The organism is Rhizobium favelukesii (assembly GCF_000577275.2).
In the GTDB taxonomy this organism is placed as follows: domain Bacteria; phylum Pseudomonadota; class Alphaproteobacteria; order Rhizobiales; family Rhizobiaceae; genus Rhizobium; species Rhizobium favelukesii.
Window position 1 is genome coordinate 1,631,588 of record NZ_HG916852.1, and the last position, 56,577, is coordinate 1,688,164.

The window sequence follows — 56,577 nt, forward strand, 5'->3', positions numbered from 1 at the left end:
TGGCCGGCGTGCTTCTGAAGCTCGGCGGCTACGGCCTGATCCGCTTCTCGCTCGGCATGTTCCCGGTTGCCTCCGAGTTCTTCGCACCGCTCGTCTTCGCGCTGTCTGTGATCGCCATCATCTACACCTCGCTGGTGGCGCTGATGCAGGACGATATGAAGAAACTGATCGCCTACTCGTCCGTTGCCCACATGGGTTACGTGACGATGGGCATCTTTGCGGCCAACGCGCAGGGTCTGCAGGGCTCGATCTTCCAGATGCTGTCGCACGGCATCGTCTCGGGCGCTCTCTTCCTTTGCGTCGGCGTCATCTACGACCGAACCCATACGCGAGAGATTGCGGCCTATGGCGGTCTGGTCAACAACATGCCGAAATACGCCGTTGCGATGATGGTCTTCACGATGGCGAACGTCGGCCTGCCGGGCACCTCGGGCTTCATCGGCGAATTCCTGACCCTGATTGGCGTCTTCCGCGTCAACACCTGGGTCGCGCTCTTCGCCGCAACGGGTGTTATCCTCTCCGCTGCCTATGCGCTCTGGCTCTATCGCAGGGTCATCTTCGGCGCGCTAGAAAAGGAAAAGCTCAAGGCGCTGCTCGACCTTTCCCGGCGTGAACAGCTGATCCTCTATCCGATGATCGCACTGACCATCTTCTTCGGCGTCTATCCGGCTCCGGTCTTCGATGTGACCGCTGCATCGGTTGACCAGCTGATCCATAGCTATACGGCCGCAGTCCAGGCAGCGCACGACGTTGCGCTGTCGATGAAATGATGACGGGACTTTTGGGACATGACCTCTGAAACAATTCTCGCAAGCCTGCATCTTTCCATTCCGGAGTTGATCCTCGCGGTCGGCGCCTTGGTGTTGTTGATGGTCGGCGTCTTCTCGGGAGAACGCTCCGGCCGCATGGTCAGCGTTCTCGCGCTGATCGTGCTGGCGGCGGCCGCTCTCTGGCTGATCGTCCTTCCGAGTGAAGGTGTTGCATACGGCGGCGTCTTCCTGTCGGACGGCTTCGGTCGCTTCATGAAGATCACGGCGCTGGTCGGTTCGAGCGTGGCGCTCTTCATGTCGCTCGGCCTTGCCAGGGAAAACCAGCTCGACAAGTTCGAGTTTCCGGTTCTGCTGTTGCTCTGCACGCTCGGCATTCTGCTGATGATTTCGGCCAACGACCTTATCTCGCTTTATCTCGGCCTCGAACTGCAGTCGCTCGCAATCTACGTCGTTGCTGCGATCAATCGCGACAGCGTCAAGTCCACGGAAGCCGGGCTGAAGTACTTCGTGCTCGGCGCGCTCTCCTCGGGCATGCTGCTTTACGGCATGTCGCTGGTCTATGGCTTCACCGGCCACACGCAGTTCGCTGCGATTGCTCAGGTATTGACTGTTGACGGCGCGCGTTCGCTCGGCCTCATTTTCGGCCTTGTCTTCATCCTTGCCGGTATCGCCTTCAAGATTTCGGCCGTTCCGTTCCATATGTGGACGCCGGACGTTTACGAAGGTGCGCCGACCCCGGTCACGGCTTTCCTTGCAAGCGCCCCGAAGGTTGCTGCGATGGCGATGATGACCCGCATCGTCATCACCGCCTTCCAGCCGGTTCTGGCCGACTGGCAGCAGGTCGTGGTCTTCATTTCGATCGCCTCCATGCTGCTCGGCTCCTTCGCCGCAATCGGTCAGAGGAACATCAAGCGCCTGATGGCCTATTCGTCGATCGGCCACATGGGCTATGCGCTGGTTGGTCTTGCCTCCGGCACGCAGACCGGCGTCTCGGGTGTCATGCTCTACATGGTCATCTACATGGTCATGACACTCGGCAGCTTTGCGATCATCATGTCGATGCGCCGCAAGGACGGCACGGTTGTCGAGGAGGTCAACGATCTGGCCGGCCTATCGACCACCAATCCGTTCATGGCGACGGTGCTGACCATCCTGATGTTCTCGCTGGCCGGTATTCCTCCGCTCGCAGGCTTCTTCGCGAAGTACTTCGTGTTTGTCGCTGCAATTGAGGCAAAGCTCTATGCGCTTGCCATCATCGGCATTCTCGCATCGGTCGTCGGCGCGTACTACTATCTCCGCGTCATCAAGCTGATGTGGTTCGATGAAGCCACCGACGAATTTGCTCGCGTGTCCGGTTCGCTGCGCCTGGTCTTCGGTGTCTCCGGTCTCTTCGTTCTCGCCTATGTCCTTATCGGCGGTCCGATCGGCGGCGCGGCCGAGCTTGCTGCTGCGACGCTGTTTTGATGAACTCTGAGGCACGGCGCCGGATATCGCTCGACGATTTCAGGCACGAGGCCCTGTCGGAGACATCGTCCACCAATAGCGAATGCCTTGCCCGAGCCCGGGCAGGGGACCGCGGCCTCCTCTGGGTGACGGCGGAAAAGCAGACCGGCGGCCGCGGCCGCCGAGGACGCCCCTGGGTTTCGGAACGGGGCAATCTCTACGCCTCGCTTCTACTCATCGATCCGGCGCCTATGGAGCGTCTGGGCTCACTGCCGCTGGCAATTGCCGTCGCGGTACATCAGGCCGTGCGCCAGGTGCTGCCGCACACGGCCGAGCGGCTGGAAGTGAAATGGCCGAACGATATCCTGATCGGGCGAAAGAAGACCTGCGGCATTCTCGTCGAGGCCGAAGCCTTGCCGGATGGGCGCCAGGCCCTCGTCATCGGTATCGGCATCAACGTTGCGTTCATGCCCGACAACCCGCTTTACCCTGTGACTTGCCTACGCGAGCAGGGGAGCTTTGCTTCCCCTGAAGAGGTTTTCGCGCATCTCTTCGCGTCGATGGCCGAAGTCCTCGAGGCATGGGATCGCGGCCGCGGAGTGCGCGAAATCACCGAACGCTGGCGCCAAGTCGCCTGCGGTATCGGCGAAAAGATAACTGTGAATCTGCCGGACCGGTCGATTTCCGGCCACTTCGCCGGAATTGATGTTAATGGCCTGTTGATGCTCGATACTGGCGCAGGCAGGATGATGACGATTGCCGCCGGCGATGTCTTCTTTGGTTGATTGGAAAAAAGAATAATATGACGAAGCAGGACGAACTGGTATTTCTGCCGTTGGGCGGCGTTGGCGAGATCGGAATGAATCTCGCCCTTTATGGCTACGGCCCGCCCGACCATCGCCAGTGGATCATGGTCGACTGCGGCGTCACCTTCCCTGGACCCGACTTGCCGGGCGTCGATCTTGTGCTGCCCGACATTCGCTATCTCGCCAGCGAACGGAAGAGCCTCAAGGCGATCTTCATCACTCACGCGCATGAGGACCACTACGGCGCGCTCGCCGATCTCTGGCCGGGCCTCAACGTGCCGGTCTATGCCTCAGCCTTTACCGCGGGCCTGCTCGAGGCGAAGCGCAATTTCGAGAAGTCGGCGATCGGTGAGATCCCGGTGACGCTGTTTACGGCGGGCGATACCGTCAATGCCGGACCCTTCAGCGTCGAGGGCGTGGCGGTAAACCATTCCATTCCGGAGCCGATGTCGCTGGTAATCCGCACACCACTCGGCAATGTGATCCATACCGGCGACTGGAAGATCGACCATGAGCCGTCTCTCGGTCCTCTGACAGACGAGACCCGTTTCCGCCAGCTTGGCGACGAAGGCGTTCTGGCGTTGATGTGCGATTCCACGAACGCGCTTCGGGATGGTGTCTCGCCGTCGGAGAAAGACGTTTCCGAGAGCTTGCGCAAGATTATCGAGAACGCCGAAGGCCGCGTCGCGGTGACGACGTTCTCATCGAACGTCGGCCGTATCCGCACGGTAGCCGAGGCGGCGGAGGCTGAAGGCCGCGAAGTACTTCTCCTCGGCAGTTCGCTCAAGCGCGTGGTCGACGTTTCTCGCGATATCGGCCTGATGGAGGGGATCAAGCCGTTCATTTCGGAAGATGAGTACGGCTATATCCCGCGCGACAAGGTGGTGGTCATCCTCACCGGAAGCCAGGGCGAGCCGCGTGCGGCCCTTGCCAAGCTCTCGCGCGATGAGATGCGCAATGTGGCGCTTGCCGCCGGCGATATCGTCGTATTCTCCTCCCGCGCCATTCCGGGAAACGAGAAGGCGATCCAGGATATCAAGAACGGCCTCATCGAGCAGGGCGTCCACGTGATCACCGACAACGAGGCCCTCGTCCACGTTTCCGGACATCCGCGCCGCAACGAGCTGCAGAAGATGTACGAGCTGACACGGCCGAAGATCGTCGTGCCGGTGCACGGCGAGGCGACGCATCTGACAGCGCACAAGGAGCTCGCGGAGCAATCCGGCATCTCGATCGTGCCGCGCGTGCGCAACGGCGACATTCTTCGTCTGGCGCCGGGACCAGTCGAGGTGATCGACGAGGCACCGCATGGCCGCATCTACAAGGACGGCTCGCTGATCGGCGATTTCGACGAGATGGGCATCGGTGAGCGCAAGAAGCTCTCCTATGTCGGCCACGTCGCCGTCAACGTCGTGATCGACAGCCGCTACGATATCGTCGGCGACCCGGATCTGGTTGCGATCGGCCTGCCTGTCTATGACGATGAGGGCGACGAGATGGAAGACACGCTGTACGATGCTGCTGTTGGCGCCATCGAGAGCATACCGCGCGCGCGCCGGAAGGATCTCGACCTGTTGCAGGAGTCGGTGCGCCGCGCCATTCGCGCAACGGCCAACCAGACCTGGGGCAAGAAGCCCGTGGTCACTGTCTTCGTTACGAAGGTCTGACGAATGCTCGGCCGGGTCAACCACGTTGCTATCGCTGTTCCCGACCTTGCCGCCGCAACGGCCGCCTATCGGGACACACTCGGCGCAACCGTCTCGGCCCCGCAGGCTCTGCCGGAACACGGCGTCACCGTCGTCTTCGTGGAGCTGCCGAATACCAAAATTGAACTCCTGCAGCCGTTGGGAACGGACTCGCCGATCGCGGCTTTCCTGGAGAAGAGCCCATCCGGTGGAATGCACCATATCTGCTATGAAGTCGGCGATATCCTCGTGGCTCGCGATCAGTTGATCCGGGGCGGTGCAAGGGTACTCGGCAACGGCCAGCCGAAGATTGGCGCGCATGGCAAGCCAGTGCTCTTCCTGCATCCGAAGGATTTCTTTGGGACACTCATCGAACTGGAGCAGGTCTGAGCAAGCCTGCGGCAGAGTGACACAAATCCGGCAAATGTCAGCAAGTGGTTCAAACCTGCTTTGAGTTGACGGACATTCCGGCCTATAAGCACGACAATTGCGATAGTCGCAAAGAGCCTAGTGGGACCATTTCGATGCTGCAGACATTTCTACAGGGCTTCGCCGTCTACTTTATCGTGTGGTGGATTACCCTCTTTGCCGTCCTGCCGATCGGCCTGCGCACGCAAGCGGAAGACAACGATATCGTGTTGGGAACCGTTCACAGCGCGCCGACCCGGTTCCGGCCAGTATTTGTTTTCTCGATGACGACGCTCATCTCCGCCGTCATCTACGCGTTGTGGTATATTGCTTCGAACTACTTCGGGTGGGGCTTCGACGCCCTGCCGCAGATTGGCCCTTCATTCTCAAACGTCTAAGGGCGTTTGCCCAGTTTTTGGGCGGATGCAGATTTTGGCCGTCACACACATGTCATGAGGTTGCGGCATGGAGGTGCCGTAACGGAACGAGGCCTTACGCTACGGTAGTGAAGGGTGTTATAAAGCGGAACATGGGTAGAAAAAGCCAAAAAAAACAAGGCTGAAAGCCTTGTTTTAAGTATCGCGTGATCCTTATCCGTTGCCGGGGCTGCGACAAGCGCGCCTAAGATCTGATCCTCCCAAGACTTGACCGCGAAATCGACAGGGATTTGAGCTCCCTGCCTGTTTTGTGGGCTAAAACTAGCTCAAAGAATGGGCTTTGTCATCAGGTTTTTTTGCATTTTTGCTACACTCCAGCAAATTTTTTCTGTTGATAAGAATTTCGTACAAACCATTATAATTCCGCCTTTTTCTTACTTTGTCTGCTTCGCAAGTGCGAACTTGCTTTAACGGAAGGCCGCTTCAGCCCGTCGCGGGTTTCTTTCCTTTCGCGAAGCAGCTATGAACGCTGCCAATATTTGTGATCGCCTTCGATTCCGCGACATGCGGTATCTCAACAGCTCTGGAATTCGCCATGCGCCTGTCTCGCTATTTCATGCCCATCCTCAAGGAAAATCCCAAGGAGGCGGAAATCGTCTCCCATCGGTTGATGTTGCGTGCCGGCATGATCCGGCAGCAGTCGCAGGGTATCTATTCCTGGTTGCCGCTTGGAAAGCGTGTGCTTGACAAGGTCAACAACATCATCCGCGAGGAGCAGAACCGCACCGGCGCGATCGAGCTCTCCATGCCGACGCTGCAGTCGGCCGAGCTCTGGCAGGAAAGCGGGCGCTACGACGCCTACGGTAAGGAAATGCTGCGCATCAAGGATCGTCAGGATCGTCCGATGCTGTACGGCCCGACGAATGAGGAAATGGTTACGGATATCTTCCGGTCCTACGTGAAGTCCTACAAGAGCCTGCCGCTCAACCTTTATCACATCCAGCTGAAGTTCCGCGACGAGATCCGTCCGCGCTTCGGCACCATGCGCTCGCGTGAGTTCATGATGAAGGACGCCTATTCCTTCGACCTGACGCGCGAAGATGCAGAGCACTCCTACAACAAGATGTTTGCCGCCTATCTGCGCACCTTCGACCGCCTCGGCCTGCGCGCCATCCCGATGCGCGCCGATACCGGTCCGATTGGCGGCAATCTCAGCCACGAGTTCATCATCCTGGCCGACACCGGCGAATCCGAAGTGTTCTGCCACAAGGACTTCGTGAATTTCGATATCCCTGCGGAAGATACCGACTTTGACAGCGTCGAAGGTCTGAAGGCGGTCTTCGACAAGTGGACATCGCTTTATGCCGCGACATCGGAGATGCACGACGAAACTGCGTTCAACGCGGTTCCCGAAGGGGACCGCCTCTCCGCGCGCGGCATTGAAGTGGGCCATATCTTCTACTTCGGCACAAAGTATTCGGAGCCGATGGGCGCGAAGGTGCAGGGTCCGGATGGCAAGGAGCATACTGTCCACATGGGTTCCTACGGGATCGGCCCAACCCGCCTTGTTCCCGCCATCATCGAAGCATCGCATGACGAGAACGGAATCATCTGGCCGGCGTCCGTGGCGCCGTTCGATGCTATCGTGATCAACATGAAGGCCGGTGATGCGGCGTGCGATGCTGCCTGCGAGAAGATCTATGCGGCCCTCTCGAACGCCGGCAAGGACGTTCTCTATGACGATACGGACGACCGTGCCGGGACGAAATTCGCGACCGCCGACCTGATCGGCGTTCCACTGCAGATCGTTGCCGGCCCGCGCGCGGTCGCGAGCGGCGAAGTCGAAGTGAAGGACCGCAAGACGGGCGCTCGCGAAACGATGACCATCGACGCGGCGATCAACAAGCTCTTGGGCTGAGAAGGCGGGTGGCAGGATGGCAGATGTAGCGGTGAGCCAGCAGGGTTCCAAATCCGGCTCGGCGCCGGCCAGCCGGCCATTTTCCGCCTTCGAACGGCTTGTGGCGTGGCGCTATCTGCGTGCCCGCCGCAAGGAGGCGTTTATTTCGGTGATCGCCGGCTTTTCCTTCATCGGCATCATGCTTGGCGTTGCTACACTCATCATCGTCATGGCGGTGATGAACGGATTCCGCACGGAGCTGATCTCCCGCATTCTTGGCATCAACGGTCACATGATCGTTCAACCGGTCGATACGCCGTTCACCGACTATCCGGCGTTGACCGATAGGCTTGCTGGTGTGCCAGGCATTAAAATGGCACTGCCGCTGGTGGAGGGCCAGACGCTCGCTGCCGGGCCAAGCGGAGCCGGCACAGGTGCGCTGGTGCGTGGTATCCGACCGGAAGATTTGGACAAGGTGAAAACCGTCTCCGGCAACATCAAGTCCGGTGATCTGGTCGGCTTTGCCGCCGGGCAAGGCGTGCTGGTCGGCTCGCGCATGGCAGAACAGCTCGGACTCCAGGCGGGGGACACGATCACCTTGATGTCTCCGGAAGGTGACATTACGCCGATGGGCGTCAATCCGCGCGTGAAGTCCTACAAGGTCTCGGGTACTTTCGAGATCGGTATGTCCGAATACGACGCGACGATCATCTACATGCCGCTCGAGGAGGCGCAGCTCTATTTCAACGCCGAGGGACTGGTTCAATCCATCGAGCTCTTCGTCGACAATCCCGACGACATTGACAATATGCGGCCGAAGGTTGAGGCCGCGGCCGGTCGTCAGATCGCGATTTCCGATTGGCGCCAACGCAACCAGACCTTCTTCTCGGCCCTGCAGGTCGAACGCAACGTCATGTTCATGATCCTGACGCTCATCGTGCTCGTTGCTGCGCTCAACATCATTTCCGGCCTCATCATGCTGGTGAAGGACAAGGGCAGCGATATCGCCATCCTGCGCACGATGGGCGCGAGTTCCGGCGCGATCATGCGCATCTTCTTCATGACGGGCGCCGCCATTGGTGTCGTTGGCACGCTGGCCGGTGTCCTGCTCGGCGTTCTCGTCTGCGTCAACATCGAGGAGATCCGCGAGTTTTTCTCGTGGGTTTCCGGCACGGTGCTGTTTGATCCGCAGCTTTATTTCCTCAGCCAGCTGCCTGCCGAAATGAGCTTCAGCGAAACGCTGTCGGTCGTGATCATGGCCCTGACGCTGTCCTTCATCGCGACGATCTTCCCGGCATGGCGAGCCTCCAAGCTCGATCCCGTGCAGGCCCTGCGCTACGAATAAGGAATGCCCTGTTCATGAAACGGAATACCGTTCTCAAGCTTTCCGGCGTCGAGCGCCACTACGGCCAGGGCGAGACGCTGCTCTCGATCCTCAAGGGTGCGGATTTTACGTTGAACAGCGGTGAAATCGTAGCCCTCGTCGCGCCATCAGGCACGGGAAAATCGACGCTGCTGCATGTTGCCGGCCTGCTTGAGCATCCCGATGGCGGCGAGGTGACGATTAATGGCAATGCCTGCGACGGCTTGCCGGACGACAAGCGCACCACGATCCGCCGCAATGAAATCGGCTTCGTCTACCAGTTTCATCATCTGCTGCCGGAATTCTCCGCGATCGAGAACATCATGATGCCGCAGATGATCGCCGGCCTGCCGCGCAAGGAAGCAAAGGAGCGGGCGGGCCAGTTGCTCGACTACATGCGGATTGGCCATCGTGGCGCGCATCGCCCCGGGGAACTTTCCGGGGGCGAACAACAGCGCGTGGCGATTGCCCGCGCCGTCGCCAATGCGCCGAGCCTGCTTCTGGCGGACGAGCCCACAGGCAATCTCGATCCTGAAACCGCAAGCTATGTCTTTGACGCGTTAGAAGCACTGGTGCGCCAATCTGGCCTGGCGGCGCTGATCGCGACCCACAATCACGAACTCGCCGGCCGCATGGACCGGCGCGTCACGATCGCCGACGGCAAGGTCGTGGATTTCTGATCAGCGGTGGATGAGACCGCCACGGTAGTCCAATTCGTAGGCCCTGCGCTCGTTCACGACGATAACTTCGCGGCCGCTGAAATGGCTGCAGTCGCCCGTGCTTTGATCGGCATAGAAACCGAAGGCATGCTCGAATTCCATGCCCCCGAGAAAGCGTCGGTACTCGGCATACATTTTCGACAGCGCAGCCTTGATGACGGTCCCGGCCCGTTCTCCATCAATCAGCGCATGCTCGACGATGCGTCCGAAGTAGTTCATCGCCCAGATCGGCTCGCCATCCAGCCAGACCACTTCCTGCCCGGCGAAATCGGTTCCGCCGAAATAGCTGTCGAGATAGCGCCACCCGCCGCGCTGATAGCCGATGTCGTGCGATCCCGTCCGGCAGGCCGGCGAAGGAGTTCCGCCGCCGACATAGGTGTTGGCCTTCGCCTCGACGATAAAACTGTTCAATGCAGCAATATTCATGGCCTGTCGCCTCCCGCTCGGCAGCGTCTCAACAACGGTGCCAATTGTAAAAAACAAAATAAGAACGAAAGCTATTGCCCGCAGATCGATTGCCCAGTGTCGTCGTTCCACTGGGCGATCGGGATGACACGGGGCTCGGTTTTGACGTCCTTGCCATTCTTCTGCAACTTGCCAGCCAAGGCGTTGTAGTCGCAGGAGCTGCCGGCGTTGGGGTCGAGCGTGTCGTAGTGATTGTAAGTGTAACCGGCCACGACGAACTGCTTGTTGCGATAGGCGACCGTCAGCGTTTGGTCCCAGCGATCGCGGCCGATGGCGCTGTTTTGCGAGTGTATCGCGATCGAGGACTTGCCGACGGCTTTCAACGACGGCTCCTGGCCGAAGACCCCATCAGCACTGGTGCTGCCCCAAATCTTGTTTGGCGCGCTCAGCGAAAGTCGCAGGAGTTCGTGGTCGCTGTCGCGAAGATAGATGTAGATGCTGATTTGATCATCGTTGGCTTTGTCTACTGGAGCAACAAACATTGCAAGATCCACCCGCCCGTCGCCATCCCAATCGCCCGTCGCCGCGTCGACGATGCGTGCAGGATCAATCTGCTCGGCTCGGGCGGTAAACGCCGTGGATAGAGCCAGTCCAGCAATTAATACAAACTTAAACATGCTTTTCTCCATCGCCATGCGGCCAGCAGAGCGGAAAAGAATCCTGTTGACAATAGAACAATAGCAGAACAAATTAAAAACATAAGAGAACAGGAGAGCCAAATGACTGACATGATCCGTGATATCGCAGCATTCACCTCCATCGCAATGTTCGTTGCCAGCTTCTCGCTGATCTGCATGGCGATGTGAGAATTCCGGGGACCGCATGGCTGCCATGCGGTCCAAACGCACTCCCTTCTCTGGACATCGACCCCTCAATGCTGAGAATACACCCGATTGATTCAGGTGATCGGAAGGCATGTCATGGCGGGTGCGGAGAAAGACGCGGCGAGCGGTTTTATCGGCGGTACGCCGGGCTTTGTTCACCTTCGTGTCCACTCGGCTTATTCGCTGCTCGAGGGCGCGCTGCCGCTTAAGAAGATCCTCTACAAGGCATCGAGCGACAGCCAGCCGGCGATCGCGATCACCGACACCAACAATCTGTTTGTCGCCCTCGAATTCTCACAGAAGGCGATGGATGAAGGTCTGCAGCCGATCATCGGCTGCCAGGTCTCGATCGACATGGAAGACGGCCTTGAGACGGAGCGGCGCGGCGGACAGCAGGCGCTCGTCAAGCTCCCGTCCTTGGTGCTGCTGGCCGCCACCGACGCCGGGTACGAGCGACTGGTGGATCTCGTCAGTCGGGCCTATCTCGGCGGTGAGGGCAACGGTCAGTCGATCCACATTCGTGCCTCCTGGCTCGATGAGATCGGAGCGGACGGCCTGATCGCCTTGACAGGTGCCTTGACGGGGCCGATCGATATGGCGTTGAAGGACGGGCACGCAGCGCAGGCAGAAGCACGCCTCCTGCTGCTGAAGCGCCATTTCAGCGACCGTCTCTATGTCGAACTGCAGCGTCACGGCACCTATGACAAGCGCCATGAACAGAAGGTCGTGGGCCTTGCCTATCAGCACGATCTGCCGCTGGTCGCCACCAATGAAGCGTTCTTCCCGACCCGTGACGACTATGATGCGCACGACGCGTTGATGGCGGTGGCCCACAATGCCATCGTCTCTGACGACACGCGGTTCCGCCTGACGCCGGATCACTACCTCAAGAGCCGCGCCGAAATGGCGAAGCTGTTTGCGGATCTGCCGGAAGCGCTGGAAAACACCATCGAGATAGCCCGCCGCTGCTCGTTCATCCTCAAGACGCGCAAGCCGATCCTGCCGCGCTTCACGGGCGCCACGACCGATCCCGAGGAAGCGGAACGCGAAGAGGCGCTCGAACTGCGCCGGCAGGCGGAGGAAGGGCTGGACAATCGCCTCGCCACGCTCGGCATGTCGCCTGGTTACGAGGAGAAGGAATACCGCGATCGGCTGGAGTTCGAGCTCAGCGTTATCGAACGCATGAAGTTCCCTGGCTACTTCCTGATCGTTGCTGATTTCATCAAATGGGCAAAGCAGCATGATATTCCCGTCGGCCCGGGCCGTGGTTCGGGTGCTGGGTCGCTGGTCGCCTATGCCCTGACGATCACCGACGTCGATCCGCTGCGTTTCTCGCTGCTCTTCGAACGCTTCCTCAACCCGGAACGCGTCTCGATGCCCGACTTCGACATCGACTTCTGCCAGGATCGCCGCGAAGAGGTGATCCGCTACGTCCAGCGCAAATACGGCCGCGAGCAGGTCGCGCAGATCATCACCTTCGGTTCGCTGCAGGCTCGCGCCGCATTGCGAGATGTCGGCCGTGTGCTGGAAATGCCGTACGGACAGGTCGACAAGATCTGCAAGCTGGTTCCCAACAACCCGGCCAACCCGACGCCGCTCTCGAAGGCGATCGAGGAAGAGCCGAAGCTGCAGGAAGAGGCCGACAAGGAGCCTGTCGTCGCGCGCCTGCTCGACATTGCCCAAAAGATCGAGGGCCTATACCGCCACGCCTCCACCCACGCCGCCGGTATCGTCATCGGCGACCGCCCGCTGTCGAAGCTGGTGCCGATGTATCGCGATCCGCGCTCCGACATGCCCGTCACCCAGTTCAACATGAAGTGGGTCGAGCAGGCCGGCCTCGTCAAGTTCGACTTCCTCGGGTTGAAGACGCTGACGGTGCTGAAGGTAGCGGTCGATTTCGTCGCCAAACGCGGCATCAATGTCGACCTGGCCTCGATACCGCTCGACGACAAGAAGACTTACGAGATGCTCTCGCGGGGCGAAACGGTCGGCGTGTTCCAGGTGGAAAGTGCGGGCATGCGCAAGGCACTGATCGGCATGAAGCCGGACTGCATCGAGGATATCATCGCGCTTGTGGCACTTTATCGCCCAGGCCCGATGGAGAACATCCCGACATACAACGCCCGCAAACACGGCGAGGAAGAAGTCGAGTCGATCCATCCGACGATCGACTATCTGCTGAAGGAGACGCAAGGGGTTATCGTCTACCAGGAGCAGGTGATGCAGATCGCCCAGGTCCTGTCCGGCTACTCGCTCGGCGAAGCCGACCTTCTGCGCCGCGCCATGGGTAAGAAGATCAAGGCGGAGATGGACCAGCAGCGCGAGCGCTTCGTCGACGGTGCCGTGAAGAACGGCGTGTCGAAGCCGCAGGCTGACAACATCTTCGAACTACTCGCCAAGTTCGCGAACTACGGCTTCAACAAGTCGCACGCCGCCGCCTACGCGATCGTCTCCTATCAGACTGCCTATATGAAGGCGCATTATCCGGTCGAGTTCCTTGCCGCGTCGATGACGCTCGATATGTCGAACACCGAAAAGGTCAACGACTTCCGCCAGGACGCCAAGCGCCTCGAGATCGAGGTGATCCCGCCCTCGGTGCAGACCTCGTTCCGTCATTTCGAGACTGGCGACAACAGGATCTACTATGCGCTGGCAGCGCTGAAGGGTGTCGGCGAATCGGCCGTCGATCATATCGTGGAGGTCCGCGGCGACACGCCGTTCGCAAGCCTTGAAGATTTCTGCCTGCGCATCGACCCGCGGCAGGTGAACCGTCGCGTGCTGGAAAGCCTGATCTTCGCCGGTGCCTTCGATTGCTTCGGGCTCGATCGCGCGCAACTGGCAGGCGGTCTCGATCGCATCATGGGTTATGCCCAGCGTGCACAGGAAAACAAGCTGAGCGGCCAGTCGGATATCTTCGGCAGCGCTCTTTCGTCGGGCCCCGAGAAAATCTCGCTGCCGCCGTTTTCGCCGTGGCTGGCCTCCGAGAAGCTGCTCAAGGAGTTCCAGGTCCTTGGCTTCTATTTGACCGCGCATCCGCTCGATAGCTACCAGAACATTCTGCAGAAGATGCGCGTGCAGACCTTCGCCGAGTTTTCGGCGGCAGTGAAGCAGGGAGCGAGCAACGGCCGCCTTGCAGGGACGGTCATTTCCAAGCAGGAGCGCAAGACGAGGACCGGCAACAAGATGGGCATCATCGTGTTTTCGGATTCATCGGGTCAGTTCGAAGCGGTGTTGTTTTCTGAGATGCTGAACCAATACCGTGACGTACTGGAGTCTGGAAAGTCCTTCGTGATCACGGCGATGGGGGAGGAGCGGCCGGAAGGCGTCGGCCTTCGGCTGCAGACCATACAGTCGCTGGAAGAGAAATCGCTGCAGATGCAGAAGGCCCTGCGCGTCTACGTGCGCGATTCCGGGCCACTCCGCGCGGTCGCGGCGCACTTGAATGCGAAGGGCGATGGCTTGGTCTCCTTCATCGTGATCAAGGAGGAGGGCAAGCGCGAGGTGGAGGTTGAACTCCCGCAGAAGTATCGCATCACGCCCGAGATTGCCGCGGCGCTTCGCGCAGCACCCGGTGTCGTTGACGTCGAGTTGGTCTGACGTCAGCTTTTGGTAACGGTGATGAAGTCGGTTCCTTTGCCGGTCTCGGTTCCGAGGCCGGTGTCGGAGATCGTCAGTGTCGAGCCGCTGGTCAACATGGCGTCGATCTTGCGCCGCGTCTCCGCGGGAATATGGATACGGCTCAGAGCATTGGCGATCGGCGTGCCGCTGATGATCGAGCTTTCGAGGCTGCTGATTCCGAGCCGCGTCATGGTTGCGCGCGAGAGCGTGTTGGGAAGCGTCGCACCCATCCAGTCCGCCGAGCCTGTTTCGAAATGGACACTGTGTGCCATGAAGAAATGCGTACCGAGAGCAAGGCCAGGATTTTCAATCGAGATCGGCGCTTCAAGAACAGGCTGGAAACCTTGGCGGATCATGAGGACTCCATTCGGAGGCGTTCCCTTGCCCGCCGCGGCATAGACGGCTCGGATGAGCACATCACTTGCCGGTGACTTGTCTGCGGTGGGCTCAACTGGACGCTGCAACTTGAAATCGCTGATTGCCTGGAGCGTTGCTGGTCCGAGGAAGCCATCCGGCTCACCCACGGCAAATCCGAGCTCGTTGAGGTATGTTTGAAGGTCGATAACCTCCTCGCGCAGGCTGCGGCGCGTAACGAGAATACGGATCGGCGTGTCGTTCGCGGGAGCTCTTGCCGCCGGGCTCTGGGCAGCCGGTAGCGCGACGTCGTTCATGGCGACCTGAACGGGGGCCTGCCCGATCGCCGGCCGCAAAGCAGCGTCGGAAAGCAGCGCCGGGGGCTCCGGCATGTCCGGCCGGAAGAGCGTCGGATGATCGATCGGTTCCGGCGTCACTTCCGCGTCGGTAATGACAACCGGAACGCCCATCTCTGTCATCTCATAGAGCTGCTTGGCAAAGGCTGCCGGCATGCGGACGCAGCCGTGTGACGCGGGGTATCGCGGCACGGAATTGGACTCGTGAAGCGCGATACCAGACCAAGTCAGCCGCTGCATGAAGGGCATCGGTGCAGCCGAGTAGAGGTTGGACTCGTGATATTTCTGCTTCTCGATGACGGAAAAGATGCCGCTCGGCGTTGGATGGCCCGGTTTCCCCGTCGAGACCTTCGAGGTCGCCGCGACCTCGGTGCCATCGTAGAGCGTGAGCGACTGCGCATCCTTCGATACGAAGATCTGCAGCGTGCGTGCATCCGCCGCGAGCGCAGGGTGCACGAGTGCGGTGGCCGACAGCAAGCCGAGGCCAAAAACGAGACGCGACAACATATGACTCAACCGATACGCAATACGTGAAGCGCCAGCCTAATCGGCGAAGCTTAAGGAAAACTTGAAATAAAGGACGTTGAGGCAGGCTCACATACTAGTGATCGCGCTTGCCGCCAAAAGTATATCCGGTCTGGACGGTTCCTTTGCCGAACCTGTCGCGCAGCTTGTCCATCGCCGCTTCGGCCGCCGCCCTGCGGCCCGATTGCACATCGATGAGGTCGGGCGGATCTGCCCGTGCGGGATCGCAAAGATCGGTCACGCCAATGCCGATCAGACGAAACTTCGTGCCGTCCGTTTCTTTCTCCAAAAGGTCCAGCCCGGTGCGGAAGATCCGGTCGGCAAGTTGGGTCGGGTCTTCGAGCTTGCGATTGCGCGTGCGCTGCTTGAAGTCCGCCGTCTTCATTTTCAGAACCACCGTCTGGCCCGCAATGCCGTGCTTCTTCAGCCGCCAGGAGACCTTTTCGGAAAGACTGCGGAGGATCGGAAGGAGTTCGTCATAGCGGGAAATGTCGTCGAAGAAGGTTGTTTCGGATGAGACGCTCTTTGCGACGTCGTTGAGATGCACTTCGCGGTCGTCGACGCCACGGGAAAGGCGTGCCAGACGCTGCCCCATGCTGCCATATCGGCGCATGAGGTCGCCTTCTTCCATCTCCTGCAACTGGCCGATCGTGCGGATGCCATCGGCCTCCAGTGTTGCTGCAAACGCCTTGCCGACGCCCCAGATCGTCGTCACCGGTCGCGGTGCGAGGAAGGAAACAGCCTCCTCCCGGCCGATGACCGAGAAGCCGCGAGGCTTCTGCAGGTCGGATGCGACTTTTGCGAGAAACTTGCAATAGGAGAGGCCGACAGAGATGGATATGCCGATCTCCTTCTCGATGCGCTGGGCAAATTTGGCAAGCGTGCGTGCCGGCGGATCGTGATGCAGCCGCTCGGTGCCGCCGAGTTCCAGGAACGCCTCGTCGATCGAAAGCGGCTGAACGAGCGGCGTCAGTTCCTGCATCAAGGTGCGGACCTCGCGTCCGACCTCGACGTATTTTTCCATGTCGGGCCGAATGACCACTGCCTGAGGACAGGCCTCCAGGGCCTTGAACATCGGCATCGCAGAACGAACGCCGTGAATGCGCGCAATGTAGCAGGCGGTCGACACCACCCCCCGCTTGCCGCCACCGATGATGACAGGCTTGTCGGCGAGCTCGGGATTGTCACGTTTCTCTATCGTCGCATAGAAGGCGTCGCAATCGATGTGCGCCAGCGTCAGCTCGTACAGCTCCTTGTGCCGCACAACACGGGGACTTCCGCACGCCGCGCAGCGGCGCGTTTCGGCCTTCTGCTCGGCAAGGCAGTCGCGACAAAAGCCGGGTGTCTTGGCGTACGCAAGTGTCATGACCAGAACAAAGATTGAACATCGCAACATTAGCCTCTAAGCTTTTGAGTCTCAAGAGAGGCGAGGAGGTTTGCATTGGATATCGATCTCCGTTTCGAGCCGGTGACGAAAAACCGGTGGGGTGACTTCGAACGGCTCTTCGGTCCTCGCGGAGCCTTCTATGACTGCTGGTGCGTTGCCCTGCGCTTGCCTCGTGCCGTGCGAGCGAAGATGGGGCCGGGAGAGCGAAAATCGCACATGCAGGGCCGAATAGCTGTCGGCCCGCCGCCAGGCATCCTGGCCTATGCTGATGACGAGCCGGTCGCTTGGGTCCAAGTCGGATCGAGGCACGACGTGCCGCAATTCAATTCGCCACGCACCGTGTCCCGACCGGTGGAAGAACGCGATGCACACGATCCGTCATTCTGGGCCGTGAGCTGTTTTTTTCTGAAGTCGCATTTGCGAGGGCAGGGGCTCAGCCATCGCCTTCTTGCCGGTGCGATCGACCATGCGCGGCGTCACGGTGCTCGCTATCTCGAGGGCTGTCCGATCGACCACGTCAAGCAATCGAAGTCGGTGACGCTCTGTACGGGGTCCACCGCGATCTTCGATGCGGCTGGATTTGAAACTGTGGCAAGGAGAAAGGATGGCCGGCCGCTCATGCGGCTGGATTTGCGGTCTTGAGACTATCCGCCGAGAAATGCGCCCTCAGTAGGTCTGCAGCATGTTCCCAGCCAGCGGCGGCCACGATGCTTCCAACCGGCGGTGGTGCGAACGGCTTGAAATCGGCGTTGGCCATCATGGTCAGGAGCAGGCACTCGGGCACATGATCGGCAACGGAAAGGAGATTGCGTTGCATATCATCGATGAAGGCGACAGGCAGGCTTCTGCGATCATGCAGCCTGGCGACAACAGGACCTTTCGGCTCCTCCGTGGCGATCAGGTCGAAAGAGAGGTCGAGCTGATCGAGCAATTTGCGCCGGATGCCGTGGTGCCGAGGCGGCATCGCAGTCAGGAAGACGACGTCGGCGTCATCGGAGAGCGCCCGCAGCGTTTCCACCGCCTTTTCCGCCGGCATCTGCCAGAGGTGCTGGTTTGCGAAGAACACCTCTTCGAACGAATCGACTGCGGCCTTGTCCAGTTCGCTGCCGTCGAGGAGCGAGACAATATTGCCGTAGAGCCGGAACGAGCGGGGCAGCAGGTCGTAACTGTGCGAGCGAAGGAAAGCGGTAAACGGCGAGAGGAATTCGAGAACCACTTCGTCGATGTCGCAGACGATCAAGGGCCGGTCGCCGAGGCGGATCTGGCTGGTGTTGGTTGCCATATCCATGCTCAATATTCTCCCGAGCCCAATCCGGGTGGCGAAAAGTGCAGCCATGCCGCGTTCAATACGTCGGGTGCGGTGTTGGTCGCCTGGCAAAAGGCCATGGCCGTCGGCTCGTGCTGCATGATGAAATCCATCATGCCGGAGAGAAATCCGGGCTCCTTGAGTGCACCGCGCACTTGCGCCGGTTCGACGCCGGTCAATGCAAGGAAACGGCCGAACAAATCCGGTTCGTTGGCAAGCCATGCGAGAACGGCGATCGCGGTCTGCTGCGGATCGGCCGCGAGTTGTTTCGAAGTCTTGAAGTTGCTTTGCATTTCTCGGGGTAAATTACCTATTCTTCAACCAAATACCGCTAGCCTGCAGCCATCGGTTCTATGGAACCATGCCGTCGCATAAGCCTTCTTCATGCGGGGAAGCGGTTACCAGAACGGACGTAGGACGCGTGTCATGCCCAAACAGGTGATGATTGTAGAAGATAACGAGCTCAACATGAAGCTCTTTCGCGACCTTATCGAGGCGTCTGGCTACACGACGATCCAGACCCGAAACGGCATGGAAGCCCTTGATCTCGCTCGTAAATACCGGCCTGATCTGATTCTGATGGACATTCAGCTCCCTGAGGTTTCTGGTCTCGAGGTCACCAAATGGCTGAAGGAAGACGATGACCTGCACGTCATTCCTGTTATCGCCGTCACAGCATTCGCCATGAAGGGAGACGAGGAGCGCATCCGCCAGGGCGGCTGCGAGGCCTATGTCTCCAAACCCATCTCCGTTCCCAAATTCATCGAGACGATCAAGACCTATCTGGGCGATGCCTGACGCATCGGAAAGAAGCCTATGACTGCGCGCATTCTGGTGGTTGATGATATTCCGGCCAACGTCAAGTTGCTCGAAGCGCGGCTAGTCGCCGAGTATTTCGATGTATTGACCGCCGGCGACGGCTATCAGGCCCTGGCAATATGCGAGCGGAACCAGGTCGATCTTGTCCTCCTAGATATCATGATGCCGGGGATGGACGGCTTCGAAGTGTGCGAACGCCTGAAGGCCAATCCAAAGACCTCGCACATACCCGTCGTCATGGTGACGGCTTTGGATCAGCCGACTGACCGCGTGCGTGGCCTGAAGGCAGGCGCCGATGACTTTCTCACCAAGCCGGTCAATGACCTTCAACTGATTTCGCGGGTCAAGAGCCTCTTGCGGCTGAAGACGCTCAGCGATGAACTGCGCATTCGCGCTGAAACCGCCCAGACGATGGGGATCGACGAACTGCTGCGGTCGGGTGAGGGGCGGGGCGACGAATCGGGCCAGGTACTGCTGGTCGATGGGCGTGCCAACTCCCAGGAACGTATCATCAAGGCACTGAAGCCTGTCGCCGATGTCTCCGCAATCTCGGATCCGCAGGCAGCTCTCTTCGAGGCCTCGGAAAATCCGTTTGAACTGGTCATCGTCAACGCCAACTTCGAGGATTACGATCCGCTGCGTTTGTGTTCGCAGCTCCGCTCGTTGGAGCGCACGCGTTTTCTGCCGATACTGATCATCACCGAGCAGGGCGACGACGACATGGCGATCCGGGCGTTGGAACTCGGCGTCAACGACTATATCGTTCGCCCGGTCGACCCCAACGAACTGGTGGCACGCAGCCTGACGCAGATGCGTCGCAAGCGCTACAATGATCGTTTGCGCGCGAGCCTGAAGCAGACGATCGAGCTTGCGGTCACGGATCCGTTGACCGGGCTCAGCAATCGCCGCTACCTGGATAATCACCTGAGCACGCTGTTCAATCGCTCGATGGCGCGGGGTCGTCCGCTATCGGTGCTGATCACCGATATCGATCGCTTCAAACAGGTCAACGACACCTATGGGCATGATGCGGGGGACGATGTGCTGCGGGAGTTTGCGAGCCGCATCCGTTCCACTGTCCGTGGTGCCGATCTTGCTTGCCGCTACGGCGGCGAGGAATTCGTGGTAATCATGCCGGATACGTCGCCAGAAGTCGCTGCAGCCGTCGCGGAGAGGTTGCGCTCCGCGGTCGAGACGGTACCGTTCTTGCTGAAGTCATCGGGGCAGGAGTTGAGCGTCACGGCTTCATTCGGAATTTCGTCACGGATCTCCTCCATCATCACTCCAGGACAGTTGATGAAGCAGGCCGATCTGGCGCTCTACGAGGCAAAAACGGGCGGCCGAAATCGCGTCGTCGCCGCGGCTTGAGTAACACGTCTATGAAGCATTTTGGGTCATCCACAGCTACCTGATTCATGCCTGCCGACGCGCAGCAGCCAAGTAATTTGAATACAAAGCCGGCCATCTGACCCGAGCATTTGTTGGCTCTCGAAATCGCGCCAAGCAGATGCGGCATGGGCTCAGCGAAAAATGTGAGGATCAATCAGATTTAGCCGGCATTTCGCAAGTAGCTGCGATAACCGAGCTTCGAGGCGCAATGGCGCAAGCTAATACTATTGGTCTATAGTTTCGCGCTTCTTTGTCAATTTGGCGCTATTCTTGCCGCCGGAGGCGACTCGAAGTTCTAAAAATCGTCCCAAAGCCGTACTTTTAACCATGCAATCAACCTCGGAAATCTAACCATTAAGAATTTGTTGATTTTCTTTCATTTTCGAGCAAATTATCGGCCATAAGAGATAAGTACTCCCTGTGAGGAGTCCGGGATACCCCATGATGCTCAGGTCCGCCGCATCTCCTGGGTCGTGGGGTCGGTCGGCTGGTTCGCAACATTAAGCGGTTCCTCGTGCCGCGTTGCTTGCCGGTCGACCCCCTTTCGAGTAAACGCCGTCCTTTCCGCATTTTCAGGAGGGGCGGCGTTTCTGTTTCTGTGCCTCGAACCAGACAGCAAAGCCGGCAAACAAAAAGGCGCGCAGCCGGTGGGCGCGCGCCTTCTTGAAAAACGTCAGATCCAGCGATTACTTGATCTTGGTTTCCTTGAACTCGACGTGCTTCTTTGCAATCGGGTCGTACTTGGTCTTCGTCATCTTGTCCGTCATCGTACGGCTGTTCTTCGTCGTGACGTAGAAGAAACCGGTGTCGGCCGTCGACAGCAGCTTGATCTTGATTGTGGTAGCCTTGGCCATGGTCGTCCTGCCTTTAATAAAATGAAAGCCGTGGCAGGCCGGATAGGCTCCACGGCAAATTCTGGCGCGAAACTACGAATCCCGCCCGAAAAGTCAAGCCCGCTTTCGGAGGAAAAGCAGCCTGACGGCGGAAAGCAGGGCATAAAGGCCGAAGAATCCGGCGATCGCCCAGGCGAAACCGTCATTGCCGGCAACGTCGATGGCTGCGCCGATCACCTGCGGTCCGGCCACGGTGCCCACCGCATAACAAAACACAAAGGCCGCGTTGGCGGCCGCGAGGTCGGAGCCGGTCAAGCGCGAACCCAGGTGACTGAGGCCCACCGTATAGAGCCCCGCGACACACCCTCCCCAGAAAAGGAGTACCGTCGCCATCAGAATCCAGCTGTGCACGAGGACCGGCAGCATCAGGGAGCCGATGAGGCCCATGAATGCCATGGCGGCCAGCAGCGACCGCTTGTCCTTCATGCGGTCCGATAACAGGCCGACGGGAATCTGGAAGATCACATTGCCGATTCCCATGACGGTCAGCAGCAGGGCTGCCTGCGATTCGGTAAAGGAGGCGCGCACTGCATAGATTGGGAACAGCGCTAGGCCACCGGCTTCAACGGCCCCGAAGATAAAGACGGCAGCCGTCGCGGTCGGGACCAGGAAGACGTAGCGCATGAAATGCAGCTCCGGCTTCTCTTCGAGAACCGGGCTTTCGTACCGTGCGATATAGATCGGGATGGCCGCCAACAGAACGGCGCCTGCGCCGACAGCAAACGGCAGGATGCCATCGCTGCCGAGAATCGAAAAGAGGAGCGGCCCGCCTGCAAACCCGAACGAGAGGACAGTGGCATAGATACCGAGCACGAAGCCGCGCTTGGAAGGCGGCGAGGCGGCGTTGATCCAGAACTCCGATAGGATGAACAGCGTCGTTGTCGCGCCGTGAAAGGCGAAACGCAGCGGAAACCACATCCAGAAGTCCTGGGCGTAGTAGAAGCCGAGCGCGCTGATCGCTGAAATCACGACGGCCCAGATCATGGTCGGGGCGACGCCGTACTTGTGCGCCAATTTCGTGGTGATCGGGGCAGCCGCCATCGCGGCAACCCCGGCCATAGCCGTGTTCAATCCGATAAGCGTCGAGGGAATGCCGCGTTTTTCGAGAATGATGCTGAGAAGCGGAAGCCCGAGGCCGATTGCTATGCCGACAGCGGAGATGGACGAGACGGCTGCCACCAACGAAGGCCAATGAATTTCTTCGACATCGCCTGGTGTTGTGCCGTTTCGCGGCTGAGACATATACGCATCCTTAGAGACTTGCTGCACAGGTTCGCTCACCGCGCAGCACCATAGAAAGGCACAGTTGTGCCAAATCCAAATGACGGCTGTGCTTTACAAGATGAAACGCGCTGGCGGCAATAACCTGGATGAACTTGAATTGGTATAGTCAAAGAAGCTTACCGAATACACATGAGATTTCGCCCCGCGGAACCGCAGCGCCGTTGGGGCGTGCCACTACACGTCAATTGTGTCGTGAAGGTGAAGGGGCAGCTACGCCTAGCGTTTGCGGCCCGGTATCTCGTAGGCGTCATGATCGTCGGTTTGGCCACCGAAGCCGTGCATCTTCAACGCCCATTGCAGGCCGATGACGCCGCCTTTGATCGGCTGGATGATCAGCAGCGTGGCGATCAGGGTGATGGGCGTCCAGATCGCGAAGGTGAGCCAGAGGGGCATTGGCCAAACGAGGTCAGTTGCCATGTAGCCGCCGATGATGAGGTGGCCGATGACCACGATCGCGAGGTAGGGCGGCAGGTCGTCCGAGCGATGGTGGTGCATGGCTTCGCCGCAGGCAGCACAATTGTCGACCGGCTTCAGGAAGCTTTTGAAGAGTTTGCCGCTGCCGCATGCGGGGCAGGTGTTCAGCATGCCGCGCTTGATAGAGCGGCCGAGCGGACGCTCCACCTCGTCGCTGCCCCCGTAACGGATTGCCTGGTCGCTCGAGGTGGTCGTCATGGTTCATTTCCTTTCGCGGCGTCCCTACACGCCTATTGCCGCCCTCTTGGCGGCCTTGTTCCGGCCTTTTTGCGCGCGCGGCTTGCGTCGCGCCGGCCCGCCTTGTGGAACGAACGTACAGCGGTCGGCATCTTTCGCCCCTCGCTGATCATCTCGAAGCGTAGCGCACCGGCAAGCGGAATGGCTTCTGCAAGCTTGACCGTGACACTGTCGCCAAGGCGATATCCGAGCCCGGTCTTTTCGCCAGTCAGTGCTTGGTGCGCCTCATCGTAGATGAAGTAGTCCGTTCCGAGCGTAGATATAGGAACGAAGCCGTCCGCTCCATAGTCCGGGAGAGTGACAAATAGTCCCGATTTCGTCACACCTGATACGCGTCCTTCGAATTCCTCGCCGATGCGGCCGGCAAGATGATGGGCAATCAGGCGGTCTATCGTTTCGCGCTCGGCAGCCATGGCTCGCCGCTCGAAGGTGGAGATCTCGGCGGCGATGTCGTCGAGCACCCCTTCCTCATCGGGTGTGATGCCGCCTTCGCCGAAGCCGAGCGAGCCGACCAGCGCACGATGGACGATGAGGTCCGCATAGCGACGGATCGGCGAGGTGAAGTGCGCGTACTTCATCAGGTTCAGCCCGAAGTGCCCGATGTTCTCGGGGCTGTAGATTGCCTGGCTCTGCGAGCGCAGCACCATCTCGTTGACCATCGTCTGATGCGGGGTATCATCGGCCTTGGCAAGGATCATGTTGAAATTGTTGGCGCGCATGTTGCCGCCCTTGGCGAGCGATATGCCGAGGGTCGCCAGAAACTCACGCAGCACTTCCTGCTTGGCGAGCGTCGGCCCGTCATGAATTCGGTAGATCAATACCTGCCGCTTCTTCTCCAACGTCTCGGCTGCAGAAACGTTTGCTTGGATCATCATTTCTTCGATTAGCTTGTGCGCGTCGAGGCGTGGCGGCACGAAGACGCGGTCCACGGTGCCATCCGGCTTCAGCAGGATTTTGCGCTCAGGCATGTCGAGCTCGAGCGGCTGGCGTCGTTCGCGCCCGCGCGTCATCACCCTGTAGGCATTCCAGAGCGGCTTCAGAATGGGTTCAAGAAGCGGTCCCGTCTTGTCGTCGGGTTTTCCGTCGATCGCTGCCTGTGCCTGCTGGTAGGAGAGCTTTGCCGCACTCTTCATCATAATGCGATGGAAGGTATGGCCGATCTTGCGGCCGTCGTTCGAAAACACCATGCGAACGGCAAGCGCCGGGCGGTCCAGACCTTCTCTCAGCGAGCAGAGGTCATTCGAAATCCGCTCTGGCAGCATCGGCACAACCCGGTCGGGGAAATAAACCGAGTTGCCACGCTTCAAGGCCTCGCGGTCGAGCGGCGAGTTCGGGCGCACGTAATAGGAAACGTCGGCGATGGCGACGGTGACGATGACGCCGTCGCGATTGTCAGCTGAAGGATCGGTCTCGGCATAGACCGCGTCGTCATGGTCTTTCGCGTCGGCCGGATCGATGGTGATGAGTGGGACATCGCGCCAATCCTCGCGATGCGACATCGTCGCGGGCTTGGCATCATCCGCCTCGGCGACAACTGCCGGCGGGAATATGTGCGGAATGCCATGCGCATGGATGGCGATCATCGAGATCGCCTTTTCTGATGCGACGGAACCGATGATCGACAGCACCTTGGCGCGCGGCAGGCCGAAGCGCGAAAGACGTGCAACTTCGACCTCGACGAGATCGCCGTCCTTGGCCTCGCCCTTATAGTCGGGGTCGATGACCATTTCCTCGCCGCGCCGGTCGATCGGTAGCAGACGTCCGGCTCCACCCGGCGCATCCTTGAAGACGCCCATGCTGGCGGTGCGGCGCTTGTCGAGGATCTTGATGATACGCGCGGTATAGGCCGGTCCGCCGCGGTCGGCGGCCGGAAAGATTTTCGCTAGAATGCGATCGCCCATGCCGGCAACGGGCGCCTTGCCCTTGCCGTTGCGTCCCGCGGGAGAGGTCGATTGGCGGATGGCGACGGCCGGCGCGACGCCCTGGTCATCGGGCCACTCCGCCGGCCGGCCGATCAGTTCGCCGTCCTTGTCGCGCGTCGTGATGTCGAGCACGGTGACGGGCGGCAAGGCTCCCGGCCGGATTAGCGACTTGCGCGTCTTCTGGAGCATGCCTTCCTGCTCCAGTTCGCGCAGCAGGTGCTTGAGCTCGACGCGGCTTTCGCCTTTCAGCCCGAACGCCTTCGCCAACTCGCGCTTCGACGCCTTCTGCGGATGATCGGCAATGAAACGCAGGATAACCTCACGGGAGGGCAGCGCGCCATGGGCGATGTTCAGTGGATCGGCGGCGGGTGGCTGGCTGGAGTGTCCAATCTTGCCCGGGCGCTTGCCCATGCCCTTCATTCTTTCCCGCGGGATTTTGCTCACTCTCAGCTCTTTTTCGTCTTTGCCGGCGCCTTGGCCTTCGTCGCCTTCGGCTTGGCGGCGGTCTTGGCCGTCTTCGTTTCGGCCGCCGCGGCCTTCGCCTTCGGTTTTGCCTTGCTCTTCGAAGCCGGTGCCTTGCCTGCCTTTGCGGCGATCAGCGCGAGCGCTTCCTCGACTGTCAGAGCCTGCGGATCGGTGCCCTTCGGCAGCGTCGCGTTAACCTTGCCCCAGTTCACATAGGGGCCATACTTGCCGTCGCGAATGGTGATTGCGCCGCCATCCGGATGGTCGCCGAGTTCCTTCAGCGCTGCCGCTGACGCCCGCCCGCCCGGTGCCTTGCTCGCCTTCTCGGCGATCACGGTGACGGCGCGGTTAAGACCAATTGAGAACACGTCCTCGACGCTTTCGAGATTGGCGTAGCCGCCATCGTGCAGGAGAAACGGTCCATAGCGCCCGATGCCGGAGGAAATCATCTTGCTGGTTTCCGGGTGCTTGCCGATATCGCGTGGCAGCGAAATCAATGCCATTGCCTTTTCGTAGTCGATATCGTCAGGCTTCCAGCCCTTCGGCAGGGAAGCACGCTTGGCATCCTTGCCGTCGCCACGCTGAATGTAGGGGCCGAAGCGTCCGGAACGCAGCGTCAATTCCTCGCCGGTCACCGGGTCGGTGCCGAGATTCTTCGGCTCGTTCAGCCCGGTGCCTTCGGCTTCCGAACCGCCTTCGGACGAAAGCTGACGGGTATAGTTGCATTCTGGATAATTCGAGCAGCCGACGAAGGCGCCGTATTTTCCCAGCTTCAGCGAAAGATTGCCGGTGCCGCAAACCTGACAGATGCGCGGATCCCCGCCATCTTCGCGCTTCGGGAAAACAAGCGGCGCGAGCGCCTCGTTGAGCGAGTCGAGAACGTTGGTGACGCGAAGCTCCTTCGTGTCCTCGATCTGGGAGAAGAAGTCCTTCCAGAAATCGCGCAGGACCTGCTTCCAGTTCAGTTCACCCGCCGAGATCCGGTCGAGCTTCTCTTCAAGGTCTGCCGTGAAGTCGTACTCGACGTACTTGGTGAAGAAGCTTTCGAGGAAGGCAGTCACCAGCCGGCCCTTCGCCTGCGGAATGAGCTTGCGCTTGTCGATGGTGACGTATTCCCGGTCACGCAGCGTCGCCAGCGTCGCGGCGTAGGTAGACGGACGCCCGATGCCGAGCTCTTCCATCTTCTTGATCAGCGACGCTTCCGAGTAGCGCGGCGGCGGCTCGGTGAAGTGTTGGGTCGAATTGATCTTCTGCTTCGCGAGGTTTTCGCGGGCGTTGATCTCGGGCAGGCGACCATCTTCGTCGCCGTCGTCGCTCTGTTCGCCGTCCTCCTTCTGGTCAGTATAGGCGGCGATGAAACCATCGAAGCGGATGACGGAGCCGACAGCGCGCAGACCGGCCTTCTGGCCGTTGTTGTCGGCGGTGATCTCAGCCGTCGTGCGTTCGATCTCCGCGGAGGCCATCTGGCTCGCGATACCACGCTTCCAGACAAGGTCGTAAAGCCTTAACTGGTCGGCATCGAGGAACTGACGCACTCGATCGGGCGAGCGATTGAAGTCGGTCGGCCGGATTGCTTCGTGGGCTTCCTGGGCGTTCTTCGCCTTGGTGGAATAGAAGCGCGCCTTTTCCGGCATGTAGCGTTGGCCGAATTGATCGACGATGGCAGCCCGTGCCGCATCAATGGCTTCGGGCGCCATCTGCACACCGTCCGTACGCATATAGGTGATCAGACCGACCGTCTCGCCACCGATGTCGACCCCCTCATAGAGCTTCTGGGCAACCTGCATGGTGCGGGACGCCGAAAAGCCGAGCTTCGATGAAGCGGCCTGTTGCAGCGTGGACGTTGTGAAGGGTGGTCCCGGGTTGCGCTTGACCGGTTTCGCTTCCACCGTATCGACGACATACGTGGCACCTTCGAGAAGCGCCTTCAGTGTGCCGGCTTCCTCGCCGTTTGCGATCGAGCGAGCCTGCAACCGCTTGCCATTCGCTGCAACCAGCTTTGCCTCGAATTCGTCGCCCCGCGGCGTCTTCAACAGGGCCGAAAGGTTCCAGTATTCTTCCGAGATGAAGCGCTCGATTTCGGATTCGCGATCGCAAACCAGGCGAAGCGCCACCGACTGCACACGGCCCGCCGAACGCGCGCCCGGAAGCTTGCGCCAAAGAACTGGGGAAAGGTTGAAGCCGACGAGGTAATCGAGGGCGCGGCGAGCCAGATAGGCATCAACCAGCGGTACGTCGATGTCGCGCGGTTCGGCCATCGCATCGAGGACGGCTTTCTTGGTGATCGCGTTGAAAACGACCCGCTTCACCGTTTTGCCGTTCAGGACGCGCTTTTTGTTCAGCATGTCGAGGACGTGCCAGGAAATCGCTTCACCCTCGCGATCCGGGTCGGTTGCAAGGAACAGGCCGTCGGAAGACTTCACCGCATCGGCGATGTCCTTGATCCGCTTGGCTGACGCACCATCGACCTCCCACAACATCTCGAAATCCTGGTCGGGAAGAACCGAGCCGTCCTTGGCAGGCAGATCGCGGACATGGCCGAAGGAGGCGAGCACCTTGTATCCGGGCCCCAGATACTTGTTGATCGTCTTTGCCTTGGCAGGCGATTCCACCACTACAACATTCATCATGATTCTCTAAAAAATGCGCCAAACCGGCGGATAAGCAGATGGAATCCCTGCCATGCCAAGATAACCGGTTCTTCGACATGGACAGGGAAATCGTTTCGGTCAAGTGTTTTGACTTCATTTTTACGCATTACGACGTGATGCAACCAATACGAGATAGTCAACGTATTGCAATTTCTGATAATTGAAGTATCGTTTTTGAAGTGTGGTTCGGGCCCGCCGAAAGGCAGCATTTCTCTTTCCTCAGAGACTATCCCATGGCGGCCAAGTTCGCAAAGAAAGATACCGGACGATCCGGCTCGCATGAGAACATCGCTTCCATCAGGCAGATGCTTGCTGAGTTGCGGCGGGTGGCGGAAGACGAGAACGCCGATATGCTGTGCTATCTGATCGAAATGGCCAATGTGGAGGCCGGCGATTTGCAGGCCTCGATGTAGGAACCTCAGTCGCCCATTGCAAGCGAGACGAAGCCGCCTTGATGGCGATAGTCATCCGGCGATAGTCAGCTCCAGCAGGGCAAGATAGACCGAAGGCGCCGGCAAACTGGTGTGACGGATGACGTCGTCGACCTCAACAGACGTCGGGCCGAGCGCATCGACGATGAGCGAGCGATCGGGGTCACCGGCGGCAGTATCGAACGACCGCCCTCGCGCCGCGACGGGCGCTGAGGAGCGATCGATCTGCGAGAGGGGTGCCAAAGCTTCGGTGAGATCACCCGGAGTGGTGAATATCATTGCTCCATCTTTCAGCAATTCGTTGGTGCTGTGACAACGCCGGTCGAGCGGCGAACCCGGCACCGCGAACACCGGCCTGCTGAACTCGCCGGCAAGCCTTGCCATGATAAGTGAGCCCGGGCGCATTGCCGCTTCGACAGCGACGACGCCGAGCGAAACGCCGGCGATCAGCCGGTTTCGGCGCGGAAAGTCGCGTGCGCGTGGTTCTCAGCCGAACGGCATTTCGCTGATGGCAAGTCCGTTGCCATTCCAGATTTCGTCAAGCAGACCGGCGTTCTCCGGCGGGCAGGCTGACAAACCTCCGGCCATGGCGGCCACAGTTCCGGTTTCGAGGCTTGCGTGATGCGTTGCCGTATCGATGCCGCGCGCAAGACCGGAGACAACCACATAGCCTGCCTGGGCCGCACTGGCGCGCAATCGTGGCGGCGAACTTCGCTCCACTGATGGAGGCGTTGCGGGAGCCGACAAATCCGACTGCCGGCTGCGAGGAAACAAAAAGATTGCCTTTGACGGCGAGCAATGGCGGAGCACCGTCGACTTGCTTCAACGCCTGCGGGTACTCCGGCTCGCCGATACCGACAAACCGGGCGCCAAAAGCGTCGGGCTGCCTCCAGCTCCTTATGCGTTCGTTCTCCGTCGCGCTATCCGGATCGCCCGCGTCGCCCCACCACGTGCAGAAAGCTCGGGGAGCGCGGCCAGGGTAGTCTCGGCGGATCCGAAATGATTGATAAGGTCACGAAGGTCGCGGGCCCGACATTGTCGGAGCGGATAAGACGCAGCCAGGCGATGCGTTGCCGCTTTCGTCAGCGCAATTCCCTTTGGCGGTGCGCTGCGAGCGTCCATCCTATCCCTTCGCCCCGATCTTGCTTTCCGTCCCGCTTATCAGGCGGGAGATGTTGGTCTTGTGCTTCCAGTAGGAGATGACGGTCATGATGGCCATGACAGCTGCAACCTTCTCGGCGCCAAGTATCCACAATGCAGCCGGAACGACAAGCATTGCAACCAGTGCGGAAAGCGACGAATAGCGCGTCGTGAAGGCGACTGCCAACCAGACCGCGGCAAAGGCCAGAACCATGATTGGGGCGACGCCGAGCAGCGTGCCGATATAGGTGGCAACACCCTTGCCGCCCTTAAAGCCGATCCAGACCGGGAAGAGGTGACCGATGAAGGCGAAGAAGCCGGCGATCAGCGCTGCTTCGTCGCCCAGGAAGTAACCGACGATCCAGGCCGCCGCGGATGCCTTCAGCGCATCGAGGAGAAGCGTTGCCGCGGCAAGCTTCTTATTGCCGGTTCTGAGCACGTTGGTCGCGCCGATATTGCCGGATCCAATGCTGCGCAGATCACCGAGACCGGCGGCCTTTGTCAGGATCAGGCCGAACGGGATGGAGCCGAGCAGGTAGCCGATGGCGGCAGCCGCCAATGCGATCGGCAGCGTGATCTGCCACGTCATGAGATCCGAGACCATGTTCCCCTCCGGTGGTCTTTTTATATCGTATACACGCACTGTCCGGCGACGTAGGTCGCAACAGCGCGTCCGCTGAAGCGCGCGTCTTCGAACGGCGTATTCTTCGAGCGGGAAAGAAGCATGTCCTTCGAAACAAGCCAAGGGTCATCGAGATCGATCAGCGTAATATCCGCCTTCGCGCCCGGCTTCAGCGTGCCGGCCTCGAGGCCGAAAATCCGCGCCGGTCGCGTCGACATCGCATCGATAAGGCGCATCAGGCTCACCTGACCGCTGTGATGCAGGCGGAGCGCCGCAGCGAGCATCGTTTCGAGGCCGACGGCGCCATCTGCAGCTTCGCCGAAGGGCAGACGCTTCGTGTCGACATCCTGCGGATCGTGCGAGGACACGATGATATCGATCGCACCGCGTGCCAGTGCATCCACCATCGCTACGCGATCGCCTTCGGAGCGCAGCGGCGGGTAGAGCTTGAAGAAGGTGCGGTACTCGCCGATATCGTTTTCGTTGAGCGACAGATTGTTGATCGAGATGCCGCAGGTCACGGTGGCGCCGCGAACCTTGGCAAGTTCGATCGCCTCGACCGATTCCGGGACGGAGATCATCGCCGCGTGGTAGTTGCCACGTGTCAGCTTGGCGATACGCAGATCGCGCTCGAGCGGAATGAGTTCGGCTTCCTTCGGGATGCCGCCGAGGCCGAGCCAGCTGGCAAACAGTCCCTCATGCATCACGCCGGTGGCGCCGAGATATTTGTCGCGCGTCTCGCAGGAGATTACGGCGCCGAATTCGCGCGCATAAGTCATGACCCGGCGCAGGACCTGTGTGTCGTGCACGCTCGAGCGACCATCGGTGAAGGCAACAGCGCCCGCTTCCATCAGCAGGCCGATCTCGGTCATTTCCTCGCCGGCAAGATGCTTGGTGATCGCCGCTGCCGGATAAACGTTGACCAGCGACTTGTCCTTCGCGGTCTTCTTGACGAACTCGACCAGCGCGATGTCGTCGATGACAGGATCGGTATCCGGCATCATGATGATCGAGGTGACGCCGCCGGCCGCTGCCGCACGGCTCGCCGAAGCGATCGTTTCGCGATGCTCAGCTCCGGGTTCGCCGATATGGACGCGCGCATCGACGAGGCCCGGCGCGGCGACGAGGCCGGTGCAATCGCGCACTTCGGCGCCAGCAGGCGTGCCCTGGTTCTGCGCATCCGCGCCGGCTGCGACGATCACGCCGTCCTTGACGATGATGGTGCCGACTTCGTCGAGATCGCGCGACGGATCGAGGATGCGAACGTTCTTGAGGACGATCGAGTTTCTCATGCACCGGCTCCTTCGGTGCGAGGACCCTGATTTTGCGACACAAGCAGCGTCTCCATCACAGCCATGCGCACAGCAACCCCCATTTCCACCTGTTCTGCGATCACGCTCTGCGGCCCGTCCGCGACCTCCGAGGAGATCTCGACGCCACGGTTCATCGGTCCGGGGTGCATGACCAGGGCGTCTTCCTTCGCCGCCCTCAGCGTCTCCGTGTCTAGCCCGTAGAAGTGATAGTATTCGCGCACCGACGGCACGAAGGCACCGGACATGCGTTCGCGCTGCAGGCGCAGCATCATCACCACATCGGCGCCCTTCAGACCTTCCTTCATGGAATGGAAGACCTCGACGCCCATATCGGTAATGCCAGCGGGAAGAAGCGTTGCCGGAGCAACGACGCGCACGCGTGCGCCCATTGCGTTCAGCAGTAGGATATTCGAACGCGCGACGCGCGAATGCAGAACGTCGCCGCAGATGGCGACGATGATGCGCGACAGCTTGCCCTTGGCGCGGCGGATCGTCAGCGCGTCTAGCAGCGCCTGCGTCGGATGCTCGTGCTGACCGTCACCGGCGTTGACCACCGAGCAGGAAACCTTCTGGGCAAGCAGGGCGGCGGCACCGGCGCTGGAATGGCGTATAACCAGCACATCGGGCCGCATTGCGTTCAGCGTCATCGCCGTATCGATCAGCGTCTCGCCCTTCTTCACCGAAGAATTGCCGACTGACATGTTCATCACGTCGGCGCCGAGGCGTTTTCCGGCGAGCTCGAAGGACGATTGAGTGCGCGTCGAGGCTTCGAAGAAAAGGTTGATCTGCGTGAGGCCGCGGAGCGTCGACGTCTTCTTCTCTCGCTGCCGGCTGATCTTGACGGCCTCGTCGGCCTTGTCGAGAAGAAAGGTGATATCCTGCTCTGTGAGCCCTTTGATACCGATGAGGTGGCGGTGGGGAAAGAAGACCATGAACCTGCCTCTTGCTGTCGTCTGCGGGGTCTATAAAGAGTGAGCCGGGCGGCGGCAAGCTTGCGCTGTGGGAAAGGCCTGTCTCCCCCTGCAATTTTGCCCGAATTCAACTATTGCAGAGATAGGGAAATTATAACTTCCGGTTTCCCTTTGCCTGCCTCTTGCACTAGAAGCGATTCATGACGCCCGCCGAAGAGAAACTTGCCGAACTCAACCAACCGAGCCTGTGGTCCGGTATCAATGCCTACAGGTCCGATCCGCTGATCGTTGACCTGACCGGCACGTTGCCGCGCGGGATCCGCGATGATCTCGACAATATGGGCCGCTATGTGACTTCGCCGGAGGCGCAGGAACTGGCGCGCATGGCAAATCAGGGCACGCCGCAGCTGCGCACGCATGGTCCGCGCGGCGAGCGGCTGGATGTCGTCGAGTTCCATCCCGCCTGGCATGCGCTGATGCGCCGTTCGATGTCATCGGGGCTTCACTCGTCGGTCTGGGATCCGCAGGCGGATACCGAGGCGAAAAACCAGGCACACAAGATCAGGGCGGCGCGCTTCTATCTGACGGCGCAGCTCGAATCTGGCCATCTTTGCCCGCTGACGATGACGAGCGCCTCGGTTGCTGCCCTTTCCGCGTCGCCGGCCGTGCAGAAGGACTGGGCGCCGAAGATCCTGTCACGCAAGTATGATTCCACGAACAAGCCGGCCATGCAGAAATCTGCCGTGACGATCGGCATGGGCATGACGGAGAAGCAAGGCGGCACCGACGTACGCGCAAACAAGACGGCGGCGGAAAAGGTCAGCGAAGGCATCTATCGCCTGTCCGGCCACAAATGGTTCATGTCGGCTCCGATGAGCGACGCCTTCGTGATGCTGGCGCAGACGAAGGATGGGATGGGCTGCTTCCTGGTTCCACGGCTGCTGGAAGATGGCTCTGCGAACGGCCTGCACTTCCAGCGCCTGAAGGACAAGGTCGGCAACCGTTCCAATGCCTCTTCCGAAGTCGACTTCAACGATACCTTCGGCTTCCTGCTCGGCACGCCCGATGGCGGCATCCGAACCATCCTCGACATGGTGACGTTGACGCGTCTCGACTGCGCGCTGGCATCGTCAGGCATCATGCGCGCCTCGCTCGCCGAGGCTGTCCACCACACCCGCGGACGCAGCGTTTTCGGCAAGATGCTGGTCAACCAACCGATCATGACGCGCGTCTTGGCCGACATGGCGCTCGATGTGGCCGCCGCGACGGCGCTGTCCTTCCGACTTGCCGACGCATTCGACAGAGCACGCGCTAGCGCCGAAGAGGCGGCCTACGCCCGCGTCATGACGCCGGTTGCGAAATACTGGTGCTGCAAGATAGCGCCCGCATTGATCTACGAAGCGATGGAGTGCATCGGCGGCAGCGGCTACATCGAGGAGCGTCCGATCGCCCGTCATTATCGCGAAGCGCCGGTCAACGCGATCTGGGAAGGCTCCGGCAATGTGATGGCGCTCGACGTGCTGCGCATCCTGAACCGCGGCAAGGATCTCTTCGAAACGGTCTTTGCTGGGCTCGCGCGGGATCTCGGACCGGCCGGCAAGAAGACAATCGACGTTCTGCGGGCCGCCATGGCGCTGTGCGAGCGTGACGAGGGCGCAGCCCGGCTTCTGGTCGAGCAGTTGGCGCTTGCCGCCGGCGCAGCCGAACTTTATCGCCTCGGAGCAGGGCGGATCGCCGATGCCTTCATCGAGACCCGTCTCGCGAGCGGTTGGCGCTCCACCTACGGCATGCTCGATTCGCGCTTCGACGCCAGCTACATCGTCGATCTTCTCTATCCACCGGCAAACTGATGACAACGCTGCGTCCTGTCCGTGCCGAAGATCTGGAACAGATTTACGCAATCTCTCTCCTGACCGGCGATGCCGGCGGCGACGCGTCCCAATTGCATCACGACGGCAAGCTGATCGGCCACATCTACTCAGCGCCCTACATTGAGCTCAGCCCCGAAACGGCTTTTGTGGCAGAGGATTTTGAGGGTGTGGCAGGCTATATCGTCGGCGTCTTCGATACGGTTTTTTTCGAGGAGCGGCTTGAACGCGATTGGTGGCCGGCGCTGCGAGAGACGTACGCCGATCCGCAGGGCGATCCGGCCAGCTGGGACGCGGATCAGAAGCACATCGCCGCGATCCATCGCCCGTCTCGTGTGCCCGCGACGCTCGTCGAAGCCTTTCCCGCCCATATCCACATGAACCTCCTGCCTCGCCTACAGGGGCAGGGGATGGGCACCAAGCTTTTCGACCGCTGGCTGACGAATGCACGACAGGCTGCTGTCGAGGCAGTCCACCTCGGCGCGAATGCGAACAATCATGGCGCCCTACGCTTCTGGGGCTCCCGCGGATTTAGTCGAATCGAGCCGCCATTGGTCGATCCTTCCGACCCGACCGCCTGGTTCGGGCAGCGACTGTAACAGCCTGTTGCAAAGCCATCCCCGCATGGTGACATCGTTGTAATTGTTCCGTCTTTGGCCGATTGTCCACAATCTTTCGAAGATGTCTCCGTTGCCGGTTCGCAGCAGTGTTGCTACTCACCGCAGAGTGACAACCGGACCGAATCCCTGATGCTCAATGATCCCATGGTGCTAGCGCCCGTTGCTGAGGCAATGCGTGTCGAACCCGAAAAGCGTATCCGCGACCGCGGGGCGACCGAAAAGGCGATCCTGAAGGCAGCCAAGTCGCTGCTGGCGGAGGAGGGGTTCCAGAATTTCGGGATCAACGCAGTTGCCCGCCGCGCAGGATGCGACAAGCAGTTGATCTACCGCTACTACGGCGGCCTGAACGGCTTGGTGGAAGCGATCGGCGCTGATCTCGGCACCTGGGTCAAGGATCGCATTCCCGAAGACACCGGCGGCATGTTCCTCCTGACCTACGGGGATTTGATGGAGCGCCTGTCACTCCTGTTCCTCGAGGCCTTGCGGGACGATCCGCTTGTTCGTCGTATCGTTGCCTGGGAAGTCTCCGAGAACACCGAGCAGGTGAGGCGGCTTTCCGAAGCGCGGTCGAAGGCCTTGGCAAACTGGCTCGACCGCATGCGTGGATCGCTGACGCCGCCGAAGGGCGTCGACGTCGTGGCCGTCAATGCGATTCTGATTGCAGCCATCCAACATCTCGTGCTGTCCGCATCCGCGGGCGGTCAGTGCGCTGGCCTGGCGTTGAAGACGCCGAAGGACTGGGAGAAGGCCGCGACCGCCCTGAAACGCATCGTTCGCGGCGTTTACGGCTGAAGCGCAAACAGCTTTCCACAGGCAGTCGGATGCCCGTTAACCTTAACAAATGGTTAAAAATCTTGGGGCTAAGTGATTGATTTAATTGAAAGACCACGGAGGGTTTCTACCCTGATTTAGCCCTCCGTGGTACAGGTTAGGGGACCATGTTGTACCCAAAACCGCACAAGCGCTTGCGTTTCTGACAACCGCTTATTTGCTTCCCTTTTTCTTCTTCGCTTCGTCAGAAGCACGGCCGGCCTGATAAGAGGTGCGGCCGAGGATACGGGTTTGCGTCGGCGAAAGCGCACCGGCGGCTTGGCCGACCTTGTACGCTGCTTCACCCATCAGGCGAGGTGAGGCGGCGGGGAGCGCCGCGAGTGCCCACGGGTTAGCCGCGTAGTATGCTGCCGCTGCCGCGCTTCCCGGCCCGAGGATGCGAGCCAAGCCAGTCGGCATAGCGCTGCTCATCGACGCACCCGCGATCTGTCCCGGCAGGTTGGGACGCTTTGCCGCCAAGTCGTTCACGAGCTCGCCGCGCCGGCCGAAGTTGGTGTTGACGTTGTTGCGCTGCGACGACAGGAGCTTGCGAAGCGTCGTGTTGTCGTTGGCGTTGTGGACTGACAGTTCCTTCTCGATCTGTGTCAGGTCACGCGAGCGGTTGGTGTAGCCGAGGAGGCCCGTGCGGTAGTCAGGGTGACGGGTGGACACCGTATCGATCAGCGAGCCGCTGATGCGGTTGGCGATGCCCTTGGAGAACGAACCGCCGGCAGATTGGCCGATGGCGTCAATACGGCGCTTCAGGCTGTCGAGCCCGCGTGGTGTCAGGTCGCCGAGTTGGTTCGCTTCGTTGACGACGCTGTTGATCTGGTCGAGCGTGCTGGCGGCTTCCGCGTCGTTCGCGATCTTGCCAGTTGGGTAGACCTTCGCCCTTTCGTTGGCGATCTGGCGCGTGACATCTGTCAGGGCCAAAGGCTGAGTGTCGCTGAAAACGTGGTTCATATCCTGCACGTACTGAGCGCCACGATCGTCACGGATTTCGCCGAAGGCTGCACGGGCGTCGTCAACGATGTCCTGTGAGTTGCCGGCGCCGCGAAGCTGCTCCAGCGCCGCACGGTTGCCCTCGCTGCCTGCGCGGGTCAGTTCGCGGATAGGAGCGTCACCCACGCCCGTTGTCACGCCGAGGACGTGCGCCGCGCCGCGCCCTGCGGCCCTAGCGACAGGAGCCGCGACAGCCGTGCCAACACGTGCTGCCGCGCTGACAGGATCAACGATCTCGCCTGCCTTGGCGACCAAGCTGGCTGCTTTGCCCGCGACGCCGGGAGCCCGTACCGCTGCACCGCCGCCAAGAGACATGACCGTGCCCAGGTCTGACAGAACACCAACAGGGTCTTGAGCGACGGCGCGCTTAAAGCCTTCCTCGCTGCCATACCTGTCAGTGAAGAACTTGCCCACGGAGTCAGCGGCAGTCTGATCCATATCGCCGATACCGGCCTTGGCGGCTACGCCACCCGCCACCTGACCGAGAGCTTTAGCCGTGTCGATCGGGTGAAGGAAAGGTTGCGCCAAATCCGAGCCCGCCTGCTTGGCACTCGGGATGAGGTTGTTGAGCGCCTGTCCCGGCACGTCGCCCCAATCGAGGTTGTCAGCGGCCGGCTTTGCTGTCTGCGTGCCAGCGGCCGGCAGAGACGCGGCAATCTCGTCTACTGCCGAGTTCTGTTCTTCGGGGGAGAGCTTCAGGAATTCGTCGCCAACCGTTACGCGCTGGCCGTTGATCGTGAGAGTAGGCATTATTGACCGAGGCTCCAGGTTACACCGTTCTTAGTCTTGTTTCCTGCGGGCGCCGCCGTGGAAGCGTCGCCAGCGGGGGCGGCGGGTGCCTGAGCCCCCGAGCCCGTCACGCGATCGTAAAGCGAGCGATAGTTGCTGTCCCAAATCTTGTCAGGGGTGAAGGTGACAGGACCGCCGTACTCCATCTGACCGCCGACTGTCAGGCGCTTAAGCTGCTCGTTTGCGCGCACGCCCGCCTCAATCTTGTTCTTGATGTAGCGGCGCATGTTGTCACGCAGCGTTTCGGGCTCCAGATTTCCGCCAGCAAGCGAAGCCTGCATCCGCTTCAGTTCTTCATTGGAGTCGTTACCGCCAAGCTGCTGCATACGGCCGAGCACAGCGTCCATCGTCGCGGCGTTGACACGCTCCGAATTGAGGATTTTGTCACGCTGGCCCGTGTCAATGCCGAAGGCTTCGAGGAGCTTCGAAGCGGCAAGCTTCTGCTCGCCGATGGCGCCCGAGAAAAGCCCGCCGTCGATCGCGTCGAGTGCTTCCTGACCCTGCGCGACGGCCTGCGGCGTGGCGTCAAGAACCGGGGCGTAGGTCTTGTTGAAGTTCTGCCGGTTTGCGAGGCCGACGCCGCGTGTCACGGTCGAGCCGTCTTGCAGCGGCACGGCTTCGGAGTTTGCCGCCTTGGCCTTGGACAGCACGTCGAGAGCGCCGTCAGGATCGCCCGCGTCGAGATACAGCTTGTAGAGCGACTGTTCGCGATCGGTGGCGAAGTTAGAAATGTCCTGCCCGCGCAGTGCTTCGAGGGAGCTCGCGCGACTGTCACGCTTGCGCTGCGCTTCCTGCGCCTGACCGTTCATAAGCCGTGCCTGCGCCTGCGTGTAGAGCGACTTCGTGGGGTCGCCCGCATTGCCAAGCTGAGACAGGATTTGCGCACGCTGCGCGCCGCTCATCGACTGGCCGGCGGCGAGGAAGAGTGCCGACATATTGCGCAGCGAGTCCATACGGGCGTTGTAAACGTCGCCCTGCGGCGCGCCTGTATTCGGATCGGTCGCGGTCGGGTCTTGGGGCTGCTGGAGACCGGAGAGAATGTTCTGAAAGTCCATTAGAGAAGTCCCTTTGGCATGGGGAGACCAGAGAAGCCGTCAGGGCGGTGCGAAACACCGCTGAGAGACGCGGGGTGAATTTCCGGCGAGCCGGGTCCGGCGAAAGCGGCCGCTACACTGCCGAGCGCCGACAGGAAGCCCATCGTGTCAAACGCCTTCTTCGCGTTCGGCTTCGTCGCTGGCACAGGGCCGGTTTGAGGAAGCTGCGGGAAGTTCGGGCCTTGCATGGGCGCGGGCTGGTTCGGTCCCTGCATCGGCGCCGGCTGTTGTACTCCCGCAATGGCCGGGGCAGGCCCGACAGTACGCGGCGCGTCGAGCGGCGGCATGGCTGGCGCCGGGTTCTGCGTGAACTCGTCAGACATAACGCCCGAGCGCTGGTTCGGCGCTGCGGGAAGAGGCTGCGTGGGCGGCTGCTGCGGCGTCATGTCAACGGGTGGTGACATGAGGTTGAAGCTCTGCGGCATGATATCGCTCATCGTCCACGTGCGCGGATCACCTTGACCCGGCTGCTGCTGCGACTGCTGCATGGTTTCCGCACGCTGCTGCGGGCTCGGATAATTGCGCAGAAGAGCGGCTTGCGCGGGGGTCAGGCCAGCCGGCGCCGAGCTTGCGTCACCAGTCGGTGACACTTGCGGAGCCGTGCCCATATCAGCCGGGACGCCCTGAGTGGGCTGGCCCACGCCCTGCTCAAATCCCTGCACGTTGTCGCGGAAACCGCCGATGTCGCCCTGAAGCAGGCGGTCGATTAAGCTTGGCATTTGCTGTTCCCCTAGCGGGTCTGACGTGTTGACTTGATGCGAACTGGCTTGCTCCGCGACTGCGTTTAGGGCCGGCTCCTGCGGGAGTTCGCCAGCATTCGCTTGGCTGACGAGCATCGAGCCGAGGCGAGACAAGAAACCTTCCGGCGAAGGCGTAGGAGCCCGAGGCGTTACGTTCTGCGTGTTGACAGTCTGGACGTTCGCGGGGGTATCACTGGAAGCCTGAAAGCGGCTGGTATCCTGCGGGGCTTCACGGGTGAAACCCTGAGAAGGAATGTCGGATGGCTCGCCCCCACCAAGGAGGCTCTGAGCCTTAGCGCGGTGGCCTGCCATCTGATTAGACCACTTGTCAGAGACAGAGCCGGGAGCTCCACCATTGTTCGCGTCGCTCGCGTTGTAGCGGCCGGGGCGACCAGCGTTGACAACCGAATAGGCGTCGAGTCCTGACATGCCTGGCTGCCAACCGTGAGCACGGAAATACTTCGCCACCGCACCGTCGGCGCCAAGCTGGCTCGACCGGGCGGCGTCGTTGCTGGAGAGGTCCACGCCGTATTCGGCCCGCTGCGGCTGACCGAACTGGATAAGTCCTTCGTGCTGGCCGTACTGCGTAGTCGGGCCGCGCTTCATTGGATTGAAGGTGCCGCCAGTCTCATATGACATGATCGTGGCGAGGTCTTCGGGGTTCATCCCGAGAGAGTTCGCCGTTTCGATGATGCCGGAACGGAGGTTGTCAAGAAAGGGCATTAGGCGCCTCCGCCAAACCCGAGGTTGGCTTTGATGATCTTGTGCCCGCCGATCTCGCGCACGGAGCCGGGCCATTTCTTTTCGACTTCCTGCGCCATCGGGCCGACGACCTTCGGGGTGTTCTTCGGGTCGCCCTTGTAGCGGTATGCATAGATTGTCAGGCCGGTCTCGGGGTCTTTACCGAGCTCTTCGATGTCAGTCTTGTCACGCTCATCGGAGAGACCGCCGAGGAACGGCAGAATGCCGAGGAAGCCGCCGATCGCTGACATACCAGTGTTGCCACCGCCGCTCGCGGTCGAAGTCTGCGACTGCGTGCCGCCGTAGGGTGTTGCACCGAGGGCAGCGAGACGAAGGTTAAGCTGCTGGAGCGGATAGTTCTGCTGCTCCTGCCACTTCGCGTACTGCTCCTGAAGACCCTGCTGATTGGTCTGCTGCTGCGACTGGCCGAGTGCTGACAGAAGCGCCGAGTTCTGGTTTGACAGAGTGTTGCCGGCGGTCGCAAGATCGCCAAGCTGGCCGGCGGCTTGGGTGCGGATTTGCTGGCCCTGAAGATCGCGGTTGGCGTCGTTTTCCATAAGGCCCGAAGCCGTGTCAAAGCCCTGCGCGCGAATTTGCGCTGACAGATCGCCGACCTGACGTGCGTTTTCAGCAGCGGCGACGCCTTCGGCCACACCTTGGCGAGAACCACCGAAAGCGCCGGCAGAGATCGCGGTGTCACCAATCGTATTCAGGTTGTTCTTGAAAGCGGTGCCTGCGTTGTCAACCGCACGGCTCTCGACCTGATCCAGATAGGGGTTCATGTAGTCGCCGACGTTTCCAGAGAGGAACGAGCGCGGTGTGTAGGTCGTGGCGGCTTTCGTCGCGTCCACGGCGCCGTTCATCGTCGGAAGCCACGCGTTTGCGTTCTGGCTGGCGTTCGTGTTCGCCTGCTGCTGAAGATCGGTCTGGCCGGCTGTCACGCTGCCGTTGTAGCCCTCATACGGACGGGAGGCGAGATCGTTCGCGATCTGCAAATTCTCCTGTCCGGCCTTATCCACCCAATCGGGAAGCTCGGTCTTATTGATGGTCGTCTGCGTGCTTGGGGAGCTTGCCATGCGTGTTTAGTCCCAATGTTCGAGAGGAAGATGCCAAGTTTCGTACCACTTGGACCACCCGCGCTTTTTCAGATGAGGCGCCCACCCCGGCCGCATTAGCCCCTGACATTCTGTCAGGCCGTTCTCCCGTGCGAACTCAACCATGTCGGGCTGGAGCGCGAAGACATCAGCCATCTTTCCAGCGGCCATGTAGATGTTGAGGAACCGGCGGCGGGGGCTGACACAAATCTCTGTCAGGACCAATGCACGGTCATTCCAGAAGGCTTGCAGCTTTCCCGCACGGAGATCGGCCTTGATACCTTCGAAGTCCTTGTCAACCCAAGGAAGAGCCAAGCCCTTATGGAGCTTGGCGAGAATTTCATCAGAGGCGGGATTTGCCATCGTTGACCTCTGTCGTCAGGTTGCCGCTGTCATCAACACGGACATTGAAGCTCTTGCCGCTAGGGGAGAGCAAAATGATCCGATCGATAGCTTCGTCTTTGGAAATCAGGGGGAGGAGCGCCCGCTTCAGGGTCTCCACGAGGCTTGTCAGGTAATTTGACAGTTGGCCCGGCGGAGTGGGGGGCGGATTAAAATTGACCATATCAGAACAACTCCTTGTGTTCAAGACACAATTTAGCGGCCAGAGCCAATCGACCAATCAAGGCGAAGCTCGCCCATGCTCCAGTCTTCGTCTTTGGTCGCCTCGAAACGCACGCGGATGTCACGGCCGCTGACACGGGCGTCGGTATACCCGTCGGGGCGAGGGCTGTAGGGTCCGAACTCGCGGCCAGCGCCTTCAGGGGCGAGGTTCGTGTAGAAACGGAGGCGGAGGCTGTCATAGCCCGCACCGTTCGCCACGAGGGCCTGTTTGATATCCATCGTGCGAGCGCCAACCCCGAGCGTCAGCGCCGAGGTTTCCGCGTAGACGTTGCGGCCTTCGCCTGACCAGCCGTCCTCATGGCGGTAGACGAAGTTGTCTTCGCCGGCCATGTAAGGGAACCTGTCAGCATCCGCGCCAACCATAGCGGAGCGTGCCAGCGAGCCGATCGCCCACCAACCCTCGATATAGTTGAACATCACGTAGCTATCGCACCGACCGCCGCTTTCCTTCGACGGGTAGAAGAACCAGATTTCAGGGTAGACACCCATCGAGCCGCCGTGTGCGTAGACGCGGAGATAATTCAGGTCCGCACGGGACATGACGTAATCCCAAACAGGACAATCGAGCGTGCGGATCGTGCCGCCGTCGAACATTTTGAAGCCGTCAGGCGACCACCAAAAGACGTTGCCGTTGTCGTTGACAAGCGTGTCAGGATTGAGCAGCCGCGACTTGCCGAGCCACTGCCGGCCGTAGACGTAGGGGAGCCCGACGTACTGCATGAGGAACACGTCAGAGGACGAAAAGACGAGGGTTCCCGCACGGCTGTCGATGGCCTTCAGGAGCGGAGTCGAGGTTTCGAGATCGAGATAACCCGCCGTGTTTGTCGTGCTGGCGAAGTTCCAATCGGCGTTGTTTTCACGCGAAGACCAGCCTACGCGACGTGGATTGCCCCCGACTTGGAGAAGCATCGCGTGCCTTTCGGGAGTCACATGCACCGCCGCGTTCTTGACCGGCGCGCCAGCAATTGCCGTGAAGGGGTTATTCGCGTTCGTCACGTCGTATTGGTAGAGCTTGCCATCAACCGAGAGAACCGAAAGCATGTCCTCACCCCAACGGGCCAAAGACCAGTAGGGGGCGGTGATCTGCATATTGAAGGAAGGCAGGGCGCGGGCCGTACCGAATGCCTCTTTGCCGAACGGGCCGACACCAAAGCCAGTGTAAGCAGCCGCCGGCAGGCTCGTGACCAAACCCGCAGGGGTTACGTCAACGAAGCTGCCGTCATAGTTCGAGAAGATTTTCTTGTCAGTCGCTGTCATGATGAAGCGGGTGTTGTCATTAGCCCGCCACACGTCAAGTTTGCGCACGCGATCGGCAAAGGCCGTCGCGTGGATTTTTGACCAACCGCGAATAGGTTCGAGAACCCCGTTCCTCCAGCGGACGAGGTTCGTATCCCACCAACGGCCTTTAGCGTCGAGCGGGGTTGCTCCGCGCACGACGCCGGGGGGAATTTGAACCGGGAGCAGATCATTCGCCATTACTTGAGCGCCCCCGGAATGGTGACACCGCTCTTGAGCGCGATGGCGAGCACGGCGAGGATGACAAAGCCGAGCACGAGCCTGACAATCCATGTCAAGCTGTCGTTGATCTTGGTGACTTTGCTATCCAGGTTGGAGCTCATCGTATCGACCTTCTTGTCAAGGTCGTTGAAGCGCTGGTCGAGGTGCTTGCGCTGCTCCTCGGCGCGAGCGTTGGCGATGTCAAGCTGGATGCGCCAATGCTCCAGCGTGACAACGCGCTCGTGCAAGGCCGTGGTTTCATTGTCGGGCATTAGACGGCCTTTCCAAAAACGCTTTTGAGGGTGTGACCGCCGCCGTAGATGACGAGCCAAATTCCGCAGAACGAAATCAGGGTGTCGTAGGGCACGGCGGGAAGGGCGGATTTGAAGGCCGCGTTGAGGAACGGCAGGATCGTGGTGTTCCAAGTCCACATCCAGATCATCAGCCACGACATAGCCGGACGCCATGCCCACGAGAACCAGTTGCCACGGGCATCTTCGCGGGCGAGCAGCCCATCGCGTCCTTGGACAAGAAGGGTGCTCATCTGAGCTTCTGTTTCCTTGACAGCAGTTGTCACGGCGTCGGGGTCGGAGTCGTGGGCTGCCTTAATTGCTTCGGCCGTGGGCTCGACGCCGAGCTTGCCAGCGATCGTGTCAAGAACCTGCCCTGACAAGTCCTTTGCGAGCCCGTCGGGAAGGGTGTCTGTCAGGAGCTTTTTCAGGATCGGCGCACCGATCTGAGCGAGGATTGGGAGGAGGATTGCGATAGGCATTCTTAGACCTCCTCCGCGACGCGGGTGTAAGCCGCAGCGCGTTCCTTGTCATGGCGGGCCTTCCACGTGAGGTAGACGGCGACGCTAACACCTACGGCGATAAGGCCGAGGATGCCCCACGACAGGTATTGATCGACGTTATGGGGCACGGTGGTTGATGCCGCACTGGCGGCGCCCGTGGTGCCCGCAGCCTTCGTCTTCAGAGAAGCTTTGCCCGCAGCCTTGTCAGCTTCGGCGAGCAAGGCGCCCTTCGTAGCCTGGCTAGAGCCGAGCGCCATCTTGACAGCGCGAGCTTCCACGTCGGCGACGCGGCTCGACCAGCCCTTACCGAAGGTCTTGAAAGTTGTCAGGCCCTTCAAGAATGACAGGCGCTTGGCGGAGAGCTTCTGAATTGTCTGGACAGCGGTGCCGCCGACAACTGACAGGAGGGTCTTCTTCGCACGGGCGGGGCCAGAGTTGACTCCGTAGTCCCATGTCACGAGATCGACGCCCACGGCGAGCGTGTCACCGCTGACAGCATCCCAATAGTTCGCCTTATAGATAGCGAGCATTTCAGTTTTTGTCATAACGAAGACAGACTTCTTGGCGAGCTTCTGAGAAACGCGCCACGCGTCATAGGTCGCCTGAGTGACGCCCCAACGCGTTTTACCGCCGGGATCGGCGGGGTTGTTCACGTCGCCGCCTTCCCACTTGAGGGTGATCGCGAGGCAGTTTTCATAATTCGTTTTCATGATTGTTTCCTACCATAGTTGTTGTGTTTTAAACACAACATTAGGTGCGAATAATGAAGTTGACAGCGACGTTTGTCGGGCGAGTCTCCGCGCCGCCAGTGTTGGCCGTCGTGAAGGTGTGGGTGTGGTCGCCGCCCGTGTTGATCGTCACGTTGTGGGTGTGGGCACCGGCCGCGTAGGCGACGCCCGTGACAGATACGTTGTGGGCGTGATTGCCTGCGTACTCAGTCGCGCCAGCGTAGTTAACATGCCAGTCACCGCCAGCACCGGCATTCCACGGCTCTACACCACCGGGAGCCGGCGCGTGGGCGAGCCCGTGGGCGTGATTGCCCTGCGCGTCGGTCGCGCCGTTCGCAGCCACCGAGTGGGTGTGGCTCCCTTGAGCATCAGTGGAACCCGTATGGGTGTGCGCGCCGCCGGCTACCGTGGTGCCCGTGTGGCTGTGCGCCCTAATGCTGTCAGCTTGCGTCGTGCCAAGCACGCGGCCGGTATCCACACCCTTGCCCGCGTCGAGGCCGCGAAGGAACTGAGCACGGAGATCGGGCACGTTGAAGGTGGTCGTACCATCACCCGCGCCGAAGCCCGTGCCGATGACAGCGTAGAGCGCGGCGTAAGTCGTGCGGCTGACAGCGGCGCCATTGCAGAGGAGGAACATTGAAGGCGCAGAAGCCCCTGCATAGGGGAAGACAGCGCCAGTCGGCACGATCGCGCGAAGGACCGTATCAAGCAGGTCGGAGTTGCCGTTGAGCTTGCCGCCCCACGTGTCAATACTGAAGCCCTGCTCGGGCTTGGTGAAATTGAAGTTCGTTGTGAATGCGTCAGCCATTAAGGGTTGACCTCCGTCCAGATCGAGGGGTTGTCAGGGATCGAGTTCCAAAGCCCGCGACCGCTGAATGTCAGGTTGGTTTGGCCCACGAGATTGAGGCGCAAGGCGGTCTTCACGATCGCCGCGAAGGCAACATCCGACTGCGCTGACCACGTCGCGGATATCTGCGACTTGGTGTCACCGTTTGCCGCGAAGTTGCCCAAAGCCGCCATGTCAAACCGGTCTGTGATCAAGTGGCCCACGAGATGAGCGGCAATGAACTCAGCGCGGGTCGAGTTGAAATCACGGCCGTTCGACGTGCCGGCGGGCGGCGCGATATGCTTGAGGCTGTCACGCGCTGACATCGACGCGTCGGCGAGATCGAGGACTTCATCAACACCCGGACGCTTCGCACGGATCAGCGCGTTCAAGCTTGTCAGTTGCGAGAGATTGCTGTCAGTGCGTGGCGTCTGATTGGCGACCGTCGCCCAACTGTCGGTGCTCGACGTGAAGGGTCCGATCGTTGTCTGCCAAACGTACTTGTTGGCGATGTTCGGCTGGATGAAGATGTTGCCGTAGAGGTTCAGGATATCTGAGATAACCCCGCCCGTCCGCAAGTCCTCAAGGCCGAAGCTTACGACAACATCGGTGAAGCCAAACACCGCGAGTATCGTGTTGACCTTAGCCAACTGGAACTGGAACTGCTGAGCGGACTGCGCGCCCATAGCGGTGTTGACATAGGGATAACCCGGCTTGTCAAGCAGGCGTTCGAGCCAACCCGAGCCACCCTTCACACCGACACTTGTGTCATCGCCAGTGCCATACGTCGGCGCGTCGCCAAGTAGGACGAAGCTACGCACGGCGTCGGGGACGGCGTTGACAGTGCCGAAGATTGCGACAGAGCCGATGGTGGCGTTGATCGCCGACGGAACGACACTACCGCTGTTGCCGAGATCGCCGCCGCCGAGAGCGTCGTCAATGCCGAGTGTCGTGAAGTTGGCCGGCAATAGGATGACAGGGAAAAACTGCGTCGTCTGGAGGCTGACAGTACGCTCCCAAAACTTCGCACCCTTAGGGATCGTGAGCCCGGCCACCGGGTCCGAAACGACCTGAGCACCTGGCTGAATTGTGACAGAAGTCGCGCCGCCCCACGTGACAGGGTAGAAGACGCCAGCAGGGTATTCGATGAAGCGTTTGATCATGACAACGGACGAATTTGTCAGAGCGCCGGCACTGAAAAAGTAAGCCACGTCCACGGTCTGGAGGTCGCTGATATCGCCCGCCGGGTGGGCATAGTGGTGCCGCCTCCCGGTAAACGTTCCCGCGAGTGACCAAGCCGAGCTTGGAACGGCGCCACGATTGGCGGCGAGGGTGTTAGACACCGTCATCGGCCTAATCCAACGAGAGCGTCAGGTTGCCGATCGGCAGGTAATAAACATCGCCCGCCCCGACATCTTTCGGGTAGGCAAGGCTTCCCTGCGCGAGCATGTTGCCGCCCGTGGCAGCATCAAAGATTGCGCCGTGCGTGACAGTTGACCAGCCAACGCCCCCGGCGACGGGAAACACAACTTCGGCGGAATTGCTGGCGACGTTGCCGGCGACCGAGAAGGCGACAGCTACGCGCGTGTAGCCCGTACCCGTGACTTCGATACCGCCGCCAGCATCGTCAGTAGGAGTGACGAAGAGGGCGACATAAAGCGTTGCCGGCTTAGTGTAAGGCACGCCGCCGAAGACGTGGCCGAGGATTTTGTTTTCGAGGTAGTCGGTGAAGCTTGCCATGTCTTTTCCTCAATCGATTGTCAGAAACACAAGTGATTAGCCAAACGACTTGAATTTGGCTGACAGCTTGCCTTGGGGGAAAGATGCGCGGTCGGCTTCCAACTGCATCTTCATCAGGATTTCGTCGGAGAGCGCCTTCCACATGGGCAGGCGTTCATCGTTCTTCAGATAAGGTTCCGCCGCCGCGAGCGAGCCGTACAGATAGAGATCGGGGCTCTTCAGCAGCAGCCAATTCGTGCTGGTATTGCCTGCCAGCGACGGGACGGAGGCGCGATAGATCAACTCAACGTCTGTGTCCCCACCCGGCGACGGCATCAGGAAGAACTTGCCATCCATATGGGTGTAAAACCTCGGTGCGAAACCTCCGGCACGGAAGTCGCGGCGCAGTTCCAGGGACTTGGCGACGCTGACAAACTCCAGCGGCTCGGGGTCAACAGTACGGAAAAGCCCGATCGTCTCGCGCCAATCCGCCGGCACGACAAAGTAGTCATCGTCAATCGTCGCGGTGGCGCGCTTCACCATGTCATGCGTGCGGAGCTCGCGGCTGACACGAGCTTCGAGCAGCCTGATAAAAGACGGGATACGCGCGGCGATATCTTCGCGGTTAAGCCAGTCAGCGATCTCGACCGTCAGCGCGCCATAGTTCTCAAAGGACATTAGATAGTCCCTTCACGGGTGCGGAAGAAACGGTTGTCAGGATCGTTGAGCCAACGCTTCATCGCCACGGGGTCGTTGGTAAGGCCCTTGCGCTTGAGCTCGAAATAGACTGTCAACGGGATCGAGGCGACCTTGACCAGAGTTTCCTTGCCGCTGCTGCCAAGGGCGGCGGATTTCTGCATTTCGGCCTTGTTCGCCTCAATGATTGGCGTGGTTTCCTGCACCGTCTGGATGACGAAGTTCTGCTCATCTACGCTCGGGTCGTAGTGGAAGACATTGGAAATGCCTGTCAGCGGATCATGGGAGAGGAGTTTCTTCATGATCACACCTTCAGGGCGTAAGACACGCTGTTCGTGAATGCCGTGCAATTCAGGCGCACGGGGACGCCGCCAGCGTCGATCACAAACTGCTCACTCGCGGTCTTGTCAGCGAGCTTGCGCCAGTTCGTACCGTCTACCTGCCATTCAACAGCGACGGTCGCGGCGCCGGCAAATGTCAGGTCAACGTAGACCTTATTGCCGACGACTACCGGGCTTTGGCCGGTCGCTGCGAAAGTGCCTTTTTCGATCATTCTATGTCTCCTAGAAGGCGAGCGCCGCCGCCATTGAAGCGGCCTTGACTGAGTTGGGGTGGGTGCCGTCGGTGGTCGGCGGGAATGCACCGCCCCAAATGTCGCTGTCACGGGCTGACATGGCAGCGTCGGCGGCTTCGAGCACGGTGTTGACGTTGGCGGGTTTCGCGCGGATTGCCGCATTTAAGGGGTTGAGCGCCGCCATATTGCCGTCAGTCTTCGCGGTCTGATTTACAGTCGTTGCCCAACTGTCAGTCGAAGAAGAACGCGGCGTGATGGTCGTCTGGTAAATCCTCTTGCCGGGGACGTACCCGTAGATCGTCTGTTGATCGGCGAGGATTTGCGCCTGCGTCCTGCCAAGGCGGAGATCATTGACACCGTATTCGACAACCGCGTCAGTGAATGACATCGCGGCGAGCAGAGATTGAACGCGCGACGGTGAGGATACCAAGTCCGCTGCCTGCTGGCCCTGCTTCGCGATTTTCAGGTACGGGTAGCCATGAACGTCGAGAGCACGGCCGAGCCAGCCATTGCCGCCCTTCGGGCCGACGTTGGAAATGTCGCCTTCGCCCCAAGCGATGCTGTCCCCGAAGATCACGTAGGACTTAGCATTCGGAGCGGCGATATCACCAATCATGACAGTAGCGCCGAAGGTGGTTTGCGTGCTGGTCGCGGTGATTGTGCCGCTGTTGCCGAGATCGGAGGCGGAGTTGCCATCCGAAACACCAAGCGCCTGCGAACTCGCCGGCAACTGCTGGAGGGGGAATAGCGAAACAGTGTTGGTGAGGTTGACCGTGCGCTCCCAAAACTGAGCGCCTGCCGGGATCGTCAGATTGATCGGGTCGGAAACTACAGTCGTGGTCGAGAGCGTGACAGTCGGCTGACCGCCCCACGTTACCTGCGTAAAGACGCCGGCTGGATACTCGATGTACCGCTTGATGATACGCGTTGCCGCCTGATCGGCGGTGATGCCGGCAAATACAAACGTGCAATCGACGGTCTTGAAGTTGGAAACGTCGCCGTCAGGGTGCGCGTAGTGCGCGCGGCGAGAAGTGTAGTTGGGAGGCACTGACCCCGTAGCGGTCGGCGCTAGGAAGCGATTGGCGATAATGCCTTGCGTAATCAAAGGCGCAAATGGATCACCCAACGGCTTGAAAAGCGGGCTGCTGAGAGGCGACAGGATCGAGGAGCGGAGAGCGGCCATAGCACCACAAGCAGTTGGGAAATACACAAGTTGACAGGCAGAGTCCGAGCCCTGCCTGTCAGGATTGTCAGCGACTAGAGAAGGTCGCGAGCGACGCCGTGGGCCTTCTCGGTCTTCACTTTCAGACCGAACTCCACAAGGATCATCTTGCGGTCGCTATCGCCGGTCTTGGCGAGATCGTTGGTCTTGAAGTCGCGGAGGTAAGCAACCTCGGCGTATTCAGGGTCAACGACGTAAGCCAGATCAGCCGGCATGAAGCGGTTCGGCACGAAGGTCACGGCACCGAAGTCACCGACGTAAACGTCAGCGGCGCCGATGATCGTAGCCTGCTGCTCGCCCGAGATTTCCTTGCGGACTTCGGCGATACCAGCGAAGGTCGAAGCGACTGTCTTCTGCTTCGGGCCGACCATTACCATGTCAAGCGAACCGCCTTCGGCCCAAACCTTCTGCATGACGTTCTTCAGGATCGTCTCGGTGAAGGCGCGATCGGTGCCGCCCGTGTAGGGAGCATTCGGGAAGCCGTCGGTGCCACCAGAGAACGTCGGATCAACGCCGTCGCCAGCCTTGTCTTGGTTGGTGACAAGGAACGCGCCGAAGCCTGCGGTCTGGCGGGCCGTGGTGCTGTTGCCAGCAACGGCAGACTTGGCGCCGACCAGACGGACTTCCATGTCACGCTTCAGTTCGGCCGAAGCCTTGGACATTTCGTAGGCGAGCTGGCCCTTGATACCGGCCTTGTCAACGGCTTCGGCGGTGCCAGAGACACCGACGACCTTACGCATGATCTGCGTGTAGTTGCCAAAGCGGCTGGTCGGCGCACGGGCGTCGTTCGGGGCGTCATCGCCATCGACCTGGGCGTTGTCACCGTTCGCAGCAGCGAGGGCGTCGGTCTGCCATTCGAAGTAGGTGTTGGACGCCTTGCCACGACCGATGTTCGACATGAACGGCGTGTCTTCCGGCGTGATGTTGTAGATGATGTCCGAGAGGTCTTCGCGGACGGCCTTGGTTACGCTGTAGCGGTTGACGGTATTTGCTGGTGCAGTCACAGGCTTGTTTCCTTAAAACAATTGCTCAAAGATGGTGGCCGCGTCACGGACGCTGCCGGTTTTGGCAAGACGCTGCTTTGCGCGGGTGAAATCGGAGGTCTGGCGGGATTTCTGCTGCGGAGCCGAGCCAGCGGCGATCGGCTTCGGACCATTGGACGGGGCGGGCTTGGGCCGCTTAGCCATCAATTCATCGTAGCGGCGCGCCTTATCGAGGGCGATGATCGCGCGATGGTCATAGGTCTGCTTCAGTTCGGCCTCGGAGAACCCGAGAACCTTGCCGTAGTCGATCAGCTTTGCCCTGTCAGCGGCCCACGTCTGCGGGTTTTTCCACTGCGGGTTCGACTTCACGAGTTCGGCACCGCTATTCCGAATGGCGTGCGCCATTTCGGCCTTTGCCTCGTTTTCACGGACAGTATTCAGGCGTTCCTGTTCCTGCTGTGCGGCGGTGATGCGATCGTTCCGCTCGCGCCAGAGGCGTTCCTGCCTGATGTATTCCGTGGGATTGTCAGCGAGTGCATCCCAATCCGGTTCGGCGAAGCCCTCTTTGAGCATATCGACCAGCGCCGGGAGGAGTTGCGAGTATTGCTGCCGCTCCAGTTTCACTGCATGGACTTCCGGCTCGAAGGCTTTCTTCTCGTCGGCGAGTGCCATTTTGCTGCGCGTGTAATCCGCTGTCCGCGAGTACCCCGAGAGCAGTTCCTTCAGTTCAACCGTTTCTTCCTTGCCGTTGATTTTAACGGTGAAAGATTGGGGAGCTTGGGGAGCCTGATCGTCGTCGGTTTCGTCGTCGGCGGTGGCGTCATCAGCAGCGTCACCGTCTTCGTCAGTCACCGTTTCGTCGTTGTCAGCGTCCAACGTGAGGTCGGGTGTGCTGTCATCTTCGGTGTTGTCAGAAGGTGGCGTCTTGATCGCTGCGTCATCTGCCGCAGGCGCCTCGACCGTATCTTCGGTCTCGGCTGCGTTGGAAGCGGGTGCTGCTGGTGAAGCTGGCGGGTTGTCCGCAGGCGCGGAGTCCAAATATGCTTCGAAGCGGCTTGCTGCTTCCGAGAGCCCGATGCTGTTGCTTGTCGGATTGCTCATTGAATACCTCGTTTGTGTTTAACTGTCAAATAGTTTCTTTTTACACAAGTTGGCAAACAGGGCTTAGCCCTTCTTGTTGAACTTGCGCACGGCGGCGTCGGAGGCAAAGCCTTCCAGTTCATTGCGGAGAGATCTGACAGCTTGGAAGCGGTGCCAAGCCGAAACGCGCTTGTCATGCTCCTGCGACGTGGAGTCTGCCCAATCTTGGAAGGCCCTGTCAGCGATCGACTTCAAAGCCTCTGTCAACACCGAGTCATTGAGGAGTGCCTTGGCACGGGTCGAGCGGGTCTCGAAGGATTTAGGGTCAGCCATTACATCGGCCCTCCAGCCGGCGGCGCGGTCGGCGCCTCGGTTTCTTGTGCGTTGGCGTTGTTGTCAGCTACAGTGATTGCGGTTTCCACAAGTAAACGCTGACGATCCATGCGTGCTTGGATGCCTGCCATATCCACCTGCGCGCCGTACTTGGCCTGAATTTCGAAGGCCCGAAGATAAGCGTCCACTTCCATCTGGTCGCGCTGGCGGTCGTCTTCGAGCTTCATGTCACGCTCTTGAAGCGAGAGCTTCGCGCGGTTGATCGCGATGTCAGCCATCGTCTTCTGCTGCTCAACCTGCGCCAGAATTTGCGCCGGGTCCGGCTTCTGGTTCTGCTGCATGGACTGCTGCATCTGCTGGAGAGCTTCGGGCGTGACAGCTTTGTAATAGGTCTCGGTATCCTTGAACCCGTTGAGTTCGAGGATTTTGGCGAGGGTGGCGCGGAACTGTATGAGGTCAACGAGCGGGTTGGTCGGCCCGAGCGTTGTCAGGATTTCCTTCTGCTGCATGGCCGTCGCCATCAGGACGGCAATCTTGTCATTCTTGTCACCCATGCCGAGGCCGACGTTCGTGACAACATCCATGTCAGCATCCCAACCAGTGGGATTGACATCTACCCATTTGCCACGGAGGCGCACCGTGCGGGGCTTGTCTTGGTTCTGCGTGACCATCTTCAGGATGCCACGGAACATGCGTTTCATGCCGCCGTCGGCGAAGAGGCGGGCAACCATTTCAAGGCGAGCTTCGGCCGCGCTGACAGTCGCTGTGACAGCGGCCTTTGTGGTGGACTGGAGCACGTCGGCGTCGAGCCCCTGCGTTGCGCGGGAAATGCCCGTGCGCTGCGCGCGGGTGTCGTCAAGATAGGCGAGGATCGGGAGCGACTGCTGACCGACGAAGGGCTGCGCGAGAGGCACCACGGCGCCGGGGTTGCGCATACGGATGATCCCGCCCATTTCGGTGTTCATCGCGTCGTCAAGATTGACCTGGCCCTCAACCACGCCGAGGCGCGGGTGAATGGTCTGTGACAAGCTGTCAAGCGTGTTACGGACGATGTTGGTCTTGATGCGCTGGATGTCCATCACCTGATCAGCAATGGAATTGCCGATCGCGGTGTGCGGGATCGGCGAGGGGCAGAAGATCGCGAAATTGACATCGCTCACGATTTCGTCGTCAAGGATGTAGCTGCCGTCCTGACCGATCGAGCAAATCTTGTGAAGCTCGGCGATACCGTCGCCATCGGCGTCCATCCTGACAAGGAGCTCGTAGTAGCGCACCGTCATCATGGAGGGGTCGAGCTTCGTGTAATCGAGGTTGTTGCGCTGCTGGAGGGCAGGGTTGCGGGCTTGGCTCTCTTGGTTCAAATCCATAAGCGGCTGCGGGTCGCCGTTGAGCAGAACCTCATCAAGCTCGTAGCCCATCGCGACAAGATCGCTGACAAGCATGTCTTTGCGCTGGCCGATCAATTCCGCGGTGTCTTCGCACCGGGCGTTGCGGGCGATCAGAAATTCCTCGGGCGGCAGGGCTTCGACCACGAATTTCTTGTCAACGGCTGTGCGCTTGAACTTCGCGTTGTAGGTCGCCGGCTGCATGATCGGCTCGCCCGTCTGCGGGTCAACCTCGTCAAAGCCTTCCTGAAGAAGCTGATCGAGCTCGATAAGCTCCATGCCATCTTCATTTTCGAGAAAAGCCAGTTGCTCTTCGTCAAGGTGCTCGTAGGACTCCTCGGAAACAGTCTCGATCTTATTGACGTACCACTTCGCGATCCCGGTCTTGCGCACGAGCCCATCTTCAAAAAGGCTGTAGAGGACTTGGGCGCCGTCGTTCTCGTTGTAGAAGATATAATTGACGTAATCGGTTGACTGCTCGGCCTGCTCTACCGCGTCGGCGCGGCGGGGGGCGTACTCAACCACGTTCTCAGTGCTGAGAAAGACGCGCAGCAGACTCGGCATCATCGCGAGCACAACGTCACGGACTTCTGTCATGATGATCTGTGAACGGCCGTCTTCCTCGTTGCCGAGCGGTTCGCCGTTGAAATAACGGGTCGCTTGCTCGCGCTCGGGAGCGATCATGCTGTCAATGAAGTCCTCGCTGTCACGAACAAGCAAGGCCACGATAGAGCTCTTCTGGATGTCAGTCAGCGCCTCGCCCTGCTTCCGGCGGGAAACCTCGGGCGCGAGGTTGCGCTGTGTCTTTTTAGCCATCCTGACAAGCTCCTAATAGTTAGCCGATTGGATAAGTATGCCCTACCATGTACTTGTCAGAAACTCAAGTTGTTGCGTTTAACACAACAGCTTTGACAGGCCCGCCCGAGTGAGCGTCAAACGTGACAGCGATTGACACGGCGGTCTCTGCATCGCACCCGGCGGCCATTGCCCCCTTGGCGAACGCGTGGCCCGAGCCAACCGCGAAGAAAGGCCCTTGGATTTCGCAGGCGGTGCCATGCTCCAGAATGTACGCGGTGCCGTCAGGCTGCACCCAAATGACAGAGTTGTCCTCGCCGAAGTCAGGGATTTTGCCCCGGCAGTGCTTCTCCTCTGCCCATACCTTCAGGGTCGGCAGCGCGGAGGTATCCCCACAGAGGCCGACAAGATCGCCCCGGCTAGACTTGAAGACCTTTGTCACAAGACCCTGAAGAGAGCCGTCGTATGTGACACGGCTGTCGCCGGCCATTACACCGTCACGGTACGCGATCGTTGTCATGTCAGATGATCCCTTTGATGCTGCGCTTGAGCGGCTGGCCTTTGACCCACGATGACGCACGGCCACCGATGAGCGCGGCTTCACCCGCGAATGTCAGGCAGAGAGCGTCGGCCAAGTCGGGCGAGCGCATGCCGCGCTTTTTCATGTCGCCCTTGCCCTCGACCTTGAGCTTGCCGTTTGAGAGGAAGGTGTAGGTTGGCGCGACCAGTTCTTGGCGGAGCTCGTCATGCTTCGGGATGTGGACGGCGCGTGTTGCCAGCCAGTCGCGGGTTGTCAGCCAGAGCTCGTCACGGAGTTTCGCAGCCTGGGGATTGAACGCGGCGACTTCTGACACGTTCACGTCGCGGACGTTGACACCGAGCTCGCGCAGGCGGTCGGCGACGCCGGCCCCGAGACCGATCGAGTCCACGCAGACGATCTCGGGCTTGTCGATCCGCCAGTCAGCCATGACCTTGCCGACGGTTTCCATCAGGTCGGCGCCGTTCCATGACTTGATCTCGGCCATGACGTTGCCGCGCCTCTTGACGAGTACGGTCCTGTCATCCCCGAAGCGTGCCACGTCGAGCCCGTAGATCAGCCCCGTGTTCGGGTCAGGAACCACGTCGCGGCTCATGGCGCTGTCAATCAGTTCAGCAGGGATGAGCGTGTCGTCTTCCTTCAGCGCGAACTCGCCCAAGACGCGGACGCGGAAAGCGTTCGAAGTCTCGCCGTAGGTGGTCGAAATCTGGCGCACGAAGTCCTCAGACACGAGCGGGTTGGCCGTGCAGGGGACGTGGAAAGTCTTCCACTCGCCTGACAGGCGGTGGTGTGACAGGAAGAACAGTCCCGAGTTACGGGTAGGGTTCCCAATCAGGACTGTGCTGGCCGAGTGGCCTGACATCGAGCCGGCGGCGCTTTCATAGACCTGCTCGGGAATGGCGCTCGCTTCGTCACAGATCAGCAGCACGTTTTCGGAGTGGATACCGGCGAGTGCTTCCGGCCTGTCAGCCGAGCTCGTGCGCGCCGAGATAAACGATCCTTCCGGCGAGGACTTCAGCACGATCCTGTCAGAAAAGGCTTCGATCGTGTCGCGCAGCACGGCGGGGAGCTTGTTGATCCAAAATTTCAGTTCGGAGAAGAGCGCGTCGAAAAGCTGGCCGGCGGTCGGTGCCGTGCAGACGGTCTTCTGCGGATAGCGTGTCAGCATGAAC

General features: G+C 60.3%; 55 protein-coding genes and 3 pseudogenes (2 of these 58 only partly in view). 17 read left to right on the plus strand and 41 right to left on the minus strand.

The genetic code is table 11. From position 1 onward, the window contains the following. From LPU83_RS46535 to LPU83_RS46575, 9 genes are all read left to right on the plus strand, one after another. Positions 1-770: the 3' portion of an NADH-quinone oxidoreductase subunit M gene (locus LPU83_RS46535; RefSeq protein WP_024314714.1), read on the plus strand. Its footprint begins 742 nt before the window's first position; 770 of the gene's 1,512 nt are visible here — the last part of the coding sequence; its start codon lies beyond the left edge, outside the window; it ends in the stop codon at positions 768-770. Between the two features lie 18 nt (positions 771-788). Continuing rightward, positions 789-2,234: an NADH-quinone oxidoreductase subunit NuoN gene (gene nuoN / locus LPU83_RS46540; RefSeq protein ID WP_024314713.1), complete on the plus strand. Its 1,446-nt coding sequence runs from the start codon at positions 789-791 to the stop codon at positions 2,232-2,234. After that, positions 2,234-2,998 carry a biotin--[acetyl-CoA-carboxylase] ligase gene (locus tag LPU83_RS46545; RefSeq protein WP_024314712.1) on the plus strand — a complete coding sequence of 255 codons (765 nt, stop codon included), beginning with the start codon at positions 2,234-2,236 and terminating at the stop codon, positions 2,996-2,998. Before nuoN ends, LPU83_RS46545 begins: the two co-directional genes overlap by 1 nt. Before the next feature lie 17 nt (positions 2,999-3,015). Continuing rightward, positions 3,016-4,686: a ribonuclease J gene (locus tag LPU83_RS46550; RefSeq protein WP_024314711.1), complete on the plus strand. Its 1,671-nt coding sequence runs from the start codon at positions 3,016-3,018 to the stop codon at positions 4,684-4,686. 3 nt (positions 4,687-4,689) lie between these two features. Beyond that, the gene (gene mce, locus LPU83_RS46555) at positions 4,690-5,094 is read left to right on the plus strand and encodes a methylmalonyl-CoA epimerase (RefSeq protein ID WP_024314710.1); all 405 of its coding nucleotides are present in this window, start codon (positions 4,690-4,692) and stop codon (positions 5,092-5,094) included. A 134-nt stretch (positions 5,095-5,228) separates the two neighbouring features. After that, a complete protein-coding gene (locus LPU83_RS46560; protein ID WP_024314709.1) occupies positions 5,229-5,510 on the plus strand; it encodes a DUF1467 family protein in 282 nt (93 codons plus the stop codon). A gap of 574 nt (positions 5,511-6,084) precedes the next feature. Beyond that, positions 6,085-7,407: a proline--tRNA ligase gene (gene proS / locus LPU83_RS46565; RefSeq protein ID WP_024314708.1), complete on the plus strand. Its 1,323-nt coding sequence runs from the start codon at positions 6,085-6,087 to the stop codon at positions 7,405-7,407. A 16-nt stretch (positions 7,408-7,423) separates the two neighbouring features. Next, positions 7,424-8,731, plus strand: coding sequence for a lipoprotein-releasing ABC transporter permease subunit (locus LPU83_RS46570; protein ID WP_024314707.1), 1,308 nt, complete (start codon positions 7,424-7,426; stop codon positions 8,729-8,731). A 14-nt stretch (positions 8,732-8,745) separates the two neighbouring features. After that, a complete protein-coding gene (locus LPU83_RS46575) occupies positions 8,746-9,429 on the plus strand; it encodes an ABC transporter ATP-binding protein (protein ID WP_024314706.1) in 684 nt (227 codons plus the stop codon). On the opposite strand, the gene LPU83_RS46580 is transcribed toward LPU83_RS46575, so the two are convergent. Further along, on the minus strand, positions 9,430-9,894 hold the full coding sequence (locus LPU83_RS46580; RefSeq protein ID WP_024314705.1) for a DUF5680 domain-containing protein: 465 nt from the start codon (positions 9,892-9,894) through the stop codon (positions 9,430-9,432). A 71-nt stretch (positions 9,895-9,965) separates the two neighbouring features. Then, positions 9,966-10,550: a hypothetical protein gene (locus tag LPU83_RS46585; RefSeq protein WP_037069392.1), complete on the minus strand. Its 585-nt coding sequence runs from the start codon at positions 10,548-10,550 to the stop codon at positions 9,966-9,968. Between the two features lie 303 nt (positions 10,551-10,853). Here LPU83_RS46585 and dnaE point away from each other — a divergent pair, with 303 nt between their 5' ends. Further along, positions 10,854-14,354 carry a DNA polymerase III subunit alpha gene (gene dnaE, locus LPU83_RS46590; protein WP_024314704.1) on the plus strand — a complete coding sequence of 1,167 codons (3,501 nt, stop codon included), beginning with the start codon at positions 10,854-10,856 and terminating at the stop codon, positions 14,352-14,354. Positions 14,355-14,356: 2 nt separating this feature from the next. Here the strand turns inward: dnaE and LPU83_RS46595 are convergent, their stop codons facing one another. After that, entirely contained in the window at positions 14,357-15,592 is a 1,236-nt protein-coding gene (locus LPU83_RS46595; protein ID WP_024314703.1) for a L,D-transpeptidase family protein, read from the minus strand. 94 nt (positions 15,593-15,686) lie between these two features. Beyond that, entirely contained in the window at positions 15,687-16,976 is a 1,290-nt protein-coding gene (locus tag LPU83_RS46600; protein ID WP_024314702.1) for a DNA polymerase IV, read from the minus strand. Between the two features lie 75 nt (positions 16,977-17,051). Between LPU83_RS46600 and LPU83_RS46605 the strand changes: the two genes are divergently transcribed. Then, a complete protein-coding gene (locus LPU83_RS46605) occupies positions 17,052-17,639 on the plus strand; it encodes a GNAT family N-acetyltransferase (protein WP_024314701.1) in 588 nt (195 codons plus the stop codon). Here LPU83_RS46605 and LPU83_RS46610 read toward each other — a convergent pair. Together LPU83_RS46610 and LPU83_RS46615 are read right to left on the minus strand one after the other, a co-directional pair. Next, on the minus strand, positions 17,614-18,285 hold the full coding sequence (locus LPU83_RS46610) for a hypothetical protein (protein WP_029709996.1): 672 nt from the start codon (positions 18,283-18,285) through the stop codon (positions 17,614-17,616). The genes LPU83_RS46605 and LPU83_RS46610 overlap by 26 nt on opposite strands. A gap of 2 nt (positions 18,286-18,287) precedes the next feature. Further along, positions 18,288-18,596: a DUF3572 domain-containing protein gene (locus LPU83_RS46615; protein WP_029709995.1), complete on the minus strand. Its 309-nt coding sequence runs from the start codon at positions 18,594-18,596 to the stop codon at positions 18,288-18,290. Between the two features lie 133 nt (positions 18,597-18,729). Between LPU83_RS46615 and LPU83_RS46620 the strand changes: the two genes are divergently transcribed. Both LPU83_RS46620 and LPU83_RS46625 read left to right on the plus strand, forming a co-directional pair. Beyond that, on the plus strand, positions 18,730-19,101 hold the full coding sequence (locus LPU83_RS46620; RefSeq protein ID WP_007531841.1) for a response regulator: 372 nt from the start codon (positions 18,730-18,732) through the stop codon (positions 19,099-19,101). Positions 19,102-19,119: 18 nt separating this feature from the next. Beyond that, positions 19,120-20,490, plus strand: coding sequence for a PleD family two-component system response regulator (locus LPU83_RS46625; protein ID WP_024314699.1), 1,371 nt, complete (start codon positions 19,120-19,122; stop codon positions 20,488-20,490). Between the two features lie 707 nt (positions 20,491-21,197). On the opposite strand, the gene rpmG is transcribed toward LPU83_RS46625, so the two are convergent. The 5 genes from rpmG to topA all read right to left on the minus strand — a co-directional run bounded on the left by rpmG (position 21,198) and on the right by topA (position 28,413). After that, the gene (gene rpmG, locus LPU83_RS46630; RefSeq protein ID WP_003587245.1) at positions 21,198-21,365 is read right to left on the minus strand and encodes a 50S ribosomal protein L33; all 168 of its coding nucleotides are present in this window, start codon (positions 21,363-21,365) and stop codon (positions 21,198-21,200) included. A 93-nt stretch (positions 21,366-21,458) separates the two neighbouring features. Beyond that, entirely contained in the window at positions 21,459-22,646 is a 1,188-nt protein-coding gene (locus LPU83_RS46635) for an MFS transporter (RefSeq protein WP_024314698.1), read from the minus strand. Positions 22,647-22,904: 258 nt separating this feature from the next. Continuing rightward, the gene (locus LPU83_RS46640; RefSeq protein WP_024314697.1) at positions 22,905-23,360 is read right to left on the minus strand and encodes a DUF983 domain-containing protein; all 456 of its coding nucleotides are present in this window, start codon (positions 23,358-23,360) and stop codon (positions 22,905-22,907) included. 32 nt (positions 23,361-23,392) lie between these two features. Then, positions 23,393-25,765 carry a ribonuclease R gene (gene rnr / locus LPU83_RS46645; protein ID WP_024314696.1) on the minus strand — a complete coding sequence of 791 codons (2,373 nt, stop codon included), beginning with the start codon at positions 25,763-25,765 and terminating at the stop codon, positions 23,393-23,395. Between the two features lie 2 nt (positions 25,766-25,767). Further along, complete coding sequence (topA, locus tag LPU83_RS46650) at positions 25,768-28,413, minus strand: type I DNA topoisomerase (RefSeq protein WP_024314695.1); 2,646 nt, start codon at positions 28,411-28,413, stop codon at positions 25,768-25,770. A gap of 257 nt (positions 28,414-28,670) precedes the next feature. Between topA and LPU83_RS46655 the strand changes: the two genes are divergently transcribed. Next, a complete protein-coding gene (locus tag LPU83_RS46655) occupies positions 28,671-28,850 on the plus strand; it encodes a hypothetical protein (RefSeq protein WP_024314694.1) in 180 nt (59 codons plus the stop codon). 5 nt (positions 28,851-28,855) lie between these two features. Here LPU83_RS46655 and LPU83_RS75765 read toward each other — a convergent pair. From LPU83_RS75765 to LPU83_RS46675, 7 genes and pseudogenes are all read right to left on the minus strand, one after another. Then, positions 28,856-29,036: pseudogene (locus LPU83_RS75765) on the minus strand (DprA-like winged helix domain-containing protein); the annotation flags it as partial. A 132-nt stretch (positions 29,037-29,168) separates the two neighbouring features. Continuing rightward, positions 29,169-29,507, minus strand: a pseudogene (locus LPU83_RS75770) (DNA-processing protein DprA); the annotation flags it as partial. Then, a complete protein-coding gene (locus tag LPU83_RS75775) occupies positions 29,407-29,694 on the minus strand; it encodes a DNA-processing protein DprA (protein ID WP_375679384.1) in 288 nt (95 codons plus the stop codon). The pseudogene LPU83_RS75770 and the gene LPU83_RS75775, both read right to left, overlap by 101 nt. A 71-nt stretch (positions 29,695-29,765) precedes the next feature. Next, positions 29,766-29,884, minus strand: a pseudogene (locus tag LPU83_RS75780) (hypothetical protein). A 107-nt stretch (positions 29,885-29,991) separates the two neighbouring features. Then, positions 29,992-30,612, minus strand: coding sequence for a glycerol-3-phosphate 1-O-acyltransferase PlsY (gene plsY, locus LPU83_RS46665; protein ID WP_024314691.1), 621 nt, complete (start codon positions 30,610-30,612; stop codon positions 29,992-29,994). A 20-nt stretch (positions 30,613-30,632) separates the two neighbouring features. Further along, complete coding sequence (locus tag LPU83_RS46670; protein WP_024314690.1) at positions 30,633-31,922, minus strand: dihydroorotase; 1,290 nt, start codon at positions 31,920-31,922, stop codon at positions 30,633-30,635. After that, entirely contained in the window at positions 31,919-32,875 is a 957-nt protein-coding gene (locus LPU83_RS46675) for an aspartate carbamoyltransferase catalytic subunit (protein WP_024314689.1), read from the minus strand. The genes LPU83_RS46670 and LPU83_RS46675 overlap by 4 nt, the downstream gene beginning before the upstream one ends. 179 nt (positions 32,876-33,054) lie before the next feature. On the opposite strand from LPU83_RS46675, the gene LPU83_RS46680 reads away from it, so the two are divergent. The 3 genes from LPU83_RS46680 to LPU83_RS46690 all read left to right on the plus strand — a co-directional run bounded on the left by LPU83_RS46680 (position 33,055) and on the right by LPU83_RS46690 (position 36,134). Then, on the plus strand, positions 33,055-34,704 hold the full coding sequence (locus LPU83_RS46680) for an acyl-CoA dehydrogenase family protein (RefSeq protein ID WP_024314688.1): 1,650 nt from the start codon (positions 33,055-33,057) through the stop codon (positions 34,702-34,704). Continuing rightward, positions 34,704-35,321 carry a GNAT family N-acetyltransferase gene (locus tag LPU83_RS46685; RefSeq protein ID WP_024314687.1) on the plus strand — a complete coding sequence of 206 codons (618 nt, stop codon included), beginning with the start codon at positions 34,704-34,706 and terminating at the stop codon, positions 35,319-35,321. Before LPU83_RS46680 ends, LPU83_RS46685 begins: the two co-directional genes overlap by 1 nt. 150 nt (positions 35,322-35,471) lie before the next feature. Next, complete coding sequence (locus LPU83_RS46690) at positions 35,472-36,134, plus strand: TetR/AcrR family transcriptional regulator (RefSeq protein ID WP_024314686.1); 663 nt, start codon at positions 35,472-35,474, stop codon at positions 36,132-36,134. Positions 36,135-36,326: 192 nt separating this feature from the next. Here the strand turns inward: LPU83_RS46690 and LPU83_RS46695 are convergent, their stop codons facing one another. The 23 genes from LPU83_RS46695 to LPU83_RS46805 form a co-directional block, all read right to left on the minus strand. Next, a complete protein-coding gene (locus LPU83_RS46695) occupies positions 36,327-37,904 on the minus strand; it encodes a hypothetical protein (protein ID WP_051509075.1) in 1,578 nt (525 codons plus the stop codon). Beyond that, positions 37,904-38,998 (minus strand): hypothetical protein, encoded by a 1,095-nt coding sequence (locus LPU83_RS46700; RefSeq protein ID WP_037069403.1) that lies wholly within the window; start codon positions 38,996-38,998, stop codon positions 37,904-37,906. Before LPU83_RS46700 ends, LPU83_RS46695 begins: the two co-directional genes overlap by 1 nt. Further along, positions 38,998-40,500, minus strand: coding sequence for a hypothetical protein (locus LPU83_RS46705; RefSeq protein ID WP_051509076.1), 1,503 nt, complete (start codon positions 40,498-40,500; stop codon positions 38,998-39,000). The genes LPU83_RS46700 and LPU83_RS46705 overlap by 1 nt, the downstream gene beginning before the upstream one ends. Continuing rightward, positions 40,500-41,594, minus strand: a complete 1,095-nt coding sequence (locus LPU83_RS46710; RefSeq protein WP_037069407.1) for a tail fiber domain-containing protein — start codon at positions 41,592-41,594, stop codon at positions 40,500-40,502. Before LPU83_RS46710 ends, LPU83_RS46705 begins: the two co-directional genes overlap by 1 nt. 6 nt (positions 41,595-41,600) lie before the next feature. After that, positions 41,601-41,975, minus strand: a complete 375-nt coding sequence (locus LPU83_RS46715; protein WP_037069410.1) for a hypothetical protein — start codon at positions 41,973-41,975, stop codon at positions 41,601-41,603. Beyond that, positions 41,956-42,177 carry a hypothetical protein gene (locus tag LPU83_RS46720; RefSeq protein WP_037069413.1) on the minus strand — a complete coding sequence of 74 codons (222 nt, stop codon included), beginning with the start codon at positions 42,175-42,177 and terminating at the stop codon, positions 41,956-41,958. Before LPU83_RS46720 ends, LPU83_RS46715 begins: the two co-directional genes overlap by 20 nt. A gap of 32 nt (positions 42,178-42,209) precedes the next feature. Beyond that, the gene (locus LPU83_RS46725) at positions 42,210-43,712 is read right to left on the minus strand and encodes a hypothetical protein (protein ID WP_037069416.1); all 1,503 of its coding nucleotides are present in this window, start codon (positions 43,710-43,712) and stop codon (positions 42,210-42,212) included. Then, entirely contained in the window at positions 43,712-44,005 is a 294-nt protein-coding gene (locus LPU83_RS46730) for a hypothetical protein (protein WP_051509077.1), read from the minus strand. The genes LPU83_RS46725 and LPU83_RS46730 overlap by 1 nt, the downstream gene beginning before the upstream one ends. Continuing rightward, positions 44,005-44,505 carry a 3TM-type holin gene (locus LPU83_RS46735; protein ID WP_037069419.1) on the minus strand — a complete coding sequence of 167 codons (501 nt, stop codon included), beginning with the start codon at positions 44,503-44,505 and terminating at the stop codon, positions 44,005-44,007. Before LPU83_RS46735 ends, LPU83_RS46730 begins: the two co-directional genes overlap by 1 nt. Before the next feature lie 2 nt (positions 44,506-44,507). Next, positions 44,508-45,236: a glycoside hydrolase family 108 protein gene (locus LPU83_RS46740; RefSeq protein ID WP_051509078.1), complete on the minus strand. Its 729-nt coding sequence runs from the start codon at positions 45,234-45,236 to the stop codon at positions 44,508-44,510. A 40-nt stretch (positions 45,237-45,276) separates the two neighbouring features. Next, entirely contained in the window at positions 45,277-46,062 is a 786-nt protein-coding gene (locus LPU83_RS74045) for a tail fiber protein (protein ID WP_051509079.1), read from the minus strand. Then, positions 46,062-47,429, minus strand: a complete 1,368-nt coding sequence (locus tag LPU83_RS46750) for a hypothetical protein (RefSeq protein WP_037069422.1) — start codon at positions 47,427-47,429, stop codon at positions 46,062-46,064. The genes LPU83_RS74045 and LPU83_RS46750 overlap by 1 nt, the downstream gene beginning before the upstream one ends. Positions 47,430-47,433: 4 nt before the next feature. Further along, positions 47,434-47,820 carry a phage tail fiber protein gene (locus LPU83_RS46755; protein WP_051509080.1) on the minus strand — a complete coding sequence of 129 codons (387 nt, stop codon included), beginning with the start codon at positions 47,818-47,820 and terminating at the stop codon, positions 47,434-47,436. Positions 47,821-47,856: 36 nt separating this feature from the next. Next, positions 47,857-48,477 carry a phage adaptor protein gene (locus tag LPU83_RS46760; RefSeq protein ID WP_037069424.1) on the minus strand — a complete coding sequence of 207 codons (621 nt, stop codon included), beginning with the start codon at positions 48,475-48,477 and terminating at the stop codon, positions 47,857-47,859. Next, positions 48,477-48,797: a hypothetical protein gene (locus LPU83_RS46765; RefSeq protein ID WP_037069428.1), complete on the minus strand. Its 321-nt coding sequence runs from the start codon at positions 48,795-48,797 to the stop codon at positions 48,477-48,479. Before LPU83_RS46765 ends, LPU83_RS46760 begins: the two co-directional genes overlap by 1 nt. A gap of 2 nt (positions 48,798-48,799) precedes the next feature. Further along, on the minus strand, positions 48,800-49,048 hold the full coding sequence (locus LPU83_RS46770; protein ID WP_037069431.1) for a hypothetical protein: 249 nt from the start codon (positions 49,046-49,048) through the stop codon (positions 48,800-48,802). A gap of 10 nt (positions 49,049-49,058) precedes the next feature. Beyond that, positions 49,059-50,252: an SGNH/GDSL hydrolase family protein gene (locus LPU83_RS46775; protein ID WP_037069434.1), complete on the minus strand. Its 1,194-nt coding sequence runs from the start codon at positions 50,250-50,252 to the stop codon at positions 49,059-49,061. A gap of 74 nt (positions 50,253-50,326) precedes the next feature. After that, positions 50,327-51,295: a DUF5309 domain-containing protein gene (locus LPU83_RS46780; RefSeq protein ID WP_037069437.1), complete on the minus strand. Its 969-nt coding sequence runs from the start codon at positions 51,293-51,295 to the stop codon at positions 50,327-50,329. Between the two features lie 12 nt (positions 51,296-51,307). Then, positions 51,308-52,375: a hypothetical protein gene (locus LPU83_RS46785; RefSeq protein ID WP_037069440.1), complete on the minus strand. Its 1,068-nt coding sequence runs from the start codon at positions 52,373-52,375 to the stop codon at positions 51,308-51,310. A gap of 63 nt (positions 52,376-52,438) precedes the next feature. Continuing rightward, positions 52,439-52,687, minus strand: coding sequence for a hypothetical protein (locus tag LPU83_RS46790; protein ID WP_037069443.1), 249 nt, complete (start codon positions 52,685-52,687; stop codon positions 52,439-52,441). Beyond that, positions 52,687-54,888, minus strand: a complete 2,202-nt coding sequence (locus LPU83_RS46795) for a portal protein (RefSeq protein ID WP_037069446.1) — start codon at positions 54,886-54,888, stop codon at positions 52,687-52,689. The genes LPU83_RS46790 and LPU83_RS46795 overlap by 1 nt, the downstream gene beginning before the upstream one ends. 64 nt (positions 54,889-54,952) lie before the next feature. Further along, positions 54,953-55,387, minus strand: coding sequence for a hypothetical protein (locus LPU83_RS46800; protein ID WP_037069449.1), 435 nt, complete (start codon positions 55,385-55,387; stop codon positions 54,953-54,955). A gap of 1 nt (position 55,388) precedes the next feature. After that, positions 55,389-56,577, minus strand: the 3' portion of a protein-coding gene (locus LPU83_RS46805) for a terminase large subunit domain-containing protein (protein ID WP_037069452.1). Its footprint extends 602 nt past the window's final position; 1,189 of the gene's 1,791 nt are visible here — the last part of the coding sequence; the start codon falls outside the window, past its right edge; it ends in the stop codon at positions 55,389-55,391.

Coding starts and splice junctions, on each gene's coding strand:
- nuoN (WP_024314713.1), top strand. CDS start 789: ATGACCTCTGAAACAATTCTCGCAAGCCTGCATCTTTCCATTCCGGAG.
- LPU83_RS46545 (WP_024314712.1), top strand. CDS start 2,234: ATGAACTCTGAGGCACGGCGCCGGATATCGCTCGACGATTTCAGGCAC.
- LPU83_RS46550 (WP_024314711.1), top strand. CDS start 3,016: ATGACGAAGCAGGACGAACTGGTATTTCTGCCGTTGGGCGGCGTTGGC.
- mce (WP_024314710.1), top strand. CDS start 4,690: ATGCTCGGCCGGGTCAACCACGTTGCTATCGCTGTTCCCGACCTTGCC.
- LPU83_RS46560 (WP_024314709.1), top strand. CDS start 5,229: ATGCTGCAGACATTTCTACAGGGCTTCGCCGTCTACTTTATCGTGTGG.
- proS (WP_024314708.1), top strand. CDS start 6,085: ATGCGCCTGTCTCGCTATTTCATGCCCATCCTCAAGGAAAATCCCAAG.
- LPU83_RS46570 (WP_024314707.1), top strand. CDS start 7,424: ATGGCAGATGTAGCGGTGAGCCAGCAGGGTTCCAAATCCGGCTCGGCG.
- LPU83_RS46575 (WP_024314706.1), top strand. CDS start 8,746: ATGAAACGGAATACCGTTCTCAAGCTTTCCGGCGTCGAGCGCCACTAC.
- LPU83_RS46580 (WP_024314705.1), bottom strand. CDS start 9,894: ATGAATATTGCTGCATTGAACAGTTTTATCGTCGAGGCGAAGGCCAAC.
- LPU83_RS46585 (WP_037069392.1), bottom strand. CDS start 10,550: ATGTTTAAGTTTGTATTAATTGCTGGACTGGCTCTATCCACGGCGTTT.
- dnaE (WP_024314704.1), top strand. CDS start 10,854: ATGGCGGGTGCGGAGAAAGACGCGGCGAGCGGTTTTATCGGCGGTACG.
- LPU83_RS46595 (WP_024314703.1), bottom strand. CDS start 15,592: ATGTTGTCGCGTCTCGTTTTTGGCCTCGGCTTGCTGTCGGCCACCGCA.
- LPU83_RS46600 (WP_024314702.1), bottom strand. CDS start 16,976: ATGACACTTGCGTACGCCAAGACACCCGGCTTTTGTCGCGACTGCCTT.
- LPU83_RS46610 (WP_029709996.1), bottom strand. CDS start 18,285: ATGGATATGGCAACCAACACCAGCCAGATCCGCCTCGGCGACCGGCCC.
- LPU83_RS46615 (WP_029709995.1), bottom strand. CDS start 18,596: ATGCAAAGCAACTTCAAGACTTCGAAACAACTCGCGGCCGATCCGCAG.
- LPU83_RS46620 (WP_007531841.1), top strand. CDS start 18,730: ATGCCCAAACAGGTGATGATTGTAGAAGATAACGAGCTCAACATGAAG.
- LPU83_RS46625 (WP_024314699.1), top strand. CDS start 19,120: ATGACTGCGCGCATTCTGGTGGTTGATGATATTCCGGCCAACGTCAAG.
- rpmG (WP_003587245.1), bottom strand. CDS start 21,365: ATGGCCAAGGCTACCACAATCAAGATCAAGCTGCTGTCGACGGCCGAC.
- LPU83_RS46635 (WP_024314698.1), bottom strand. CDS start 22,646: ATGTCTCAGCCGCGAAACGGCACAACACCAGGCGATGTCGAAGAAATT.
- LPU83_RS46640 (WP_024314697.1), bottom strand. CDS start 23,360: ATGACGACCACCTCGAGCGACCAGGCAATCCGTTACGGGGGCAGCGAC.
- topA (WP_024314695.1), bottom strand. CDS start 28,413: ATGAATGTTGTAGTGGTGGAATCGCCTGCCAAGGCAAAGACGATCAAC.
- LPU83_RS46655 (WP_024314694.1), top strand. CDS start 28,671: ATGGCGGCCAAGTTCGCAAAGAAAGATACCGGACGATCCGGCTCGCAT.
- plsY (WP_024314691.1), bottom strand. CDS start 30,612: ATGGTCTCGGATCTCATGACGTGGCAGATCACGCTGCCGATCGCATTG.
- LPU83_RS46670 (WP_024314690.1), bottom strand. CDS start 31,922: ATGAGAAACTCGATCGTCCTCAAGAACGTTCGCATCCTCGATCCGTCG.
- LPU83_RS46675 (WP_024314689.1), bottom strand. CDS start 32,875: ATGGTCTTCTTTCCCCACCGCCACCTCATCGGTATCAAAGGGCTCACA.
- LPU83_RS46680 (WP_024314688.1), top strand. CDS start 33,055: ATGACGCCCGCCGAAGAGAAACTTGCCGAACTCAACCAACCGAGCCTG.
- LPU83_RS46685 (WP_024314687.1), top strand. CDS start 34,704: ATGACAACGCTGCGTCCTGTCCGTGCCGAAGATCTGGAACAGATTTAC.
- LPU83_RS46690 (WP_024314686.1), top strand. CDS start 35,472: ATGCTCAATGATCCCATGGTGCTAGCGCCCGTTGCTGAGGCAATGCGT.
- LPU83_RS46695 (WP_051509075.1), bottom strand. CDS start 37,904: ATGCCTACTCTCACGATCAACGGCCAGCGCGTAACGGTTGGCGACGAA.
- LPU83_RS46700 (WP_037069403.1), bottom strand. CDS start 38,998: ATGGACTTTCAGAACATTCTCTCCGGTCTCCAGCAGCCCCAAGACCCG.
- LPU83_RS46705 (WP_051509076.1), bottom strand. CDS start 40,500: ATGCCCTTTCTTGACAACCTCCGTTCCGGCATCATCGAAACGGCGAAC.
- LPU83_RS46710 (WP_037069407.1), bottom strand. CDS start 41,594: ATGGCAAGCTCCCCAAGCACGCAGACGACCATCAATAAGACCGAGCTT.
- LPU83_RS46715 (WP_037069410.1), bottom strand. CDS start 41,975: ATGGCAAATCCCGCCTCTGATGAAATTCTCGCCAAGCTCCATAAGGGC.
- LPU83_RS46720 (WP_037069413.1), bottom strand. CDS start 42,177: ATGGTCAATTTTAATCCGCCCCCCACTCCGCCGGGCCAACTGTCAAAT.
- LPU83_RS46725 (WP_037069416.1), bottom strand. CDS start 43,712: ATGGCGAATGATCTGCTCCCGGTTCAAATTCCCCCCGGCGTCGTGCGC.
- LPU83_RS46730 (WP_051509077.1), bottom strand. CDS start 44,005: ATGCCCGACAATGAAACCACGGCCTTGCACGAGCGCGTTGTCACGCTG.
- LPU83_RS46735 (WP_037069419.1), bottom strand. CDS start 44,505: ATGCCTATCGCAATCCTCCTCCCAATCCTCGCTCAGATCGGTGCGCCG.
- LPU83_RS46740 (WP_051509078.1), bottom strand. CDS start 45,236: ATGAAAACGAATTATGAAAACTGCCTCGCGATCACCCTCAAGTGGGAA.
- LPU83_RS74045 (WP_051509079.1), bottom strand. CDS start 46,062: ATGGCTGACGCATTCACAACGAACTTCAATTTCACCAAGCCCGAGCAG.
- LPU83_RS46750 (WP_037069422.1), bottom strand. CDS start 47,429: ATGACGGTGTCTAACACCCTCGCCGCCAATCGTGGCGCCGTTCCAAGC.
- LPU83_RS46755 (WP_051509080.1), bottom strand. CDS start 47,820: ATGGCAAGCTTCACCGACTACCTCGAAAACAAAATCCTCGGCCACGTC.
- LPU83_RS46760 (WP_037069424.1), bottom strand. CDS start 48,477: ATGTCCTTTGAGAACTATGGCGCGCTGACGGTCGAGATCGCTGACTGG.
- LPU83_RS46765 (WP_037069428.1), bottom strand. CDS start 48,797: ATGAAGAAACTCCTCTCCCATGATCCGCTGACAGGCATTTCCAATGTC.
- LPU83_RS46770 (WP_037069431.1), bottom strand. CDS start 49,048: ATGATCGAAAAAGGCACTTTCGCAGCGACCGGCCAAAGCCCGGTAGTC.
- LPU83_RS46775 (WP_037069434.1), bottom strand. CDS start 50,252: ATGGCCGCTCTCCGCTCCTCGATCCTGTCGCCTCTCAGCAGCCCGCTT.
- LPU83_RS46785 (WP_037069440.1), bottom strand. CDS start 52,375: ATGAGCAATCCGACAAGCAACAGCATCGGGCTCTCGGAAGCAGCAAGC.
- LPU83_RS46790 (WP_037069443.1), bottom strand. CDS start 52,687: ATGGCTGACCCTAAATCCTTCGAGACCCGCTCGACCCGTGCCAAGGCA.
- LPU83_RS46795 (WP_037069446.1), bottom strand. CDS start 54,888: ATGGCTAAAAAGACACAGCGCAACCTCGCGCCCGAGGTTTCCCGCCGG.
- LPU83_RS46800 (WP_037069449.1), bottom strand. CDS start 55,387: ATGACAACGATCGCGTACCGTGACGGTGTAATGGCCGGCGACAGCCGT.